This window comes from Bacillus sp. 2D03 (assembly GCF_003946765.1).
Lineage (GTDB): Bacteria > Bacillota > Bacilli > Bacillales > Bacillaceae_G > Bacillus_A > Bacillus_A cereus.
On sequence record NZ_RPSJ01000017.1, the window covers coordinates 1 to 57,671 of the forward strand.

The following is a 57,671-nucleotide window of genomic DNA, read 5'->3' on the forward strand; positions in this document are numbered from 1 at the left end:
TTCGCTCGACTTGCATGTATTAGGCACGCCGCCAGCGTTCATCCTGAGCCAGGATCAAACTCTCCAATAAAGTTAGTTTGTCTAGCATCTAAAATAAAAATTGACGTTTCACGTTGTTTGTTTCGTTCAGTTTTCAAAGAACTAAAAGCGGGTGAAGAGAATCGAACTCTCGACCAGAGCTTGGAAGGCTCTTGTTTTACCACTAAACTACACCCGCGTGGTCGGGAAGACAGGATTTGAACCTGCGACCCCCTGGTCCCAAACCAGGTGCTCTACCAAGCTGAGCCACTTCCCGTAATTGGCGCGCCCGAGAGGAGTCGAACCCCTAACCTCTTGATCCGTAGTCAAACGCTCTATCCAATTGAGCTACGGGCGCTTATTCATGATGTTTTTTCGTCGTTGTAATTTGGCGACTCAATTATCTTACCATACTACATTTTCAAATGCAAGTATTTTTTTTAAGATTTTTTTGATGCGGCCGAGAGGACTTGAACCTCCACGGGGTTTCCCCCACTAGGCCCTCAACCTAGCGCGTCTGCCGTTCCGCCACGACCGCGCGGAAAAAACAAAAGTGAGCCATGAAGGACTCGAACCTTCGACCCTCTGATTAAAAGTCAGATGCTCTACCAACTGAGCTAATGGCTCGTAAATGGCTGGGCTAGCTGGATTCGAACCAGCGCATGACGGAGTCAAAGTCCGTTGCCTTACCGCTTGGCTATAGCCCATCGAAATAATTATCTTCTTTTCAAAGACAAATGTTATTGTACCATAATGTCCAATAAAAAACAACTGCTATATAGCAGAAGTTAAAATGGCGGTCCCGACCGGGGTCGAACCGGCGATCTCCTGCGTGACAGGCAGGCATGTTAACCACTACACCACGGGACCATTTGGTTGCGGGGACAGGATTTGAACCTGCGACCTTCGGGTTATGAGCCCGACGAGCTACCGTGCTGCTCCACCCCGCGACAATACTATTCATATAAAATTATATGGTGGAGGATGACGGGATCGAACCGCCGACCCCCTGCTTGTAAGGCAGGTGCTCTCCCAGCTGAGCTAATCCTCCAAAAGTGGTGACCCGTACGGGATTCGAACCCGTGTTACCGCCGTGAAAGGGCGGTGTCTTAACCACTTGACCAACGGGCCAATATGTATGGCAGAGAAGAAGGGATTCGAACCCTCGCACCGCGTTAGCGATCTACTCCCTTAGCAGGGGAGCCCCTTGAGCCACTTGGGTACTTCTCTGTATGGCTCCGCAGGTAGGACTCGAACCTACGACCGATCGGTTAACAGCCGATAGCTCTACCACTGAGCTACTGCGGAATAATGAAGACAATTTGTATCTTATAAAAATTCTCTCTGTAAGTCAAGAAGTTTTTAACAACATCTTGTTCAAACGTGACATGTTTATAATATACTGGATTGCGTTTTTACTGTCAAGATGTTTTCGATATCGGTTTGAGTTTCCCTTTACACTTTCCACAGACATATCTTTTTGTATTTATTTGACGCCTTCTTACATATTGAAGTGAACACTCCATACATTCATACTTATAAATCTTTTTTTCCTTCTCTTCATTAATCATTTGTTTACAAAAACGTGGTGCATCAACTTTCTTTAACAACTCACGAAAATCCCTGTCCCTGTGCTTATACCCTCTTCCTGCAATATGTAAGTGATAATGACAAAGCTCATGTTTAATAATCCCGACTAACTCTTCTTCACCATACACTTCGTAATATCGATAATTCAGTTCGATATTATGACTCTTCAATAAATAACGCCCACCAGTTGTACGTAATCTATTATTAAACACTGCTTTATGTAAGAACGGCATCTCAAAGTATTGTAGTGACACTTCTTCCACTAGTCGCTGAATTTCTTGCTCATCCACTCTCATTCCTCCTAAACAAAAAAATATTTTTACACTTTTCTCCCTTCTTATACATATATTAAATAGTACATATACCCATCCTCATGTAAGAAGCGTGGTTTCTAAAAACAAAACATGAATAGAAATCCACTCACCAACCTCTCATCAATAGCATTTTAGATTTTTGAGAGCAGGATTAAACAAGGAGGGATTCCTATGCCTACGTGGCTAAAAAAACAAATGCAACGTGCATATTTCGAAAAAAACCGGTATCAAATTAAATTATTAAATGAATGCTGGTTTTATTATAGCAAAATACATCAAAGCTCATAATCCATTACACTTTTTATTCCATAAAAAAAGAGCAGTTTCATCTGCTCTCTTCTCTTACTATTCAATCGGCAACATAGATAGTGCAACGCGTCCTTTTTTTGTATCAATATCATCTACCCATACTTTTACAATTTGCCCTACTGATACAACATCTAACGGATGCTTTACAAACTGTTTGCTAAGTTTAGAAATATGTACTAAACCATCTTGCTTTACGCCAACATCAACAAAAGCACCAAAATCAACAACGTTACGAACTGTTCCTTCTAGTTCCATACCACGTTTTAAATCTTCTAATTTCAAAATCCCTTTTTTCAGAAGTGGTTTAGGCAACTCATCCCTCATATCTCTTTCTGGACTAATAAGCGCATCTATAATATCAACTAACGTCGGCTCCCCAACTCCTGTTTCTTGAGATAACTTAGAAATCTCTACTTCTTCCAATCTCTTTTGTAATTGCGGTTGTCCTACGTCATCTATCGATAACCCTAGACTCTTCAATAACAATTCAACATTTTTATATTGCTCTGGATGAATACCTGTTCGATCTAATGGATTCGCTCCTTCTAGTATACGTAAGAAACCTATACATTGTTCATACGTCTTTGCACCTAAACGCGGGATTTTCTTTAATTCCGTGCGCTTCGTGAATTTCCCATCTTCTTCTCTCTTTGCCACAATATTTTTCGCAACAGTTTTCGATAAACCTGAAACATATTGTAACAATGCAACCGAAGCCGTATTTACATTAACCCCAACTTGGTTAACAGCTGTTTCTACTACAAATGTTAATGACTCATTCAGTCTCTTTTGAGATACATCATGTTGGTATTGTCCAACCCCAACTGATTTAGGATCAATTTTCACAAGTTCAGCAAGTGGATCTTGCAGACGTCTTCCAATAGAAACGGCACTTCTCTCTTCAACTTGTAAATTTGGGAATTCCTCACGGGCTAAATCAGAAGCTGAATATACACTAGCACCCGCTTCATTTACAATAATATAAAAGACATCTCGGTTCACACTTTGTAATACATCTACTATAAACTCTTCTGTTTCTCTAGATGCTGTCCCATTACCAATTGCAATCATTTCAACTTGATATTTATCTATAATAGAAAGAACTTTCGTTTTTGCATCATCATATTTACGAACAGGTGGATGCGGATAAATAACATCGATATGTAGTACTTTCCCCGTATCATCTACTACAGACAATTTACAACCAGTTCTATATGCCGGATCTACCGCTAGCACGACTTTCCCTTTCATCGGAGGTTGTAATAATAAGTTACGTAAGTTCTCAGAGAAAATATGTATCGCTTGTTCTTCAGCTGTTTCTGTTAATTCTTTACGAATTTCTCTTTCGATTGAAGATTGAATTAATCGTTTATAACCATCTTCAATCGCTAATTGTACATAATGTGCACTTTTCGAATCGTTATTACGAATTACTTTCTTATTTAAGAAAGTTACTATTTCATCTACTGGCGGAACAACAGCAACTCTCAATATATCTTCTTTCTCGCCACGATTCATTGCTAATACACGATGTGGTACTACTTTTTGCAATGGTTCTTCATAACTGTAATACATTTCATATATATTCTTTTCATCTTTTTCTTCATCTTTCACGGACGAAGACATAACACCTTTTCTAAAAGTAACATTTCGAATCCAGCTACGATACGCAGCTTCATCTGAAACCATTTCTGCAATAATGTCTTGTGCACCTTGTAAAGCTTCTTCTGCAGATTGCACTTCTTTCTCTACATTAATAAATTCCACTGCCTTTTTAGCCGGATCTTCTTTCTTATATAACAATAACCATTCAGCTAATGGTTCTAATCCTTTTTCTTTAGCAATTGTCGCTTTCGTTCTTCTTTTCTCTTTATATGGACGATATAGATCTTCTACTTCTTGCAACTTTGTAGCTTTAACAATTTGCTGTCGTAGCTCTTCTGTCAGTTTCCCCTTCTCATCAATAAGACGAAGAACTTCTTCCTTCCTATCTTCAAGTTGCATCATATATTGCCATCTCTCTAAAATCGTACGAATCTGCACCTCATCTAAAGAGCCTGTCCATTCTTTTCGGTAACGAGCAATAAATGGAACTGTGTTACCTTCTTCTGTTAATTGAATAACATGACGAACTTGCTTTTCGGTAAAGCCTAATTCTTTCACTAACATTTTCATTAACGCTTGTCGATTATCTACCATTTCCATATACAACCGTAACCTCCTCTATAATAAAAAAAGTTGCCCTTCAAAGAGAGCAACTTAAACTGCCGATTTAAAAATCTATTAGTCCTAAACTAATCTGTAACGCTTCATCTACACGACTCATCATCACTTCATCCAAATGAGTGATTTTGTCCGTTAAGCGTTGCTTATCGATTGTTCGAATCTGCTCAAGTAAAATAACAGAATCTCTCTCAAAACCATACTTTTTCGCATCAATTTCCACATGAGTGGGTAATTTTGCTTTTTGAATCTGTGCAGTAATAGCCGCTACAATCACCGTTGGACTAAAACGATTTCCGATGTCATTTTGAATGACAAGAACCGGACGAACGCCTCCTTGCTCAGAACCAACAACTGGGGAAAGGTCTGCAAAATACACGTCGCCGCGTTTTACAATCAAAATATTACCCCCCGCTAACTAAGCGTTCTACTGTATGAGCTGCTTCATACTCTGCTAAGAAAGCTTCAGATGCAATACCAAGATTAATTTTTCCCATTTCAATGTACCCACGTCGCATTGATTCATGTTGGTAGCGTTTCTTCGTCTTATGTTGACGCAATAACAATTGTGTTGCCTGGCAAATTAGTTCATGGCGATTCTTATTCTCTTGTTTTCCAATTCCGTCCAATTCCGTTACCATTTGCTTTGGCAACCGAACCACGATTTCAGTAGTTACACTTGATTCGGACACAAAAATACACCTCCACCGTCAACTACACACCCAAATATATATATGACACCTATTGTAATAATACCATTGTATGGAGCCTGTTGCAAAGACTTCCTTATTCCTTGCTTATGTTTTCCAATTCACAAACAAAACATTCATCTTCTTAAATTTTTTATCTCATAACTAACTAAAAACAATAGAACTCCTCTTCAAAACTTACGTGCAACTTATATAAAAAATGATTATAAGTAAAAAGCTTCTCATCAAAAAGAGCTTATTATCCAGCAATGAACAGTCACTCCAATGACAAGAAGCAATCATACTACCTTCTATATATTGTTCAAGTAATTAATTATCTCTACAATCTTACCATTCCGTATAAATATTCTTGGCACACGGAAACTGATCGTTGCAATAATTTCATAATTAATAGTCCCTGAGTATTCCGCAACCTCTGTAGCGCTAATATACTCATCTCCTTGCCTTCCAATAAGCGTAACTTTCGTACCAAGTGGCACTTCACAAGGAAGATGAATCATGAACTGATCCATTGTTACTCGCCCTACAATCGGTACCCTTTTACCATTTATAAGCACTTCAAATCCTTGCAACCTTCTAAGCCACCCATCTGCATAGCCAATCGCTACAGTCGCAATCCATTCTTCCGTTTTCGTTCGGTAGGTGACGTTATAACTAATTCCATCACCTTTAATTACCTGTTTAATATGAGCGACTTTCGTATGAAGTGATAGCGCTGGTTCTAATTCAAATGGTAAAAAAGGACGTATTTCTACAGAAGGAGATAATCCATACATTGCAATCCCAATTCGCACTGCATTAAATGTAATCCCTTGAAAACGTAACGTCGCAGCACTATTAGCTGTATGAACAAACTTAGGATCCACTCCGAATTCTTTCAACCAACTTAACTGCTCTAAGAACGTGTTATATTGCTTATCAAAATACGAAGTCTCAACCTCATCTGCCGTTGCAAAATGCGTGTATACTCCTTCTAACTCTAAAAACGGTGCACCCTCTAAACTCTTTAAAAATTCTTTTAGCTCTTTTCTTTCACGTATTCCAATTCTCCCCATACCACTATCAAAGTTAATATGGAATTTCATTACAGATGAACCATCCCAAAGTTTAATTGCTTCGTCCACCCATTCTTTTTGAAAAACAGTTAGCGCTACATCATTTTCAGCAGCTACATTTACATCACGCGGCGGCGAGGGACCTAACACTAAAATCGGCTCAGTAATACCAGCCCTCCGAAGCACTAAAGCTTCATCTAAAAAAGCAACAGCTAACCTCGTTGCACCTGCTTCTAATGCCGTTTTAGCCACTGGTACATAATCGTGCCCATATGCGTTTGCTTTAACTACAGCAAAAATCTCTACATTACTTGGGATGAACTCTTTAATATGTGTAACGTTGTTATAAATGGCATCTAAATCCACTTCCACCCAAGTGTCACGGTAAAATGGTGCTTCTTCCATAAATACACTTCCTTATACACGATATGCGAAGCTTATTCTTTTATATGCTTCTTTTATGAAATCCACCTTCAAACTAAGAAAAGACGTGGTGCACATATATCACCACGTCTAAGAAGTTTACTTCACCTGCTTCGCTGTAACCGAACGAGCAACCATTAACAGCTCCTTCTGCTCTAAACCTTTAGACACGAGCATATATTCTACTCCGTTATGCGACCACGTTACAGAGTCTTTCGTTAATGCACCAATCGTAAACCCAAGATCAACTGGTTCTCCACTTACACTTACCGCTGATGATGCCTCTGCAACTTTTGCCTTTTCTTGTATTAAAGTAAAGGATTTCTTATTTCCAGTGTATGTGAGTATCGCACGCTTGCCACTGTCTGTCTTCAACTCTTTTTCATCTTGCAGAGTCATACCTTGTGGTGTATCAAGTGGATACAAAATAGCAAACGGTTTGTCTTCTTTCGCTGTTGTTTGAACATCTACCTGTGCTCTAGACATATTTTGTTTCGTATCAAATGCACCTTTATCAAATTTCGCATCGAATTTCACTTTAGAGAAATCTACTTTCACAAGAACATTTTGATCATTATCCATTAACTTCACTGAAACTGGAGTCAAGTCGCTCTTATTTAATGTAATCTCTTGTCTCGGCAACATATTTTGATGTTGATAGTTTGTTTTTGTTTTAAAAATATAATACTTATCTGTTTTCTCAAAAGTAAGGTTTTTCTTGTCCTGCAAAATATCTCTTACAAGTGATTCATATAAATAAGCCTGGCTACTATTTTGCGGCCAATCACTTTGAAAACGGAAGCTCTTATTAAGTGCTGGCGTTAATACAAATACACCTTCTTCATTTCTCAAAATAATTTGGCTCTGATCTTTTTTTGCATTTTTTAAATTCACACGATAAAAAGACGGTTCCTTATGCCAAATCTCTACGTTATACTCTTGAGGCTCATTGCCTGTTTTAATAGATAATTTTGCCTCAGCTTGATAACTTTTCATCCCTTTTACTTTTGATTCTAAATCTCTCACGACATCATCTTGCTTCTTTTCCATACAACCCGCCAACACAAAAACGGTCAACAAACCGACAAGAACTAAAAACAGACGCCTTTTCATCAATTCAGCCCCTTTGCCCCTATAAATGAATGGAAGATGTACCTTCCTTATCGCTACCTCAAATATATGAGACAAAGATATAAAATATGCAGACTAGCGTGACGAGCTTTCTAAAACAACTTGAGCAACAGCAAATTCCTTACTATGACTAATTGATAAATGAACAATATACTCTGTACTTGTAATCAGAATTGGCTTACCTCTTTCATCATTTTTCACTTCAATATCTAAAAAACTCACTTCTTTTCCGATACCAGTACCTACAGCTTTTGAATACGCCTCTTTCGCTGCAAACCTTCCAGCTACAAACTCTGTAAGGCGACTTCCTTTCAGCTCCATAGCAACATTACGTTCATTTTCCGTTAAAATACGTTCCATAAATTTAAGCTTTCCATCTAGCATTTTTTCAATACGATTTAATTCAATAATATCGATACCAATCCCTATAATCATTTCGAAATCCCCTTCTTCTATTTAACTTTCTTCTTTCATATTTATAAGAATAACAGAGAATCTTTCTGATGCAAAAGGGGTGAAAGTAACCGTATGCTAATAAGATCCACTCATATTTCTTTACAACCGACTATTCTTACCTTACTTCTTATTCATTTAGTCATGATGATATTAGGCGACTTTTTTCTCTTACCACTGGCAGCCTCTAATGAATATATCGCTAAAGGAGAATGGTGGCGTGTCATAACTTCTCTTCTCGTACACGTAGACTTACAACATTTTCTTTCTAATAGTATTTTTTTGTTTGCTCTTGGTTCCTCTATTGAAAAGCAACTCGGACACTTTTCTTTTTTTATTCTATTTTTTCTCTCTGGAATTTCCGGAAATATTTCTTCTTATATTATTATGCCGCTTGAATATATTCACGCAGGTGCATCAGGTGGTATTTTCGGACTATTAGGTGCACAGTTATTTTTATTGTACAATCGATACCGCTCTTCAAAACCAAAAGAAATTGCCATTTTCTCAATTATGATTCTTCTATTACTGCTATTTACTTTCTTTAACCCTTCTGCCAATCCGATAAGTCATTTAACAGGTTTAATAACCGGTGGCATTTTAACCCCTTTTTTAACCAAAAAAAACGATGGTGCAAAGCTTATTTAATATAAAAGCTTGCACCATCGATAATTTCTACATCTACTTGTTCACTTAAATCTCTCATTAATTGAAATAAAGACTCATCCTTCATCTTCGCCTCAATCATACAATCAATTTGCGGAACACTTCCCTTTATCCTTCTTAAAAAAGATAAAAATGCCTCTACATTAATATAATCTGCATGAGCTCTTGGATCTTTTCCCTCTCTAGGGCTAGAGATATGCATTTTAACCGGCAACAAAGACGTTTCCCACGTATGAACGACACGTGCCCAATCTTCATACCAATCTTCTTGCTCATTATTCATCATATGGTGATGCAAGTCAAATACGACGGGAATATCTAATTTTTCTCCTAAATATAATGTTTCCTCTAACGTAAAGGTTGTATCATCATTTTCTAATATAATCATTTCTTGAATACTCCTTGGGACATTCGACCAATTCTCTATAAAGCGCTCTAATGCAAGTTCTTTATCTTTATATCCTCCTCCAACATGCAGTACACATCGTTGCTTATGTTCAATCCCCATGCCTTTTAATAATTTTTTGTGCATCTGCAATGTTTTTACAGATTGTTTAAAAACACTCTCCTCAGGTGAATTTAGTACAACAAAATGATCTGGATGGAAATCAATTCTCATATTCATATGAACTGCATATTCACCTAGTTTTTTTAAATTTTCTTTTAAAGGACGAATATAGTTCCACTCTAGCAATTCCTCATGATTCGCTAAAGGAATGAGCTTTGAACTGAGCCGAAAGAAAGATATGTCATGCCCTTTATTATGCTTTAATAAACGTAAACAATTTTCTAAATTGGAATTAGCAATTCTTTCAAGTTTACGAATTGCAGCAGCACGATCATCTAATTTCTGAAACTGTGCATACGTCATCGTTTGAGATGGAGATGCATTCTTCAAATGTACACTCATCGCAACGTAACCAAGCCTTACAAGCATATAACAGCCCCTTTTCTATCATAACTATTATGTAGTATGCACAATTATAGAAATAAAAAAAGAGAATGCCCGCAAAGGGCATTCTCTTTTTTTATTAAGCTTGTGGACGGCTATGATGTTTTCTTTCGCCGCGTCCATTTGAAGAACCAGGGCGACCTTGGCCTTCACCTCTACGACCACGACTACCACCATCACGATTACGATCGCGGTTACCATCACGATTGCGATCACGGTTTCCATCACGGTTACGGTCACGATTACGTCCATCGCCACCGCCGCGTCCATCACGACTACGATTACGGTTACCATCACGGTATCCGCCTCCGTTACCGCCGCGTTTTTTAGAACCGCCACCTCTTGCAACAACTGGTGGTTCTGATGTTAAAGCGATTGGAGTTGTATCCGGCTCTTTTGTCATCATTTTTAAAGCAGCAGCTACTACTGTTACAGAGTCGTTCTCTTCTAACATTTCTTCTGCAATACGCTTGTAGTATGATAAATTTTCATTTTGAATTGTGCTTTGAAGTTTTTCAGCGATTAAACGTTGTTGACCTTCTAATGCTTCGTCAAGTGTCGGTGCTTCCATACGATCAACTTTACGTTTTGTTGTGCGCTCGATATTTTTTAATTGCCCTGATTCACGTGGTGTTACAAATAACATTGCAATACCTTTTTTACCTGCACGGCCAGTACGACCGATACGGTGAACGTATGATTCTGGATCTTGTGGGATATCGAAGTTATATACGTGTGTTACACCTGAAATATCAAGACCACGTGCAGCAACATCTGTTGCAACAAGAACTTCAATAGCACCTTCTTTAAATTTACGTAATACAGACATACGTTTCGCTTGTGTTAAGTCACCGTGAATACCTTCTGCTGCATAACCACGTAAGTTTAACGCTTCTGATAATTCATCAACACGACGTTTTGTACGACCGAATACGATTGCAAGCTCTGGAGATTGAATATCTAGCAAGCGTGTTAACACGTCAAACTTTTTCTTTTCTTGCACTTCTAAATAGAACTGCTGAATGTTTGGCATTGTTACTTCTTTTGCTTTTACTTTAATGTGTTGAGGCTCAGTCATGAAACGCTCAGCAATACGACGGATTGGATCTGGCATTGTCGCTGAGAATAGTAATGTTTGATGTGTTTCTGGCACATCTGTTAAAATTGCTTCAATATCTTCAATGAAGCCCATGTTTAACATTTCATCCGCTTCGTCAAGAACAACAGTCTCTACATTTTGTAAGCGAAGTGTTTTACGGTTAATATGATCTAAAATACGACCCGGCGTACCAACAATAATGTGTGGGTGTTTTTTTAGAGCACGAATTTGGCGGTTAATATCTTGACCACCATAGATTGGTAAAATACGAACGCGTTTATGTTTACCAATTTTGTATAGCTCTTCTCCAACTTGAATTGCTAATTCACGCGTTGGTGCGATAACAATACCTTGAACTGCTTCTTTATTTGTATCCACTTTATCTAATAGTGGTAATCCGAATGCTGCTGTTTTCCCTGTACCTGTTTGCGCTTGCCCAATAATATCTTTACCTTGCAATGCATGTGGAATTGTTTCAGCTTGAATCGGCGTAGCCTCTTCAAAGCCCATACTTTCAACAGATTGCAGTAAAGATTCACTTAATCCTAATTCTCGAAATGTTGTCAATGTTACTTCTCCTTTTCTATCCTATACTTATCATTTAAAAAAAGGCGTTTTCCGAATTTGCGGAAAAGCCCTTTTCCTGAATGCTCACGTATATAAACGGGCGTATATTCTTCGCGAAAATACTTCTAAACGTTATTACACTTTATCAATTATAAGTTTTGTATGTGTAAAAAGCAAACCCAACTGTTACCTTATTTTCATATTCAGAGTTTTTTTCTTCACTTTTATTTTTTTATATTTACTGTAAGCGCTTATTATAAGTTTCTTCTATTTTCGTAACTATCATCCCTATTTATATACACCAATTATTTCAACATCGTAATTACTTCTTCTAACTTCATACCGCGAGATGCTTTTATTAATACAACATCTTTCACATCGACTACTGCTTGTAAATCTTTTACTAACTCTTCTTTATTATCATACGCCTTTACACGTTCATTAGGGAAATTAATTTTCGCTCCTTCAGCAATTTGAGCCCCTAATCTACCGTATGTGAATACATGCGAGATTTTTGCTGGATCGATTAATTTTCCTACCTCATAATGGAACTGCACTTCTTGATCTCCAAGTTCTAACATATCACCAAGCACAACGATTTTTTTAGCAAAACCATCTAAACCATTCATTAAATGGAACGCTGCTTCCATAGCCGTCGGACTTGCATTATAAGCATCGTTGATAATTGTTAAACCACTATTTGTTTTCACAATTTCCATACGCATGCCCGTCATTTGAAGTGTTACTAAACCTTCTTTCATCTCTTCCCACGTTACACCAAAATGTTTCGCAATTGCCATTGAAGCAAGTGTATTATACACATTATGTTTTCCTAACACCGGTAAGTAGAATGAAATATTTTCATCTCTATTCATTTTGAAATGTGTCCCAGTTGCTTGTAATGTTACAGTCGTTGGATAATAATCGTTTGCTCTTGCATCACCAAACGTAACCGTTTCTGCTGCTAAATTCATTTCAGGAACACGATTCGTTAATAAAGGCTCATCTCCGTTATATACGAACACGCCACCTTCTTGTAACCCTGTAACAATTTCTAATTTCGCTTCAGCAATTGCCTCACGAGATCCTAAATCCATTAAATGTGCCTCACCAATATTCGTAATGATAGCTGCATTAGGACGAGCTAACTTAGATAAGAATTCAATTTCGCCTCGGCTTGACATACCCATCTCTAATACTGCTACTTCTGTATTTTCTTCTAAGTTTAAAATGGTAAGAGGTAATCCGATATGGTTATTGAAGTTCCCTTCTGTTTTTTGCACTTTGAATTTAGTCGCAAGAAGACTTGTTACAATATCTTTCGTAGATGTTTTACCGTTACTACCCGTTACACCTACAACTTTAACATCCAATTGATCGCGATAATTTTTCGCTAACATTTGCAATGCCGATAGCGTGTCTTCCACAAAAATAACCGGAAGATTCTCAGGTGGATTCGCTACATCTTTCATCCATAATGTAGCCACAGCTCCATTTTCAACAGCTTTATCTACAAAAGCATGTCCATCGAAGCGCTCCCCTTGAATCGGAACATACAAGTTTCCTTTTTCAATTTTTCTCGTATCAATAGACACGCCTTGAATAGTAATTCCCTCATATTGCTCTTCTAATCCAGTACCATTTACCATCTGTTCCACTTGCTTTAACATTCGCTTTATCATATAGAAACGCTCCTTACATAGAGGAAGCACTATTCCTATGAATAGTGCTTCCTCCTTTTTGTTAGATTGTATATTTAATTTTTTGTTTTTCTTCGTGACGTTCAATCGCTAAACGAATTAGCTCTTCAATTAATTCTGGATACGGTAACCCAGTATGTTGCCATAATAGAGGGAACATACTGAACGGTGTAAATCCTGGCATTGTGTTTACTTCGTTAATATACACTTCTCCATCTTTCGTTAAGAAGAAATCAGCTCGCGTTAAACCTGCACCGTCTAATGATTGGAATGCAATAATCGCATCACGCTTAATTACATTAGATTCTTCTTCTGTCATTTCAGCTGGAATAATTAGCGCCGTATCACCATCGATATATTTCGACTTATAATCATAGAAGTCCTTTTTCGGAACGATTTCACCTACAACTGAACATTTCGGCTCATCATTACCTAGTACCCCAACTTCTACTTCACGACCTACAATATTTTCTTCTACAATAATTTTGCGATCAAATTGGAATGCCTCTACAAATGCATCCTCAAGTTCTTCACGATTTTTACACTTATTAATACCAACACTTGAACCAAGGTTTGCTGGTTTTACGAAGCAAGGATATCCTAACTTATCTTCTACTTTAGAATAAGCTTCCTCACGATTTTTTTCCCATGCACTACGAATAAAGGATGCATATTTTGCTTGTTTTAAACCAGCCTCTGCAAAGATGTTTTTCATAACAACTTTATCCATACCAGCAGATGATGCTAGAACACCATTTCCTACATAAGGGATATTCATTAATTCTAATAGTCCTTGAACCGTTCCATCTTCACCGTTTGGTCCATGTAGTAATGGGAAAATAACGTCAATAGCGTTCTCCTCAGAAGCTGCAGATGGGATAATTTCTGTACTTAATGATAACGGAGAAATCGCATTTTCTGCACCGCTCATTTTTAAAGCTTCAACATCTGTTACTTCACCTTCAATACGCTCACCGCGTACCCATTGACCTTGTTCTGTAATATAAATTGGATGAATCTCGAATTTATCTTGATTTAACGCTTTAATAGCAGCAAGAGCCGTCTGTAGCGAAACTTGATGCTCAGCTGATTTTCCACCATATAATAAACCTAATTTAATTTTCGTCAATGAAATCACCCTAACCAATTGTTTTCATTTTTCTATTTTAGCACTTTTTATAAAAATAGGTAGTTCCTATTTGAAATAAAATGTAACTTCCATAAATAATTAAATAACATCACTTATTGGTTTTTCATTTCATTTTCTATATAGCTACACAAAATAAAATGGCAATCTAATCTAGTTATGTACCTAAAATATGTAGAAATCCCCTTTTTTGTGTATGTCACCTATTCACTAAGACGATTGTTTGGTCAGTGTGTCTTTTTGCCTTTGCTCCACAAGGCGATCTAAAGAAACATATACAATACCTGCAACTACACATCCTACAGCTAAAATTGTAAATAGAAAGTGACCAAGTAATCGATCTAATAAAAAACCTCCCAAAAGTGGACCAAATGCGCTTCCTGTAATCCACTGCAAACTTGCAGCTCCCATGTAAGTCCCTCTCAAATGCTCAGGGGCCAAATTTGCTACAAATGTCATCTGTACAGGCGACATAATCATCTCACCTAACGTATATATAGCATAAACGAACAGTAGTGTTATTAAAATAATTGTAGCATTTGTATTAAATTCTCCAAACCACTTCGGTAACCACCCTATAAAAAATAATCCAATCCCGAATAAACATGCACCGTATAACATCGTCTTCCCGACTGGTTTATCCGTAGCCCATTTTGAAATTTGAAACTGGAATAAAACAACTAATAGTCCGTTTAACGCCATTAAATATGGATATGGATTATTCGTTCCAAAAATACGCTTCATTTCATTATCAAAATGTAGTGGCAACATGCCTTCGGTTTGAGAAAACCCCATCGAAATGATAATACCTGCTAATAAGTAAATCATTAATGCCTTATCTTGCATTACAATTTTCCAAACTGCCCCAGATTCCTTTTCTTTATGTTCTTCCTTATCTGTCCTCTTTGGCATCGTCTCTTGAATAAGAAGTAATACAAGTAACGCATAAAATAGCATTGTAGAAGAGGCAATAATAAACACAAGGTTCTTTGACAACACAACTACTGATGCTCCCATTATCGGACCAATGGCAGCACCTATATTGTGTCCCATTCGTAATAAACCATATGCCTCTGTTCTTTTTTCTGGTGCCGTTACATCTGCGACCATAGCTGATGCAGCTGGATGAAATAAAGAATTACTCAACCCTAAAAAAATAGATAAAATCGCATATGGAATAAATCCTTCTATAAATAGAAAACCGAGCATTAATAATGCATTACTTGCCATAGAAAATATCATAATAGGCTTTCTTCCATATATGTCAGCAATTCTCCCTCCTATAAGTGATCCAAAGCTTGCAGCAATTGGAGAAAGCGCCATAATAACCCCAACTTCCAACAACGAATCTACCTTATCTTTTAAATATAATGCAAAAAAAGGCATTAACATCATCATTGCAATTCCATTTAACGTCTCTCCAATAAATCGAATCCATACGTTACGGTCCATCTCCCTTAACTCACGCCACGTATTTTTCATCATTTCACCCCTTTAGTTAGCCAACAATTATCTTATAATAAGTTCAGAAAAATGTAAATTTTCAAATAAAAAATCCATTCTAATTCTGTTAGAATGGATTTTTCCGCTTATAAATTTGCAACATCTTCTTCTTTTTTACTATTATTTAAAGCACTATGTTTTCGGCTATATAAGAAGTAAACCGCTATACCAATAACCATCCATATCCCAAAACTAATCCACGCTGTCCCCGATAATTGAAGCATTAAGTATAAACAGAAAATCACTGTTAATGCTGGTAAAAATGGTACAAGCGGAGCCTTAAATGCCCTTGGTAAGTCTGGATGAGTTCTTCTCATTACGATTACCGCAACAGCTACGAGTGCAAATGCTGACAATGTCCCCATATTTACAAGATGTGCTAAAACATTTAAATCTATTAATCCTGAAATCAGTGCCGCAATAATCCCCGTTGTCCATGTATTTAAAAATGGCGTTTTAAATTTCGGATGAACTTTAGCAAGACGCTTCGGCAGTAAACCATCTCGGCTCATCGCATAAGAAACCCGAACTTGCCCATACATCATAACTAGCATTACTGTTGTAATTCCTGTAATTGCTCCTACTGAAATTACCCCCGCTAAACCATCTTGTCCAATAAATTGAAGTGCAAAAGCAACTGGATCTGATATATTTAGCTGGCCGTATGGAACAATCCCTGTCAAAATAAGCGAAACAACAATATAAAGAACTGTACAAATTAATAACGATGCAATAATACCAATTGGTAAATCACGTTGCGGACGTTTCACTTCTTCTGCCGCTGTTGAAACTGCATCAAATCCTATGAATGCGAAGAATACTGTAGCCGCTCCAGCCATTACACCATCTAAACCAAATGGCATAAAAGGCGTCCAGTTTTCAGGTTTCACATAATTAAAACCAGCAAAAATAAAAATAAGAACAACTGCTATTTTAATAAATACCATAATGTTATTTACTCGTGCACTTTCACGAACACCCCTAGATAAAAGAACTGTCATCACTAAAATAATTAGAACTGCAGGTAAATCAATTATTCCACCCTTTCCTGTACCAGGAGCCGAGGAGAGAATAGTCGGAATGTGAATTCCAAACCCCTTTAATAAAGATTGAAAATATGCAGACCAACCGTTCGCTACAGCAGATGTAGCAAGTAAATATTCCAGCATTAAGTCCCAGCCAATTAAAAATGCGAACACTTCCCCCATCGTCGCGTATGTATACGTATACACACTGCCCGAGACAGGAACTGAAGAAGCAAATTCAGCATAACAAAATGCAGCAAAGGCACAAGCTAGAGCGGCAATCGCAAATGATAATATAATAGCTGGCCCAGAATGTTTCGCTGCCACAACACCCGTTAGAACAAAAATACCAGTTCCAACAATTGCTCCGATTCCAAGCATAGTTAAATCTAGCGCGCCCAATGTTCTTGCTAACGTTTTTTGCTTACTTTCTTGCATTAACTTTGCAATTGGCTTCTTTTGAAAAATTTGCTTCATCTTTCACTCCTCCAAGTTTTAAATTTTCTGAAAATTTTTAATTCGCTTTTTCATTTTACTCATTACGCTTTTCCTAGTCAATACTTTTGTCGAAACAAGTAGAAATTCTTCTAAATATGCACGATCCTTATTATTCTTTCTATATATCTTTCCATTATTTTTTTGGTATTATTATACATGTCGATTCCGTGAAAAAGGCATGCTCCCTTATTGAGAGCATGCCTTTTTTTACTTATTTCACAGTATATGAACCTTGTTCAATCCAGCTATACATATACTTTTCATCTTCTGTTTCATGTGCTTGTTTTACAATACGAAGCGGACGGAATGTGTCTATCATAACAGCTAATTCAAGCGTCTCTTTCTTCCCTATACTTGCCTCTGTTTTCCCCGGATGCGGCCCATGAGGAATCCCGCTCGGATGAAGTGTAATAGAACCTTCTTCCACACCTTTGCGACTCATAAAGTTTCCTTCTACATAGTAAAGAACTTCATCACTATTAACATTACTATGATAATATGGTGCCGGAATTGACTCTGGATGATAATCGTATAAACGTGGTACGAAAGAGCAAATAACAAAATTATGTCCTTCAAATGTTTGATGTACTGGCGGTGGCTGATGAATGCGCCCTGTAATTGGTTCAAAATCCTCTACATTAAATACCCACGGATATAAATAGCCATCCCATCCAACAACATCTAACGGGTGGTGTCCTAAAACATGTTTATGCATATAGCCTCTTGATTTTGTCATTACGACAAACTCGCCTTTTTCATCATATGTCTCTAATTTTTCTGGACCACGAAGATCTCTTTCACAAAACGGACTATGCTCTAACAATTGTCCGTATTCATTTCGATAACGACGCGGCGTTGTAATTTGGCTATTTGCCTCTACAACAAGAAACTTAGTCTCTCCTTCATCTGGAATAACACGGTAAATCGTTCCAATTGGAATCGTTACATAGTCGCCTTTTCTATAGTGAATCGTTCCAAACATCGTTTCAATTTTCCCTGTTCCATAATGAACAAATAACATTTCATCGCCATCACCATTACGATAGAAATAATCCATTTTTTCTGTTGGACTCACTACTCCAATTAACAAATCTTCATTTCCAAGTATGAAATTCCGTCCACTTATTGCATCACCACTTTTTTTACTTTCTTTCGTTCGAAAGTGGCGATGAGAAAGAGCAACATCCTCTTCATACTGCAACTGACAAGAATGCGATAATGCAGAATGACCTACTTCTGTTGGCATATAATGATGATACAAAATAGACTGCGTACCAGAAAAACCTTTTGTTCCCATTACCTGTTCACGATAAAGCGACCCATCTTTTTTACGAAATTGTACATGTCGTTTATGAGGTAGTTCTCCCATGTGACGATAAAACATGCCCATCACCCGCTTCCTTTTCTTTTTTGATCGTATTACGTAGTGTACCTAAACCAGTAATCGACAGTTCTACAACATCTCCATCTTGTAGCCACTCTTCTGTACCCAGTTCTAAAATACATCCTGTTCCTACTGTCCCAGAACCAATCACATCTCCTGGATATAACGTAACGTCCTCTGAAGCACGTTCAATCATTTCAGCAAATGTATAGTAAATATCTTGGAAGTTTCCTTTTGATAATAGTTTTCCATTTACATGAGCAGTCATTTCTAAATTATATCGATCACCATTACGATAAACGTCTAATTCCTCTTTCGTAACGAGATGCGCTCCTAATGAAGTTGCAAAGTCTTTTCCTTTCGCTGGACCGAGACCTACTTTCATTTCTGTTGCTTGTAAGTCTCTCGCACTCCAGTCGTTCATAATACAATAACCAAAAATATATTCCTCTGCTTGCTCTCGAGAGATATTTCGCCCTTCTCTTCCTATTACGCAAGCAATCTCCAACTCATAATCAAGCTTTTTAGACTTTTTCGGACCAATTACAAAATCACCGGAACCAATTACAGCACGATGATTAGTAAAATAAAAAACCGGAATATCATACCATTCAGGCACAACATCTAATCCTCTTCGTCCGCGAGCTGTTTTTACATGTTGTTCAAATGCGTAAAAATCTCGAATACTACTCGGATTAGGAAGAGCAGCTGTCAATTGTACTTCTTCTAAAGCATATATACCCTTATTTGGATTCTTAATATTCCGCACTACTTCTACATACTCATCCGCTTTCTCTAAAAAATCCATCATAGAAGAAGGGATTTTCCCTTCACTAGCAAGATTCATATCTATTACTTTGTCACCTTCAAGCCATCCAGCCCGTAGTTCTTTTGAAGGAAGACGAAATGTAACAAATTTCATCCTGATTCCTCCTTATAAAAATGAAATTTCCACCAGCAAAGGGACTTTTGCTGGTGGATACAAATCTTATAAGTTTCCGCGACGCTCTTGTTCTCTTTCAATTGATTCGAATAACGCTTTAAAGTTTCCTTCACCAAATCCACGAGAACCTTTACGTTGAATGATTTCAATAAATAAAGTCGGACGATCTACAATTGGTTTCGTAAAGATTTGTAGTAAGTAACCTTCATCATCACGATCTACTAAGATCTTTAATTCTTTTAACTTATCAATTTCTTCATCGATTTTTCCAACTCGTGCAGTTAGCTCATCGTAATAAGTATCAGGTGTATCTAAAAACTCCACCCCATTTGCACGAAGCGCTTCAACTGTTTTAACAATATCACTTGTTAATAAAGCAAGATGTTGTACACCAGCTCCATTATAGAATTCTAGATACTCTTGAATTTGTGATTTTCTCTTTCCGTCTGCTGGTTCGTTAATAGGAAACTTAATACGACTTCCATTCGTCATAACTTTCGACATTAACGCCGAATACTCTGTACTAATATCGTCATCATCAAAATGAATCATTTGTTTAAAGCCCATAACATTCTCGTAATAACTAACCCACTCTTCCATTTTTTCAACATTACCAACTACATGATCAACAGCAATTAAACCAGACTCTTCAAATGGAATATTAAATTCTACCTTTTGGAATCCTGGCATAAATGCCCCTTTATAATTTTTACGCTCTACAAGCGTATGAATTGTATCACCATACGTACCAATAACTGCTTTTTTCAATGTACCGTCCTCATCTGTTAATTCCTGTGGTGGAGCAATTGCGACGGCACCACGTTTCACTGCTTCTGAGTATGCTTTATCAACATCATCAACAAGTAGTGCCACATCCTTCACGCCATCACCATGAGTCTTTACAAACTCTGCAATACGATTTTCACTACTTAAAGCTCCAGACACAACGAAACGCATATTTTTTTGCACAAGAACATAAGATACCTTTTCACGGTTTCCAGTTTCTAATCCAGAGTAAGCCACAATTTTGAATCCGAACGCTCTCGCAAGATAATAACTCGATTGCTTTGCATTCCCTACGTAAAATTCCAAATGATCTACATCACGTACTGGAAAAAAGTCCTCCATTTGTGCAGCTAGCGTATCCATAGATTTTTGTTTCATAATATCTTCATCCCCCTGTAAATAGATTAAATGGTCCATACTTAAAACCAACCGAAAACGCTTCCAACATTAATTAATAGAAATTAGTTAGCAAGCTAACAAATTCTGACCTTTAAAATTTTCTATCTTTTCTGTCAAATTCCTCTTTTTTTCTTACATATAAAATTCGACTTTTTTCTCTTTGAAATAAAGCGGGATTTTATTCAGTGGATTTTTGATTATTCGTTGAATCAAGTTTCAACCGCAGCGTTTAATTAGCATTGAATGCTGGATAATGAGGTAACTTTAATACTTGAAGGTATATAAGAAGAATATAAAAAAGACTCCAACATATTAACTACTTACTAATACGTTAGAGTCTTTATTTTTTTTGAATGATTGTATTTATATATCTCATACTAATACATTTGCAAGGAATAGAATAAATGATGTTAATATTACCGCTCCACCTAAGGATCCTAATAAATCTGTTTTTGTTACTTGAAACACTTGTTCACTGTTCATATCCCTCATTCTCCTTCCTTTTTTGTTTGATTTAAAACTTCTATTATACTAATACACTTGATAAAAATACGATTAATGCTGTTAATACTACCGCTCCACTTGCTGATCCTACGAAGTCACCTTTTGTTACTTGTAACACTTGCTCTTTCATATCATTTATCCTCCTTTTTTTCTTTTGTTACAAAGCTTCTATTATACTAATACGCTTGATAGAAATACGATTAACGCTGTTAATACTACCGCTCCACTTGCTGATCCTACGAAGTCACCTTTTGTTACTTGTAACACTTGCTCTTTCATATCATTTATCCTCCTTTTTTTCTTTTGTTACAAAGCTTCTATTATACTAATACGCTTGATAGAAATACGATTAACGCTGTTAATACTACCGCTCCACTTGCTGATCCTACGAAGTCACCTTTTGTTACTTGTAATACTTGCTCTTTCATATCATTTATCCTCCCTTTTTATAAGTTATCTATATGTAATTTCTAAGAAATGTTTATTTCATAGTTTTTATGTTAACGTTACATTAAATTTGATAACGTAACGTTTGTAACATTAATGTAACATAACTATTATTACGTTGCAATATAATTACGTAAAATTTATTACACTTTTTTACGTTTTTTTATAATAACCCTCAAAAACCTTTATTTAATGCGTTTTTCACTAAGTTCACGTTTGTAACATCCGTGTAACATTACAGTCATAAAGTGAAATGTAGTCATATTCCTCTCTATTTTTGTTACAAATTGTTTATTTAGTGCCACTAAACCTATCTAATCTTTACTTACTTTTAATATGAGATAAAATACCGTCTTTCCAAGATAAGTTTATATGTTTCCTCTATATAACTATGTATAATAAAAACAAAGAGGTGGTCATTTTGAAATTAATCGCATTAGATATGGATGGTACACTACTATCATCTAATCTTGAAATCTCCAAAGAAAACCTACAAGCAATCCAAACTGCACAAGAAGCCGGTCATATTGTAATGATCTGTTCTGGTCGTGCGAAAGAGGATGCTTTAAAGCTATTGGAAGAATATAAATTATCTCTTCCAGTCGGAGCAAGCAATGGGGCTATTGTTTATGTGGATGGAAAAGTAATTAACTCGCGTTGTATACAAAACGACAAAGTGTACAAACTTGCAAAATTATTAGAATCTGAAGGTTTCCCATATAAGCTATATACGAATAAAGGAGTTTATTCTCCATATACATGGCAAGATCAAGTGATGCAAGCATTCGAAGAAAATAAGCATGCGCTTGATGTTACATTAGAGGAACTTGAACGAATTACAGAAAAGCAAAAGAAATCGAACCTAATTACTGATTTCAAAAAAATAGAAGATGTTGTGAATAACCAAGAACTAGAAATATCTAAATTCTTCATTTTAACGTTTAATGCAGCGCATCGCGCACAGCTATTAAGTATATTACAAGAAGATGCTGATATTATGGTTACAGCATCGGCTCCTACTAACTTAGAAATTATGGATAGGAATGGACATAAAGGAAACGGGATACAGCAGATGGCAGCTCATTTTAATATCCCTATTGAAGATACAGTTGCTATTGGTGATAATTTTAATGATGTACCAATGTTAGAAGTAGCAGGCTTATCTGTTGCAATGGGCAACGCTGAAGAAGATGTAAAAAAGCTATGTGATGTTGTAACACTAACAAACAATGAACATGGTGTTGCTCACGCAATCGAGCAATTTGTATTGAAACAAGCTTCATCTAGTATATAAAAAAAGGACTCTTTCAATCTCTGAAAGAGTCCCTTTTTTATACGTGATGACAAGCAACAAAATGCTCTGCACCAACATTACGGAATTCTGGTACTGTTTTTTTACAAACATCCGTTGCAAATGGGCAACGTGTATGAAAACGACAGCCCGAAGGTGGATTTGCTGGACTTGGAATATCCCCTTCTAGTATAATTCGCTCTCGCTTCACTGTTGGATCTGGTATTGGAACAGCTGATAACAATGCTTTCGTATAAGGATGTAGCGGATTGGTAAATAACTCATCACGCGGTGCTGTCTCCACAATCGTACCTAAATACATAATTCCGATTTTCGTACATAAATGTTCTACTACACTTAAATCATGCGAAATGAATAAATAAGATAATCCCTTTTTCTCCTGTAACTCACTAAATAAATTAATAATTTGTGCTTGGATAGATACATCTAGTGCCGCCACAGGTTCATCAGCTACAATGAATTCTGGATTTAATACCATAGCTCTTGCGATTACGATACGCTGACGTTGTCCACCAGAAAACTCATGGGGATACCGGTCAATATGATAAGGAGCTAATCCACATAACTCCAATACTTCAATTACCTTTTCACGAACATTTTCTTTCGTCGCTAATCCGTGGGCCAACATTGGCTCTCCAAGCGCTTCTCCAATTCTCATTCTCGGATTTAATGAACTAAATGGATCTTGGAAAACGAGCTGCATATTAGGGCGATGTTTTCTTAATTCATCCTTGGATAAAGAATGAACATCTTTCCCTTTAAACTTCACTTCTCCCTCCGTTTTTTGAACGAGGCGTAAAATTGTTTTTCCTATTGTTGTTTTTCCGCTCCCTGATTCGCCAACGAGACCAAACACTTCACCTTTATTAATAGTAAAACTTACTCCATCAACTGCTTTTACATGCCCAATTGTTCTACTAAATACGCCACCCTTGATTGGAAAATATGTCTTTAGGTTTTTTACCTCTAATAATGGTTCACTCATTGTTCCGCACGCTCCTCATATAACCAGCAAGCTACTTTATGATTTTCATCATTTACATTTAGATTTGGAGCTTCTTTTTCACATATTTCCATACAATGCTCACAACGCCCACTAAAGTAGCAAAACTCACCTAAACCAACTAAATTCGGAACTTGCCCTGGAATAGAATATAGTTTATCTATTCGTTTTCCCATTACTGGTTTTGATTTCAATAATCCTTTCGTATAAGGATGTTTTGGATTTTGGAATATCTCTAGTACTGGAGCTTCTTCAATAACTTTCCCGCCATACATAACGACAACATAATCAGCCATTTCCGCTACGACACCTAAGTCATGTGTAATTAATAAAATCGACGTTTTAAATTCTTCTTTCACTTGTCTTAGTAGATCCAATATTTGAGCCTGAATGGTAACATCAAGAGCTGTTGTTGGTTCATCCGCAATTAATAACTTAGGATTACAACTAAGTGCAACAGCAATCATAATACGTTGTAACATCCCGCCGCTCAGTTCATGCGGATAAGAATGGACGATTTCATCAGCGCGGGCTATGCCAACTTTACGAATTAACTCAATTGCCTTCTTATATGCTTCATTTTTACTAAGTAATTCATGCTCCCTTAACGTTTCTACAATTTGCTCTCCTACAGTGAAGACGGGGTTTAGCGATGTCATTGGTTCTTGGAAAATCATTGCAATATCATTACCTCGTAAACTACGAAGTTCTTTCTCTTTCATTCCTAAAAGACTTTTTCCTTCATATAAAATGTCTCCACCCACTACACTGCCTGATTCAGCAATAAGCCCCATAATAGATAAAGCTGTTACACTCTTCCCGCAACCTGATTCTCCTACTACACAAACTGTTTCCCCTTCTCGAACCGCAAAGCTAACATGGTTCACAGCCTTTACTGTCCCCTCGTCAGTTTGAAAATGTGTTTGTAAGTCTTTCAGCTCTACTACCGCTTTACTCATATCTTCTCACCTACCGTCTCATCTTTGGATCTAACGCATCACGAAGTGCATCACCAAGTAAATTAATTGATACAACTGTTATAAAGATTGCAAAACCGGGCGGAATCCATAACCATGGACGCTTTTGGAAATCGATTAATGAGTTAGCTGCGCTAATCATGTTCCCCCATGATGGTGTAGGTGGAACGACTCCGAGGCCTAAGTAACTTAGTGCGGATTCTCCCAAAATAGAACCTGCAACACCTAATGTGGATACAACAATTAAAATGGGTAAAACATTAGGTATTAAGTGATATATAATTTTCCGGTAATCTTTTATTCCTAACACATCCGCAGCTTGCATAAATGCTTGCTCCCTAAGTGATAAAATTTGCCCTCTTACAAGGCGTGCAAGCCCTGGCCAACCTACTAGACTTAAAATAATCATAATGACATACAAACGATAATCAGACGGTACTTTCCACTCTGATAAAATCGCACCCATTATAATAAGTAACGGTAATCCTGGCATTGACATTAAAATATCTGCAAGCCGCATAATAATATTGTCCACAATCCCACGATAAAAACCTGCAATCGCTCCTAATAAAGCTCCAAGTATAACCGATAAAACCATTGAAGCTAAACCAATGGTTAATGAAATACGTCCCGCTTGCATAAGCCTTGTTAAAATATCTCTTCCTAATTGATCTGTACCAAGCCAATGAGAAACACTAGGTGGTTTGTTAATGAGCGCAACTTGTATTTTCCCTGATGCATATGGAGAAAAGAACGGACCGATAAAACAAAATAAAAACATAAAAATTAATGCATAAAACCCTACAAGTGCCATCTTATTTTTCTTTATCTTTTTAAAAGCTTGTCGCCATGGTGATGATTCGCTTCTGCTCTTTTTTTCTTTTTTTTCTGTAATTACTGTAACAGTCTCCATTTCTTTCCCCCCTTACTTCAACCGAATTCTTGGATCAACAACTGCATATACGATATCTGCTAAAAAGTTTGAAACGATTGTTAAACAAGAAAGAAACATCGTAAATGCCATCAATACTGTATAGTCACGGAAATTTAATGCTTCTAATTGAATATTACCAATCCCTGGCCAGTTAAAAATTTGTTCAATAATAATTGCCCCAGAAAACAATCCCGGTAATTCAAATGCTAATAACGTAATTGCTGGTAATATTGCATTTTTTAATGCATGCTTATAAATAACCGTCTTCTCCTTCAAACCTTTCGCTCTTGCTGTTCGTATGTAATCTTGTCTTACAACCTCTAACATACTTGTTCTAAAATACCGAGTTAGCGAGCCGACCCCAAGAAGTGTCAAAATAAATACTGGTAAAATCATATGTTTTGCAACTTCTATCACGTAAGCAAATCCTGTTGAATTACTGCCAACATCAATCATTCCACCTATCGGTAATAACTTAAAGTCAACCGCAAACACCTTAATTAAAAACAAGCCGATAAAGAATGAAGGGAATGACATTGCTGCAAAAACACCGATTGTTACAAGTTTATCGAATAAAGAATGTTGTTTCGTCGCCGAGAATACACCGATAATAAGTGCAATTAGCCAAATAAAAAACAATGCAATAATTGCTACACTAAAAGAATTCCAAATAAATTTATTTAATAATGACGTTACAGGCTCTTGATATTGAAGCGAGAAGCCAAAGTCCCCTTGCAATGCATTACCTAACCAATGAAAATAACGCTCAACAATCGGTTTGTTCAACCCATATAATTCCCTCAGTTCAGCTGCTCTTTCCGGTGTAATTTTCGGGTTTGAATCAATATAATCCCCAGGAAGAAGTGCGAACAGGACGAAGATAATAATTGATGTACCAAGCAGTGTAGGAATCATTTGTAACAACCTACGAACAATATATGTTTTCACCCTTTTTCTCTCCAATCTTATGCTTAAAATAGAAGAACATTTTTTCAAAGCGGCACATTACTAACCGAATGAAAAAATGTCTTCTACTTATACATTCTTATCGTTATTTTTCAAATGATAATACCGGTAAGTTTGCACTAATACTGTTGTACTTTTCAGGATCAATTCCTTTTATATTCCCGTTATAACCAGTAATTGTTCTACGGTAGTTTAATAGAATTACTGGTGGATCATCACTTAATTCTTTATACAATTCTTTATAAATAGGTTTACGCTTTTCGATATCTACAGTTTCAATACCTTTTTGAATTAGCTCATCTACTTTTGCATTCTTATAACCAAGACTAGTTTCATTTGCAGTAGACAAATATTCACCAGCTGTTTCACTCGGGTCACTTGTAATCGGTGTCGAAACAGAAGCTAAATCATAATCTCCTTTGTTTACCTTAGAAAGCATCGTATTAAAGTCCATAAATTCAGGATTAAACTCTACACCTATTTCTTTATAATTCTCTTTCGCAATCGGAATTAATAAATCACTATCTTTAGCCGAACTTGGACCGAAATAAGAAAGTTTTAATTTTTGACCATCTTTTTCACGAATTCCATCCGAACCAACTTTCCACCCTGCTTCATCTAATAATTTTTTCGCTTTTTCTTTATCGTATTCGTATTTATTAACTCCTTCTTCCGTATAAGCCCAAGAAGTTGGATGAATTGGTACATTGGCTACTGTACCGTATCCTTTTAACGCTGTATCAACATATTTTTTGCGGTCTAATCCGTAAATAAGTGCTTGGCGAACCTTTTTATCCTTTAAGTAAGGCTTATTATTATTCATATAAATATAACTAAATGACGGCGCTGTTTCGATTTGGATATTTGCGAATTCTAAAGCCTTAGCCTGTTCAAGAACCTCATCACCGGTACCTAAGCCAGTATGGTCAACTTCTCCTGTTTGGAATAACTGAAGCTTCGTATCACCAGAAGTAATTTTATAAATAAAGTTTTGAATTTTTGGTTTACCCGCATAATAATTTTCGTTTGCTACAAAACGAACTTCTTGACCTGGAATATACTTTTCAAATTTATATGGACCCGCAGCTAATGGCTTTCCATATAAATCTTTTAAGTAATCTAAGCTTGTATTTTGCTTATAATCTTTTCCATAATAAGCTTTTGATAGTACTGTACCTCCTAAAACAAATATAGCTTGTGAATTCACTTTTTCAGTTGTAATTTTAATTGTTTGTTGATCAACAACTTGAATACCTTCAATTGAAGTTGCTTTTCCTTCTTTATATTCTTTACCACCTTTAACGGCATATTGAGAGATATCTACTTCACCTTCATATGCCTTATCATGTAAAAGCGTCAATGTGAAAGCTACATCATCCGCCGTTAATGGCGATCCATCACTAAATTTCAAATCTTTACGTAAATGGAATGTATATGTTAACTGATCAGAAGAAACGTCCCACTTCTCAGCTAATTCTGGAATTGGTTTCCCTTGTTTATCGGTTGATACGAGAGATGCAAAAATAACTGAAGTTACGTTTCCATCCCAACCATTTTGTTGAAAGTATGGTAAAAATACGCCGCCTGGCTTACTAATACCAACTACTAACGTATCTTTTCTATTCTTCGCTTTGTCTGGCACTTTCGTTTTATCTGTCGCAGCAATCTTTTCAATTTTCACACTTTTTAAATCCTGCTGTTTAACCGGCTCTGTAGAAGCCGCATCCTCCTGTCCCCCACAAGCAGATAACACAAGCGAACTACTCAGTAATACCGAAAATACACCAGCCCATTTTTTTGTCTTTTTCTTCATTGTCCCCACCCTAACTTTTCTTTTTTTAATAATTAAACCTTATGAACTGCTTGCCTTATGTATGCCTCCCACAGCAACATTTTATAGCCAATCGGAAAAGTCGGTTTTAATCGTAAAAAAATAGATGTTTTTGAGGGGTAACAATCTTATTCCGACCTTTCCGGTAGACTTTATGGTTATTAGCTTATATCTTCAGTTATATTTTGTCAATTCTTTCTAAATAAATATTTCAAGAATTTTTTTAAAATTATTATTCTATCTTTAATTTAGGTAAACTTAATAAAACTCCGTTATAGTCACCTTCTTATAATCCTTGAATTCGTGCATGATGTGTAGACACCATTTTGCTATTATTCAAGAAGATTACAGGCGGGGCTTCGCTTAACTCTTGATATAATTTTTTATAAATTTCCTTTCGCTTTTCAATATCCAACGTTTCTAATGCTTGCTTAGCTAATTCATCTACTTTCTGATTATAATATCCATCATAATTTCGTTTACTTGTTGAAATAAACTCTTCAATCGCTCTCTTTTATTTCTTATAAAAAAATTAAAAATTCACTTCTATTCGTTCAGCATGAAACATAGAATACTAATAACCAATTACCAAAAAGGGGGCGAAAATATGGACAACCTATTCCAATACGTCCTGCACTACGTATTATTAACAATTATGATAGTCGGAGCGCTATTACTATTCCCGTTCTTCCCAAAGTTCGTCCTCTTTTTAGCTTTTTTTATCATGCTCGGGATCGCTATTATAATTTCAACGAGAGAAGATGCCACGCAAAAAGAGAGCAGAGTTCAGCGCGTAAAGCTGTAACTTTGCTCTCTTTTTGTTTTCATTCACTAGTCTCTGTTACACATATTTATCCCGCTATTTGCCGTGCAGTAAGACCCCCACCTCAAAATTCAGCGAAAGCAAAAGAAGTTAGGTCAGGGTCGGGGTGCCCGTAAAAGCCCTCACTTTATCTCTCGGGAAATAATTAGCCTTTGTTTTTGTAATTACTCCTATCGAAAAACCACTAATGACATTTATTTTTCACCTTATCATTTTCATATGTTTCACAAACTATGCAAATTGAGGAAAATGGATTTATCTAAGTTACTGTTTCACGTGAAACACATCGCTTCATTTAACCTTTAAAGCAAAATATCATTATGAAGAAAGCCACTTCCTCCAGCAAAACTGAAAGGAAGTGGCTTTCTACTCATTACTCCACAATATTCTCTAATTCATTATATAAATCTGCTCGTAACAACTCTTTCTTCGTTTTTTCCTCATATAATTTTTCAAGTTTTTCAACATTAGCTACATGTTCCATTCCACATTCTATTGCATATATATCTTCTTCTACATGCATTAACTCATTTTCAATCTCTTCAAGATTCCTAGCTTCTTTCTCTTTTACAGGAACCGTTTCAACACTTTTTCTCCCTTGGCGTTTCTGCTTTATTACTTGCTTCTCAAGCTTTTCCTCCCACTTTTGACGAGCCCATGCATAATTTCCTGCAAACTCAAATAATTTGCATCTATCAATCCAGTACGTCTTTTCAAATAACTTATTTAAAAAATATCGATCGTGTGAAACAGCTAAAATCGTCCCGTTATATTGCTCAAGGGCTTCCTCTAAAACTTCCCTTGATTCAATATCAAGATGGTTTGTCGGCTCATCTAAAATTAGAAAATTGATGTCTTGATACATAAGTTGCGCAAGTCTTAATCTCATTTTTTCTCCACCGCTCAGTTGTGTTACTTTCTTAAACACCGCTGGACCATAAAATAAAAACTTAGCTAATATATGTCTTGCTTCTCCTTCTGTTACAGCCACATACTCTCTAAACGCTTCCAATACATTACTCTTCACATTTCCATACGTATGCTGTGATAAATAACCAATTTTGACACTACTACCAATGCGAATTTCACCAACGTCTGGATTTATTTCTTCTAATAGTAGTTTTAATAATGTAGTCTTTCCTGTACCATTACGACCAACGATAGCAGCACGCTCTTGAAAACGAACATGTAAATTCGCTTGTTCAAATAAAGGTCGGCCAGCAAAACCTTTACTCACTTCTTTCATTACAACAACATCTTTTCCGCTTCTCTCTTGCCCTTCAAACTGAAGACCCATCTGTTTTCTTTCTAAAATCGGCCTCTTTAATTTCTCTATACGCTCTAACGCACGTTCCATATTCCTCGCTCTTTTATGCAATCCTTCATTCGGAGGATTCGCTTGATTTGCCCATTCACGTAGGCGCTTAATTGCTTCTTTCATTTTCTTTATTTTCTTTTGCTGCTCTTGATAAGCTTGAAACTCTTGAAGTAACCTTTCTTCCTTCTCCTCAACGAACTGAGAATAATTCGTATGGTACACGTGAATCTCTCCATCTTCCAAATCCAAAATTTTCTTTACAACTTCATCAAGGAAATAGCGATCGTGTGAAATAACCATAACTGTTCCAGTATATTCTTTTAAAAACTTCTCTAACCATTCAACTGCAAACAAATCTAAATGATTTGTTGGTTCATCTAATAGAAGTAAATCTGGTTTCTGCAATAGCATATATGCAAGGCTTATTTTCGTCTGTTCTCCTCCACTTAATTCCGTAAATACTCTTGGAAATAAGTTTGTGACTTGTAAGCCATTTGCTACCTTCATTATATTTGCCTCTATTTCATAACCACCGAGAAATGCAAATTTTTCTTGAATTACTCCGTACCTCTCCATTAGCTTTTGCAAAGCAGATTGTTCCTGCTCCTCCGCCATATTTTTTTCTAGAGCATGCATTTCTTTTTCTAATTCCTTTTCTACTTTAAAAGCGGAACTCAATACATCATATACAGTCATGGCCTCATCAAACTTCGGAATTTGTGCGACATGACCAATACGTGTACCTTTCTTCATATGAATGGCTCCTGCATCCAAACTCTCCATTCCCGTTAGAAGCCCAAAGATTGTTGTCTTCCCACTACCGTTACGACCAACTAACCCAACACGTTCACCATTCTTTATTTCAAGCGATATATTTTCAAATATGATGTTTCCACCAAAAGATTTCGTTACATTATTTACACTACAAATAGTCATTTTCCGTACTCCTTTCAATATAAAAAACCATGAGAAAGAAACATTCCCCATGGTTTTCGGCATAGAAAAAGGAAGCCAAATAGCTCCCTTTTCACACGTTTATTAAAAATGGGTGAAGAGATTTCTATCGTTCAATAGTCACTATGCAATTGTTAAAAAAGGGCATACGTATCCCGTTAACAACTACATCATGAAAAATCGCACGACAAAAATAGATAAAATCTAAAAATTTGGCACGCGCAGCTAAAGAACGTTTCATCTCATGCACCCCTTTCGTACGGAATTTAATACTTACTTCTTTATTATACTTTCCAATTTCATGTTTGAATAGTCATTTTTCTGAAAATAATGAAGATAGACTAAACATTTCAATAAGTGACATCAAATCTTACAAAACTGTTATGTTCACGTAATGGAAAGCGATAGTACGAAAAGATGCCTCCCTATACAATAAAGATGTAAAACAAGAGAGACAAACACAAGGAGGAAACAAACATGATGAAAGAAATCGTAAAAGCAATCTTTGAGGTATTAGTGAACGGACAAGCAGTTGTAAAAGAATTAAATGAACTATAAAAAGGAGTGAAGAAATATGATGAACATGGTGAAAATGATTTTACACGCTTTAGTCGATGCAAAAGCAGTTAGCCAAGAATTAAACCAACAATAAAAAGGGGTATATGAATATGAAGAAAGCCATTATTATAATTGCAAGCACAGCAATTACTTTATACACAATAAAAAATAGAAAAAAGAAAAATAATGAAAATGTTCTATATTATCCATACACACTATTAGAGAAAAAATAAAAGACAAGGTACCCTATCGTAATGAGGATATCTTGTCTTTTATTTTTTCCATATTGTCTTTAGAGGATTTCCTTCTCCTTTTCCCGAATGTATTAAGCGGGATTTTTACACATATTTTAAAGGGGCATATATACAAATGGATACACAACAACTATATTTTTTAAACGATATCGGTAAACAAAAACCAGAAAGTATTCGGAATAGAAGCGCTGCATGTCCATTTTGCGATAAAGAACATTTAACGGATATTTTAGCAACTGATGGTTCTATTATTTGGTTAAAAAATAAATTTCCTACATTACAAGATACATTTCAAACGGTGCTGATTGAAACGGATAATTGCGAAAATCATATCGCAACATATACAGAAGAACATATGCGAAAATTAATGCAATTTTCTATTCAACATTGGTTACACTTACAGAAGAACGAAGAATTTGCATCTGTAATTTTATACAAAAATCACGGTCCATTTTCAGGTGGAAGTTTGCATCATGCACACATGCAAATTATCGGAATGAAATATGTAAATTATCTTGAAAATATTGAAGAAGAAAATTTCCAAGGGGTAATTGTTCAAAAAAATGAACGCATTGAGCTTAATATTTCAGAGCATCCCATTATTGGCTTCACTGAATTCAATATAATCATTGATAATATTTCATATATAGATGAAATGGCAAATTACATTCAGCAAACTGTACGTTACATACTGATAGATTTCCATAAAGGATGCAGTAGTTATAACTTATTCTTCTATTACTTAAATGGAAAAATCATTTGTAAAGTTGTACCTAGATTTGTCGTTTCACCATTGTATGTAGGATATAAAATACCGCAAGTTTCTACAAAACTAGAAGAGGTGAAAATACAACTCACGCAGTATTTCACGAAAGAAAAGGATGAAATTATTCATAAAAAAACAGAGTAGGTATAGAAAACCTACTCTTTAATTACACCTTTATTTCGATAGTACACATCTTCTAGTCCGATGTTATACTTCATGTTATTATCCGTCCACTCTGGCCCTAAATTCCCTGGCCATCCAGATGTATTCGCTATATATTTCAGTAATGCAAAATCAGTCAAACCTTTTTGCACCCCACGCTTATATCCTTTCATTAAATGCGGCATTGCAATTTGCGCATTTGTACGTGGATCTTTCAGCTCATCATCAGTTAAATGTTCTGGTGCAAGCCCGCCGCCGCGGTGTAGTTGAAACAATCCAAATGAAGTTCCATTATCTCCAACACTTCTTGGATTTAATCGACTTTCATGCTCGGCAATTGCAAGAGGTATCCATTCCGGAAGATTTACTTTCTTCGCTTCCTCTATAATGATTTGTTTCATCTGTTTTGCTTCTTCTGAATCAACATAGCTTGTTCCATTCACTAGCTTATCCATTCCTTCAGACTTTCCTTGGAAATATAAATATACTCCAAGAACAACTAAAAATCCTACAAAGAATTTCTTCACTACCTCTACCTCTTTCTCCGCTGAAATTTGTCCCCTTTCAGCCTTCTTCCCTTTACAATTACCCAAATTTCATCATTCTCTTACTCTTTTATCATAGCAAATAACTATACGTATTATCATCATGCTTTAGACCGATTTTGTGAAAAAACAGCTGGTAAATACGTGCAAAAATGTAACTTTCATAGACTATAACGCATTTTTTGTATATAATTGTAAATTGAATTCTAAATATAAACTAGGAGAATAATAATATGAAAAAATGGTTGCTACTCTTATTTAGTTTACTACTATTAATTCCTATCCCTATTTCCGCACAAAAAAACGCAAATCCAAAAGCCCTTATTTTATACAGTTCGAACGATGATCAAATTACAAGTGATACCCAAATACTTAATACACAAGTAGGACATTTTACTAATAACATAACAATAAAAAACATAAAACAGTTAGCTGAAATAACTGATAAATCTTCATATACACATATTATTTACTTAGGTGAAAAACAAGAAGAACTTTCTACTGAAACAAAAGAATTTCTAGAAAGTTTCTCAGGGCCACTACTATTTTTAGGTCAAAATATAGAACAATTATCCAATCGTTTTTCGTTTATCACACTTAAAAATGAAGATATAAACTCTGATACAATTGAATATCCAACACGTAAAATAAAGAATACATTAGAGGAAGAACGATCAATTAAACATCTTGATACAACTGGAACAATTCTTGCCCACGCTTTAAAAGGGAAGAATCCTTATCCATTAATTGTGCAACAAAATAATTCTTATTACGTTGCAACGCCAAATCTCTTTGACTGGATGTCTCATTACATCGGTGAAGTGTTATTTTCTTACTTCGGACAAAAGCCAACGAACAATAAGGTAGAAGCTTATTTACGTCTTGAGGACGTCCATCCAGCCGCAGATATAAATCAATTAAAAGAAATTGCTACATTACTAAAAGAGAAAAAGATTCCTTACATGATCACTGTTATTCCTGTATATACAGATCCAGAGACAGGAAAAACACTACATTTAAAAGATAAACCCGAACTAGTCGATCTTTTACGCTCTATGCAAGATGAGGGTGCAGCAATTATTATGCACGGTTATACGCACCAATTTTATGATAGTGAAACTGGGGAAGGTTTTGAATTTTGGGACGTAAAGTCAGATCAACCAATTCGCCAACCGAAACATGAAAAACCAAAAACAAAAGATGCCTTTCCTAATATAGAAGCATATAATGCATACGTAAAAAAAGGGGAAGAATTTGAAGAAAAATATACAACTGAGCATATTGAAAAAGGCATTCAAGAACTTGTAGATGCTAAACTATATCCCGTCGCATTTGAAGCACCCCATTACACGATGTCTCAAAAAGGGTATGAAATATTATCAAGATACTTTTCAACTTATGTAGGACAACTACAGTTAAGTGATATAACTTGGAAATCCATGCACTCTCCGGCATATAGAAGTACACCATCATTTCTACATGGAATGAAATTAATGCCTGAAACAGTCGGTTTTATTGAAGAAGACAAGCCACAAGCTATCGCTAAAATGAAAGCAAATGCTTTATCTGTTGCTAAATTATCCGATGGGATTATTGGGGCATTTTATCATCCTTACTTAGGTGTGAAACCATTAAAAGAAGTATTAAAGGATCTAGAAAGTATTCCAAATATAGAATGGATTGATTTACAAAAGGAAAAAAATGAAGTAAAAATGAAAGATATTCATATTACGACGAATAAAGACGGCATTCACGTTGAAAAACCAACCAGTGCGAATGACATAATTGATTATATAAAGCAATATGGCTTCTTCCTTATACTGGGGTTCGTTATCATTGTCTTTCTTTTATTATTAAAACGTGCTAAAAAATTAGAATCCTAATAAAAAACCACCGAGCGGAACGCTTGGTGGTTTTTTTCATATATCAAACCGTGGCATTTTATTAAATAAATTCAACTTTTACTTTTTCCGTTACATTATGAAAATTATAATTCTCCTATCCTTTCAAATAAAATCGAATGGTATTTTCATATATTGTTTCTGCAACCTGATCAACAGATATGTTTTTTATAACACTAATTTCCTTTAATACATCTCGAATCATTCTCCGGTGCGTCATAACATCGTCTTGAAATTCCCACGGTCCATCTGTTTCTACCATCATATATTCAAGCGGATAATACGAAACAATTTTTCTAATCTTCTCCTTATGTAAAACATCCGGTGTAATCGAAATATAATAACCATTCTTCATCATCCGTTTCATTGTTTCATCACTTCCTTTAAACCAATGGAAATGTGCACGTGAAACTTTATATTTCTCTAGCAAATCACATACAGTGTCAGCATCTTCATAAACTGCGTGTGATATAATCGGCAAATTATACTTACTAGCTAGTTCTATAAATTTTTTTAATACAGCTATGTATGAATCTACAGCAATGCTTTCATCTTCTTTCCTCAAATAATAGGGCAAACCTACTTCACCAATCGCAACAATTTCCTCTGCGTTCTGTTCAATAAGTTTATAAATCTGTTCACACTCTTCTTTATGAATCTGTTGCTCTGGATGAAACCCTATCGCTGGATATATAAAGGGATACTTCTTCGCTAAAGATAACGTTTCCTTACAAGATTGATAATTCATAGATACAGCAATAAGCCCCTTTATTTCATTACTATTTTCCACCTTTTTCAGTAATCTGCTCTTCTCTTCATCCTTATATTGATCAACGTGTATATGACTATCAATCCATTTCATCTTTATGCCCCCATAAAAAAAACAAGAAAGGACTTCCTTTCTTGTTTTATCATCTATATTATTTAACAATTAAGTTTGTTATGATATCAAATAATCCAATACACACTACGGCAACAGTAAAGTAGCTACAGAAATCTTTAATTGGTAACTTCACTACTTCTTCTTTACGCATCCCATTTTTCTCCCTTCTTACTAGATCCCTAATTATTTTTCTATCTGTATCTATTATGCAAAAAATATGACAAATTTACTATCGAATTAACTTACGTAAACCTTACAATGTTGTAAGGTTTAAAAAAGGATCCTCATCTTTATTCAGATGAGGATTATTAAAAATTAGTTGGTTTTTCATTCTTCATTACAAACAGAAAGTAATACATTAAGACTTTCTAGTTACACTATATGAAAATTACTATCTTTTAACTATCGAATTACATTACAGAAGGCTTACATGTTTGTAAGTTATGTGTAATGTAATTCGATAGTTCCCCTTACTTATATTTCGTACAATAAAGTTAGAAAGTAAGCCAAATAAGAAGAACAATCACATAACCAAATTGCATTGCTAGTAGCTACTCTTCTTATACCTTTCACCCATGCTACTACAATGTACCCCCTTCCCCTTTATATAATAAAAAAGCCTTAGTCTATATGGACTAAGGCTTTTTTGCCAACCCTTAAAATACCCTTACCCAGTATTTTTATTTTCGACAAAAAATAGCTAGGGGTATATTTTACTATCTCATCGTTAAAAGTTTACTCTTCGCATTTATAGGAATATTTGCAACCTCAATCTCTTCAATCGATTCACCGTAACGTCCTTTTGCAAAAACCTTTAATGCTTCATCTCTCTTTAACATATGCTTAACCGTTTTCTTTATTTTCTGCTCTCTACCACGTTCATCGAATGCAATAAATTCATATTCATACCACTCATCACCAATATGCTGACCAATTGTATTCACAACCGTATAGTATTCTTTCGTCTTATAAAATGGATTATATTTATCGATAACCGGTCCAAGTTTCGTAGGCAGTAACATTACTACTATCACTATCATCGCTATTATAGTAGTGATCATTTTTTTCTTCATAATAAACATTCCTCCTCTTCAGGATATATATACATCCATTTTAAAAAGGGGGAATAAAATCTACTATTGAATCTCATTACATTACACTTACATTTTTGTAAGAATTAAAAAAGGTGAACGAATTTACTCGTTCACCTTTTAGCTTGCTTTAAAGCCACCGCCAAGTACATCACGTACATCATGTATAACAACGAAAGCATCTTCATCTACCCGGCTAATAACTTGTTTTAACTTAACAAGCTCTTGTTTATTAATAACAACATATAAAACTTCTTTATTTTTACCAGTATATCCGCCGCGCCCTTCTAATACAGTAACACCGCGTGTCATATTTTTCGTAATAGCTTCACGAATTAAATCTGGTTGATTCGAAATAATCGTAACAGCCGTTTTTGTATCCATTCCTTCTACAATGAAATCAATCACCTTCGCTCCGATGAACACAGCTACAAGTGTATACATTGCCTTTTCTTGCCCTATTATAAATACAGAACCAGCAATTACAACAATATCAATAATTAGTACGCCTTTACCTACGCTCCAACCTAAATATTGATTTGCTAACCGAGCTAAGATTGCTGATCCTCCCGATGTACCTCCGGCTTTGAACATACAGCCTAATCCAATACCCACAAATAAACCAGCAAATAAAGCTGCTAATAATGTATCACTATTTACATGATACTCAATATGTTCTGTAACGTATAAAAACAAAGATGTTTCTACAATCCCTAAAATTGTATAAATCATTGTTTTCTTATCAAAAAATTTATAACCAATAGCTAGTAAAATTGCATTTATAGCAAAATTCACAATCCCTGGTGACCAATCAAATAAGTAGTACGTAACAACCGTTAAACCAATAATTCCACCTTCCGATAAACGGTTTGGAATTGCAAAGTAATTAATACCAATTGCGAATAATAATGAACCAATTGTAATTAGTGTTATTTCCTTTATACGTTGATTAACCATAGTTCATACCCTCCCCCCATTTGACATTGTATCACTATCTCCTAGAGGTTTAGAAGTGGTTTTTATTCCGCATTTTCCCTCTTAAAAATTGAAATATTATGTTTAAACAGAGGGTTGATTAATTATTCATATTTGCTCTAACTGCACGGACAAATTGCTCCACATTCCCTTTCTGAATATACTTAGCGCGAATGGTTTCATGATTACAAGTAAACTCAAAGTACGGATGAAAATCTATGCTATCTATATGCAAATATGAGTACTCTTTAAATGTTGAAGGATAGTACGGAAATTCCCCGTAAAAAAGGAGACGTCTAGTAGTGGCAACAAAAACCCCATGTTGATACGATAATATAAAATTATCCTTCTCAAATATCCCTACCACAAAAACCAAAATCTTTTCATCATCATCTACATACTTTTTCATACTCGATAAAAGTTCATTCATGCATATTCCTCCAAATTCTATTCACTGCTTTAACACTTGAAAAGAATCCATGGATATTACAGACCGGTTTAACTCCTTTATAAAGTATGAAACGCGTTTCCTGTCAAAGATATTTCAAAAAAATAATCCGTTATGCGATTATACACATAACGGATTAAAATTAAACCGTAGAGCGTTCCACAAGTTCGTATGGAATTTCCAGCTTTTCTTGTTCAGAACTCTCGTCATTCACTTTTCTATGCAACATTTCAAAAGCAGTTTTCCCTATCTCCTTTAAATTTTGATCAATAGTTGTCAATTGTAACACTTGCGAGATAGGTTGATTATCAAAGCCAATAATCGCTAAATCCTCAGGAACTTGAATCCCTAATTTTTCAACCTCTGTCATAACCCCAATCGCAACTTCATCACCTGCTACTATTAATGCTTCAGGAAGATCCTGCATCTCTTTTAACTTATGAGCCACTTTTACACCATCTTCTAGTGTAAAACATTCTGTAAAAATCCATTCTTCATTAACCTCTTCGTCTATAGATTGCAATTGCTGTTTATAAACATCAAAACGCTTTTGACTACTCGGCCCTAATTTTCTTCCCGTACAATAACCAATTTTTTTATAACCTTTCTCAATCAAATAATCCATTCCTAATTGAAAGGCCGCTGAATGATTCGTATATACACTTGAGATGTTTGAAATATCATTGTCTTCACAAGCAATTATTGTGCCGTAAGAAGCATACGGTTCTATCGTTTCCCAATCATTTGCACGGGAACAAATAATAAGACCATCCAATTGTTTTGTTTTTAACATATGTAAACTTTTCATTTCTTCTTTTTTATTATAATTCGTTTGGCAAAGTAACACTCTGTAATTATGAGTTAACGCAATCTCCATCATTCCGCTCACCATCGCATCAAAACACGGATGATTAATATACGGTAAAATCACACCAACAATATTCGTCTTTCCTTTTGATAAATGAACAGCATTTGCGTTTTGCGAGTAATTCAATTTCTCAACTATCTCTATAACCGCTTTTCTTTTTTCTTCACTTACATATGGGTGATCATTCAACACTCTCGAAACAGTCGTAACTGAAACTCCCGCCATCTTTGCGATATCTTTAATATTAGCCATACACTCACCTCTATCTTTAAGTTAATGAATCTCATGAACATATGTCAAATCTTCTTATCATTACACCTTCATTCATTTCTCTTACAAAAGTGTAATTTTTTTGTAAGCTAATTCGATAGTGACTTTCGGCAACATTTCATACAATTAAGTCAGAAACAAGGTAACAACCATTCGAAAAGGAGCGGATTAATATGATGAACAAAATGAAAACGAACAATTTCTTACATACAATGGGCATGGTATTTTCCGCTCTTATCGACGCAAAAGCTGTTGCTTCTACATTAAACAAGTAAGGAGAATATATTATGAATAACATCACTTTTAACAAATTAGATTTTTTAGGACTAGCTAGTGGCTCGCTTCTTCTTACTGCTTTTATTTACGCCGCTACGCTTGTATAACTTTGTGTCCCCTTTCCCCTTTATTATAAATAGTAATAGAAAAGACGACCGTCTATGCCCGGTCGTCTTTTCTTATTTTTGATTTGATTGCAAAGCTTCTTTTAACTCCTCAAATTTCTCATTTAATTGATCTGTCATCATTTTCATAGCAGTTTTTCGATCTATTTGTTCTCCAGCCTCAATTTGAATCGGATCTCCAAAAATCAATTGTGCCTTTTTCCCCTTTATTAATTCTTTTACACTTGATGGACCAACATAAGCTGCCGGCACTAAAGGTACATTAGAACGCATCGCAATTGTCACAGCACCCGCTTTTAATGAAACATCTTCCGCTGATCTCGTTCCACTCGGAAAAATCCCTACTACCTTTCCTTCTTTTAATAAACGTGATGGAATTTTAAGTGTACTCGGTCCCGGATTCGCGCGATCTACAGGGAATGCATTTACATTTTTAAAGAACCAATTTTTGAATTTCCCTTCAAATAATTCTTTTTTTGCCATGTAATGAATTTGAGTTGGGTACATCCCTGTAGCTAACATTAATACATCCATAAAACTTGTATGTGTACACGCAACAACATACGGACCACCTTCTGGTAGCTTTTCTCTTCCTTGCACGTCTACTTTCCCAGCTGTTTTAAATATATATTTCAACAAAAATGTAATTGGTTTATACATTTATTTCGTTCCTTTCTAAACATCCGAAGTATAATCATATTCTTACAACAATTATAACACTAAGTTTTAGGAGTTGGTAATAAAAATGAGTATGAATTGTTACATTTTAATTCTTACAAAAGTGTAATTTTCTTGTAAGCTAATTCGATAGTTACTTCTTACTATATTTCATACAATTAAGTCAGAAACAGGGCAACAATTATTCGAAAAGGAGTCGATTAATATGATGAACAAAATGAAAACGAACAATTTCTTACATACAATGGGCATGGTATTATCGGCTCTTTTCGATGCAAAAGCTGTTGCTTCTACACTAAACAAGTAAGGAGAATGTATTATGAATAACATCACTTTTAACAAATTAGACTTTTTAGGATTAGCTAGCGGCTCTCTTCTTCTTACTGCTTTTATTTACGCTGCTACGCTTGTATAACTTTGTGTCCCCTTTCCCCTTTATATAGAAAAAGACGACCGTCTATGCCCGGTCGTCTTTTTAATTTTTTCTTTCTTTCAATTCTTTTAAAAGCTGTATCAGCTCAGCTTGTTGTTTTATCTTTTTACGACCATTTCGATTAATTGCTGCAAGCTCACAGGCAACTCCGACGGCGAAGAAAAACAATAAACTTTCTAACATGTAAAATCCTCCATTTGCCTATTAAACAGCTTGACGTAATTGTTCTTCTTGTAAAACTCTCTTATTTATATTTTCTTCTTTTCTCTGACAAACGTTATTGCGAATAAGCGCTGCAATAACAAGTACAGTCCCTATAATATCAAACATTGTGATTTGATACCCTTGCATCATCATAATAGCTAAAGTCGTAATTGGTACAAAATTAATAAATAAAATCCCATTAATGGATGATAAAATTTTCACACCATAGTTCCAAGCAAGTAGCGCTACAATACCTGGCAATGTCATCATAAATAACAAATCATATTTCACAATAGAAATCGTTCCCATACTCGGAACTGAAATATATCCAAGCGACGTAATAATTACCGTTATAATCGCTGTAACAGTCGTACCGAATACACACGTCAACGTAGAATAACGTAATGTTGACCAATCACTACAAGTTTGACCACCCATCGTATAAATAACCCAGCCTACAACACCAATAAATATAAATGCTAATGGGAACATATTATCTTTCAATGTTACAAAGAAACTCATGTCACCTTTTGTAATAACAAACACAGCTCCTACAAAAGCAATAACCATACTCGTTATCATATACTTCTTCGGTTTTATATGCTTATATCCCCATAAAATACAAATAGAAATCATCGGCATAAGTGCTTCCATAATGGAAGCTACCATTACACCCGACTTACCCATCAACATTTGCCCTAAAAATATGAGGACATTATATACTGTAAATGCCATCGTTCCAAAAAAGACGAGTAACTTTCCTCTTCCCTCTAAACGAAATGCCTGTTTTCCTTCTTTCATTAACAACAATACAATCAGCATTATCGCCACTGCTCCATAGCGAATAAGCGAAAAATAAAATGGATCTATGTATTCTAGCGCATGATCAGCAACTGGAAACATCGCTCCCCATGACATACTCGCAATTAAACACGCTAAAGCCCCTATTATCATTTGACCTCTTCTCACCGCAATCCCCCGTTTCTTTCTATTTGCACAAAGAGAATTGTAAAAGAAAAAATATATCACGTAAAATGATTCAAAATGATGTTAACTATCATTTATAATGATAGTTAACATCAAGGGGGATTACAAAATGGAATTACGAGACTTACAAATCTTTAAAAGCGTTGCCGATCAGGGTAGTGTAAGTAGCGCAGCAAAGGAATTAAATTATGTACAATCAAATGTAACTGCACGTATTAAACAACTAGAAAACGAATTAAAAACCCCACTCTTTTACCGCCATAAACGAGGAATGACTTTAACAGCTGAAGGAAGAAAAATGCTCGTTTATGTTAGTAAAATTTTGCAAGATGTCGATGAACTAAAACAAGTATTTTTAGATAGCGAAACACCCTCCGGTATATTAAAAATCGGTACAGTCGAAACAGTAAGTACACTGCCTACCATTTTATCTTCTTACTATAAAAGCTATCCGAATGTCGATTTATCATTACAAGCGGGTCTAACAGAAGAATTAATTAGAGAAGTACTTGATCACCAATTAGATGGTGCCTTTATATCAGGTCCTATTAAACATCCACTAATCGAACAATACGATGTTAGTACAGAGAAATTAATGCTTATAACACAAAATAAAGCCTTTCATATAGAAGAATTTACAACAACTCCTCTACTCGTTTTTAACCAAGGATGTGGATACCGCTCCAAACTAGAACGTTGGCTTAAAGATGAAGGTTTGCTACCAAAAAGAATTATGGAATTCAATATATTAGAGACAATATTAAACAGTGTTGCACTCGGTCTCGGAATTACACTCGTACCACAGTCTGCTGTCCATCATCTTTCTAAAGCAGGTAAGGTACATTGTCATGCAATCCCTGAAAAATACGGCAGTATTTCAACGGTTTTCATACGCCGTAAAGATAGCTATATGACGAATTCAATGCGTAGTTTTTTAAAAACAATTGAAGAACATCATCATATCAATATGCTATGAAAGACATTCTTACACGAATGTCTTTTTTTCTTACAAAAGTGTAAGTCTTTCGTAAGCTAATTCGATAGTTGCAAGTAGACATATTTCCTATAATTAAGACATAAGCAGGGCAACAACAATTCGAAAAGGAGCGGATACGCATGATGAACAATATGAAATCAAATAAACTTTTAAATACAATGGGCATGGTGCTATCCGCACTTGTCGATGCAAAAGCTGTTGCAACTACATTAAACAAATAAGGAGAGATTATAATGAACAACATTACTTTCAACAAATCAGACTTTATCGGACTTGCAAGTGGAGCTACTCTTCTTACGGCTTTCATTTATACACTTGCTCAAGGTCTTGTTTAACACTTTGTTTCCCCAACCCCCTTTATATAGAAAAAGCTGCTCGTCTTATAGACAAGCAGCTTTTTAGTTTGTTTCATATACAATTTGACCTGTTTTCGTAATATCATATCCGCCAATCGCATTTAATTCATTATGAAATTCTTTCGATTGCAGAATATCTTTCACAACTTCAATCAACTCTTCATTTTCTTTATTCTTCAAAATTACTAAATCATACTGTTCTTTCATGATTGGAATAAAGTCCACATTTACAATTTGCGAAAACTTTTCTGAACCTACTCCTACATCAGCTTTTCCATTTGCAACTTGAGTGGCAACACCAAGATGATTCGATTCTTCCCATTCATATCCACTAATATCAGCTTTATTTAATTTTTGGATTCGTAATTGTTCATCCACTAACACTCTAATACCAGAACCCTTTTCTCGATTCACAAACTTTATAGTGGACCCGGATATGTCAGCCCATGTCTTTATTTTCTTCGGATTTCCTTTTTGAACATAAAACCCTACATTTCTGGACAATAAATTAATCATAAGACATGGCTGTCCTACTAAAATACGTTTTACGTAAGGAATATTATATGTACCCGTTTCACCATCAAACAAATGCAAACTAACGATACTTCCTTCTCCTTGATACATTTTCACTAAACTCGTTAAGCTACCTTGATACGCTCTTAAAACATTAGAACTTGGCAAACGATTTTCTATACGTTTAGCTAACATATCTAACGTTAGTTCTTGACCACTAATAATACACGTGTTCAAGATACTACTACCATCGTTTTTTACAGGATTAACTTGTACTTTTCCTGTTTTCATTTGCTTTATATATTGATCTAAATCTGCTGCATCAATGCGCATCTGTCTACCAACTCTATAAGAAGGAAGTTCTCCTTTTTTAATTAAGTCGTATACAGTTAATTTTGATACTTTTAATCGCTTTGCTACTTCTTCCGTTGTGTAGGAATGATGATCCATAGACGATTCCTCACTTTCTCCTTTCATTGTAACAAAGAAAAGAATATTTCTCCTATTTTTTAAAAATAGATATATGTTCAAATTATATTCAATTATAAATAGTTATATTTAGTTATATTTAGTTATAATTAGATGTATCAAAATGAAAGGGGATTTTTTTATGAATAAATTTACATTACGTTCCATCGGGGCACTTATACTTTCTTTCCTTCTTATATTTAGCACTGCTTGTACAAGTGGGGAAAAGCATACAAAGTCAACTGCTAAAGAGGATAAAACAGTTGAACTGACTATCTCAGCTGCTGCAAGCTTACAAGATGCATTAAAAGAAATCGAAAAACAATATAAAGAAAAAGAGCCAAATATCAAACTTTCTTTTAACTTCGGTGCTTCTGGAGCACTTCAACAACAAATTGAACAAGGTGCACCTGCTGATTTATTCTTCTCAGCAGCAGAAGATAAATTCCAAACCCTTGTAAAAAAAGGATTCATTAATGAAAAAGAAGGGAAAAATCTTCTTGGAAATGAACTAGTTCTAGTCATCCCTAAAGATAGTTCTCTTACAAAATTTCAAGATTTAAAAGATGAGAAAATCAAAAAAATTGCACTTGGTACACCTGAATCTGTACCTGCTGGCAAATATGCAAAGGCTTCTCTAACACACGAAAACCTTTGGAATGATGTTCAAAATAAAGTCGTATTTACAAAAGATGTTCGCCAAGTGTTAACATATGTAGAAATAGGGAATGTCGATGCTGGTATCGTATACAAAACAGATGCTCTCATTTCGGATAAAGTAAAGATTGGTGAGACAGCAGCAGCTACTTCTCATGAGCCAATCCACTATCCTTTAGGTGTTATAAAGGAATCTAAACATAAGAAAGAGGCGACTTCATTTTATGAGTATTTGCAGTCAAAAGATGCACAATCTATCTTTAAGAAATATGGATTTACAGTCCTGTCGTAATTACTATGAGCATTGATGCTATTTTATCGCCTTTCTTTCTATCTTTAAGAGTAGCTGCGTGCGCCACTATTCTCGTTACAATTTTAGGGACAATTGTCGGGCGAGCACTAGCTCGCTCCTCATGGCGATATAAAGTACTATTAGAAACCATATTTTTATTACCAATGGTACTTCCACCAACTGTTATCGGCTTCTTTCTCATTATCATCTTTGGAAACAACAGCCCGATCGGAAAGTGGGTTGAATCATTATTTCAGCAGTCTATTATGTTCACATCTACTGCTGCGATCATCGCTTCTACAGTTGTTGCATTTCCGCTTATGTACCAATCAGCGAAAACGGGATTTTCTATCGCAAATGTACAAATTGAAGAAAGTGCTCGTGACCTTGGCGCAAGTGAATATCAAGTTTTTCTGCACGTTACACTTCCACTCGCATTTCCTGCCTTACTAAGCGGGATGATTTTGAGCTTTGTCCGCGCGCTCGGTGAGTTTGGTGCTACACTTATGTTTGCCGGGAACATTCCTGGTAAAACACAGACAATCCCAACTGCAATTTACATGGCTATTGATGCAAGTAATATGCAACTCGCCTGGACACTTGTAGTTATTACTATCGTTATGTCACTCTTATTTCTCCTATGTATTCAACTTATTAATAAAAGAATTACTAACTCTTAAAGCAGCTTTTTTCGAAGCTGCTTCTTTATTTCTTAGGAAATAAAATATACCACCGGGAAATAACTGAATTTTACCTCTTATTAAAATATACATTTTATTTGAATTCACTTTCTAAAATAGGCAATTTCCTGTTATTATATGGAGGTGTTTCAAAAAATGAAGAAATGAAAACGCATTTATATCGTGAATTCTTCATCCTGTTTTAGCGATCGGTAATCTTCTACTCTATTAGTGGGGCATTACCGATCGTTAGAACGATATGTAACTATATTGGTATAGCAAACCGAAGGGAGTCTTGTAATGGACATTTTATTAGCGCTTCTTCCTGCAATTGCATGGGGAAACATCTTATTAGTAAGCGTAAAAATGGGCGGTGGTGCATATAGCCAAACGGTAGGTATGACAATCGGTGCTCTATTCTTCGCAACAATTATGTATGTATTTACTCAACCAGCTTTAACAATGACAATCTTAATTGTTGGTTTTATTTCAGGTTTATTCTGGGCTTTAGGACAAGTAAACCAATTAAAAACAGTTGAAAAACTAGGTGTTTCAACTACTGTAACGATTTCTACTGGTATGCAACTTGTTGCAACTTCTATCTTTGGGGTTATCGCTTTCCGTGAGTGGACTACTACTACAACAATCATTCTGGGAACGATTGCAATCCTATTAATTGTAGTTGGTGTTGTATTCACATCATTAGATGATAAAGAAAATGCTCAGCCACCTGGACAATTGAAAAAAGGACTTCTTACTTTAATTGTTTCTACTTTCGGCTATCTTGTATATGTAATTATTATTCGTTGGTATAATATCGATGGTTGGTCTGCTATTTTACCACAAGCAGTTGGTATGTTTGTTGGTGCAGTTGTACTGACGTCTAAACATAAACCATTTAACAAATATGCAATCCGTAATGCTTTGTCTGGTTTACTATGGGGAACTGGAAACTTATTCTTACTTCTTTCATTACCACGTGTTGGAGTAGCAACAAGCTTCCCATTATCTCAAACCGGAATCGTTATCTCAACATTCGGTGCGATTGTATTCTTAGGTGAAAAGAAAACAAAACGCCAATTGATCTTTATTGCACTCGGTAGTGTTTTAATTATCGGCGGCGCTGTATTACTTGGTATGACAAAAGCATAATCTTATATTCTATTAGTAAACCCCTGAAGCATATATGCTTCAGGGGTTTTTCAATTCTAATTATTTTCTAGATATAATTATTTGTATGTTCTTGCCCCTTATAATTGCTCTTCCACTCTAGCAAACCAGCTACACATATAAAGAGATTAATAACAGCTAATATTAGCATGAATTTCCGCCTTCTCATTATCCATTCCATCTACGGTAAGTCTTTTCTTTTTACAAAATTCTCTTAAAGATGATATCGTTTTTATAACATATCTCTACTAGAAAGGAATAACGGATATGCTAACTAAACATCGAATTTTATTTATTGGTGCCGGTCGTATGGCAGAAGCTATATTTTCCGGATTACTTAAAACAAGCAAAGAGTACATCGAAGAAATTATCGTCTCTAACCGAAGCAACGTAGAAAAGCTAAAACAGTTACAACATCGATATAATGTGTCTACTGCAACAGATTGGAAACAGCATGTTACATCTGTTGATACGGTTGTTTTAGCAATGCCACCTTCTGCTCATGAAGAGTTATTAGCTGAGCTATCTCCGTTACTATCAAATCAACTAGTCGTAACAGTCGCAGCCGGCATTGGACCATCTTATTTAGAAGCTAGACTCCCAAAGGGCACGCCTGTTGCTTGGATTATGCCTAATACAGCTGCTGAAATTGGAAAATCTATCTCCTTATATACAATGGGACAATCAGTAAACGCGATGCATCAAGAAACCCTGCAACTGCTTTTAAAAGGTATTGGTACTTCGCAACTTTGTACTGAGGAAGAAGTTCATCAGCTTACTGCAGTTACTGGAAGTGCACCAGCCTTCCTTTATTACTTTGCTGAAAGCTTAATTGAAACAACAAAAAGTTATGGAGTCGATGAAGAAACCGCAAAACATCTTGTCATTCAAATGATTTCTGGCTCTGCTTCTATGCTCGAACAAACGCAAAATCCAGCTAACCTCCGCGAACAAGTAACAACGCCAGGTGGTTCCACAGCTGAGGGTCTCAAAACTTTATACGAATATAATTTTTCAGAGGCAATTCAAAAAGCAGTAGAAGCAACAAACAAAAAAGCTAGGGGGAAATAATATGATTTTAACAAGTTTAAAAGACTATACAACATTACATAACGGTGTAAAAATGCCTTGGTTTGGTTTAGGTGTTTTTAAAGTAGAAGATGGTTCAGAAGTAATTGATTCTGTAAAAGCAGCAATTAAAAATGGCTACCGCAGCATCGATACTGCAGCAATCTATCAAAATGAAGAAGGCGTTGGACAAGCGATTCGTGAATCCGGTGTTTCACGCGAAGAATTATTTATTACCTCAAAAGTATGGAATAGCGATCAAGGATATGAAACAACACTTCAAGCATTTGAAACTACATTAGAGAAATTAGGTCTAGAATATTTAGATTTATATTTAGTACATTGGCCTGTAAAAGGGAAATATACCGAATCATGGAAAGCATTAGAAAAACTTTATAAAGATGGCCGTGTTCGCGCTATCGGTGTGAGTAATTTCCACATTCACCACTTACAAGACGTATTTGAAATTGCTGAAATTAAGCCAATGGTCAACCAAGTGGAATACCACCCACGTTTAGCACAAGAAGAGTTACATGCATTCTGTAAAGAACATAATATCCAGCTTGAAGCTTGGTCACCATTAATGCAAGGACAACTACTAGATAATCCAACGTTACAAGAAATTGCGACAAAATATAATAAATCAACTGCGCAAATTATTTTACGCTGGGATTTACAAAACGAAGTTGTAACAATTCCCAAATCAATTAAAGAACATCGCATTATTGAAAATGCAAACATCTTCGACTTTGAATTAAGTGCTGATGATATGAAATCAATTCAAGCTTTAAATGAAGATCGTCGCGTTGGTCCAGATCCAGATAACTTTAACTTCTAGTAGAAAAACCACTGCCCTATGCAGTGGTTTTTTTGTTTAAGAAAACTGAATATTTAAACTATATTTCATTTAGTTGACACTTCATTATTTAAGGTGTAAGATTTTGAATTATCAAAGAAACACAAAAATTAATAAAATTTATTCGTTTACTCATTGTATCAAGAGAGGTGGAGGGACTGGCCCTTTGAAACCTCGGCAACAGGTTCATTTTGAATACTGTGCCACTTCCTGCAAGCTTTATGCTTGAAAGATAGAATGAGGGACTTCGTTTATATACGGGTGCATAACTTGTACGTGAAAATCCCTCTTTCTCAATATGAAAAGAGGGATTTTTTATTTTTCATTTCCCTCATCATCATCCAAACTTAATTATTTAGGAGGAAAATTAAATGAAAAAGAAGTTTGTACCCGGTATTGCATCAGTTGTAGGAGTAAGTATTTTATTAACTGGTTGCGGTAGTTATAAAAACGAAGCAAGCGGAGCAAATGCAAAAGACGAGGCACCTAGTAAACAGGTTTTAAACTTATCTTCACCTACTGAAATACGAACAATGGATACGGCTCGTGCTACAGATACTGATTCTGGTCAAGTAATGAGAAACGTATTTGAAGGTTTGTATAATCTTGGTGAAGGTAACAAACCTGTTCCTGGTGTTGCAAAATCTCATGAAGTAAGTGGCGATAAAACGAAATACACATTCCATTTGCGAGATTCAAAATGGTCAAACGGCACTCCTGTTACAGCTAAAGATTTTGTGTTCGCTTGGCAAAGAGCCGTAGATCCAGCAACAGCCTCTGAATATGCATTTCTATTCTTTGATATTAAAAACGCAACAAAAATTAACAACAAAGAACTTCCAGCCGACCAACTTGGTGTAAAAGCAGTTGATGACCATACGTTTGAGGTAGAATTGGAGCGTCCTGTTCCGTATTTTATTAGCTTAACAGCGTTCCCAACATTTCTACCCATTAACGAGGAATTCTTTAAAGCACAAGGTGATAAGTACGCTTTAGAAGATAATACAATCTTGTACAACGGAGCTTTTACACTAAGCGATTGGAAGCACGAACAAAGCTTTAAATTCAAGAAAAACCCTACCTATTGGGATAAAGATACTGTCAAACTAGAAGAAATCAATTTTAACGTCGTAAAAGAAAAATCAACAGAAGTAAATTTTTTCGAGTCAAAACAATTAGATCGTATAAAACTAACATCTGACTTCGTCGATAAATATAAAAAGGATGCTAACTTTAAAGAACGTCCAAACGTAGGCGTACAATTTTTACGTATGAATCAACAAAACAAAGTGCTTCAAAACGTTTCTGCACGCCAAGCAATTGATCAAACAATTGATAGAAAATCCTTTGTAAATACGTTATTAAATGATGGATCTACACCAACATTTGGTCTCGTTCCAAAAAACTTTGCAAAAGGACCTGAAGGAAAAGACTTCCGTACTGCAAATGGCGATTTAACAAAAGTTGATACAAAATCTGCACAAGAGTTATGGAAAAAAGCTAAACAAGAGCTTGGTTCTGAAAAGATAGCATTAGAATTATTAACGAGTGATGCTGACCTTGATAAGAAAACTGGTGAATTCTTAAAAGGACAACTAGAAAAGAATCTAGATGGATTAACAGTAAATATAAAACCGCAACCGCGTAAGCAACAAGTTTCGCTTTTATTAAAAGGTGACTACGAAATCGGAATTGATGGCTGGAGCCCTGACTTTGCGGATCCAATTACATTCCTTGAGCTATTTACAACGAATAACCCTTATAACTTAGATCATTACTCTAATAAGGAATTCGATGAAACAATAGCAAAAGTGAAAACAACTTTAGCTGGTGATGAAAAAGCTCGCTGGGAAGCATTACTAGCATCCGAGAAAATATTATTTAAAGACTCTGTTATCGCTCCTCTTTACCAAAAAGGCGAATCTTATTTAGAACGTTCTTATGTGAAAGGAATTGTGCAAGTAGACTTTGCAGGTCAATTAAACTTCAAGTGGGCAAAAATTGAAAAATAAAGTGAAACTTTAATAAGTGGGGGTTTCTTCATTCCCACTTATTATTAGCCCACACCAATTGTTTTTTTAGCAAAATATATTTAAAATAGGTTCTCTCACACATGAGAATCTGCTTTTTCAATATATTATTCTAAGAAATTAACAATCTATTTTTATTATTGACATATAGTTCTTTTCAGTGTTAATATTCTAAATAATCAAAGAAACGAAATATTTCACCATCAAAATATAATGTCTACTACGTTGAAACATATAACGATAGATTATAGATCAACATGTATATACATATAGAACACCTGATTACCTATAAACAAATATTTATAATAGGTTTTATCTCCTTCTATAGCTACTTCAGACATGGACATTATGACGTTACGAACAACACATTTAGGGAGGAACGAACAATGAAGAAAAAAGTTATACCTGTTGTTGCATCTGTTTTAGGGGCAAGTCTATTACTAACTGCTTGCGGGGGAAATAAAGATAATGCAAGCGGAGCGAAAGCAAACGATAAAGCACCTGATAAACAGGCAATTAACTTATCATTCGCTTCAGAAATTCCAACAATGGATGTTGCAAAAGCAACGGATGGGGAATCCATGAACGTAATGCGCAATGTTTTTGAAGGGTTATATGCAATGGGAGAAGATAATAAACCGGTTCCTGGTGTCGCTGAGTCGGTTGACATTAGTCCCGATAAAACAAAATATACATTCCATCTGCGTGATTCAAAATGGTCAAACGGTACTCCTGTTACAGCAAAGGACTTTGCCTTCGCTTGGCAACGTGCCGTAAATCCTGATACAGCAGCTGAATACGCATTCTTATTCTTCGATATAAAGAATGCGAAACAAATAAACCAAAAACAATTGCCAATTGATCAACTAGGGGTCAAAGCTGTCGATGACAAAACGTTAGAAGTACAACTAGACCGTCCTGTTCCCTACTTCTTAAGCTTAACGACATTCTCAACATTCTTACCAATTAATGAAGAGTACTTAAAATCTCAAGGTGATAAATATGGTTTGGAAACAAATCATTTAATTTACAACGGTGCTTTCACATTAGAGAACTGGAAACATGAACAAAGCTTCCAATTGAAGAAAAACCCTAACTATTGGGATGCTAAAACGGTAAAATTAGAAGAAATCAACTTCAATGTCGTTAAAGATAAGTCTACAGAAGTGAACTTATATGATTCAGGACAAATTGATCGCGTTGCTTTAACTGCAGAGTTTGTTGATAAATATAAGAGCGATCCAAACTTCAAGGAACGCGCTGAAGTCGGCATTCAATTCTTACGACTAAATCAGAAAAATGAAACATTAAAAAATCAACATGCACGCCTTGCTATTAACGGCGCAATGAATAAAAAAGCTTACGTAGAAACAATTTTAAATAACGGCGCTGTTCCAGCTGAAGGAATGGTTCCTGCGAAATTCGCAAAGAGCCCAGAAGGCAACGACTTCCGTAAAGAAAATGGAAATCTAGTCAAGGATGATGTGAAAACAGCGAAAGAAAACTGGAAAAAAGCAAAACAAGAACTTGGTACTGACAAAGTAACAATCGAACTATTAACAAGTGACAATGCTTTAGCTAAAAAGACTGGTGAATATTTAAAAGGTGAATTAGAAAAAAACTTAGACGGATTAACAGTGAATTTAAAACCACAACCACGTAAACAACAGCTAAAACTACTATTAAGTGGTGACTATGAAATTGGTATTGACGGCTGGGGCCCTGACTTCGCTGATCCAATTACATTCTTAGATCTATTTACAACAGATAGTGCTTATAACTTCGATAAATACTCTAACAAAGAGTACGATGAGCTAATTCATAAAGTGAAAACAGATTTAGCTGGCGATGAAAAAGCACGCTTTGAAGCAATGAAGCAAGCTGAAAAAATTCTATTACAAGACGGCGCTGTCGCTCCTTTATACCAACAAGGTCGTTCTTACTTACAACGCTCTTTCATTAAAGGACTTGTAACAACTGACTTCGGTGGTGAGTTTAACTACAAGTGGACAGAAGTTGCAAAGTAACAAAAGTAAAAGGTATCCCATGAAGGATACCTTTTTACTTTTATACAACTTTAACTACAGAGCTTCCTCTTCCCTTTGCCATTCCTTTTATAGCTAAAATCATACCTGCTACTAATTGTATAACCAATACAATAACTAATAATGAAATAATATTTCTTTCTAAACTAACTCCTCCAAATATTATTGTATAATAGCCATTTCCTGCATATATTGCAGGAAATAATTCACCGATTGTTTGATATGTTTTAGAAAGCATTTCATGTGGTACAATTACACCCAAACTTACAAGTTGTAACGATAGTGAGATGATATTGAAAATCATACCTGCATCTCCAAAAACAGTTACAACCATTTGTGTTAATGAAAGAAAGGCGAAGAAGACTATTGTCAATAATCCTCTTTTCCTTCTTTTTGCATTGAACCAAAACTCATCATAAATATAAACACAAACATCAAATATGTTCTCCACGTCAAAGAAGGTATATGCCCTGACCAAAGATAGCTAACTAAATAATTAATTCCCATAATACAAGACGATATTACTAAACTAATACTTATTAGTTTTACATATTTGAGCATATCTTTTCTCCTTGTTTTTTATTTTTCTACTTCTTCAAATTGTAGATTCACTGGCTCTTCTAAAAGTGTTTCATAAAAGTTCTCTGCCAAATCTGTTGAAGGAATTTTTTCATCTACTTCATCAAATCGAATACTATCTAGCCACACACAACCTTCTCCTGATAATAAAACACCAAATGCAATACCAAGTGCTTCTTCTTTTATATCTAATACAACCGAGTACGATTGCCAGTTATTCGTATTTTTAATGGGGCGATTTTGCATATTATCCATAGCGAGCGGTTCTGTATCTTTTCCATCTACTCGCATCCACAATCCTGCCCAATCTCTTACATTTTCACTCTTAATAAATGCTGTAAAACGTAATCTCTTTCCTACATATTTATCCGCTCGGAACATTTGCATTAATGTTGAAAATCCTCCGTGCGTAACATTCTCTTTTGCTTTTATGTATGCAGATACTTTCCCCTGATGGACAACTTCATAATCTAAACCCATCTCATATTCAGCAGGATGACTTCCACTTAAGATCCATCCTTTCGGTATACCTTTTTGCATTGAAACACCCTCTCTTTCTATATAAAATGACTGAAAGTACTTTCGATATTTCTTTGGTGGCAATTGAAACATTCTTTTAAAAGCTCTCGTAAATGCCTCTTGTGAGGAAAAACCGTATTGCACTGCAATATCAATAACAGCTCTCTCCGTTGACACTAAAACTTGCGCAGCATGAGTTAACCTTCTCTTTCGAATATAATCTGTTACACTCATCCCAACATATCTTTGAAAGATGCGATGAAAATGGTACATCGATACTGCACTGTGAGATGCCACTCTTTCTGTTGTAAGCTCCTCATGTAAGTAATTCTCTATATATTCAATTGATTTTTTTATTATCTCTTTATATTCTTCATGCATTTTAGCCCCTCCTCACAACTTCAATTTACCATATACATACAAATCTTTTTTGATTTAAATTGCGGATTAGCCCTTGCAACTACAGAATAATAATTTATTTTCAACACATACATAATTACATGTTTTTGGGAAAAACTTGTATAGAACGAATTGACATAAGGAGGAATTTATAATGAGAATTCTACTATCAGTTTTATTAGCTCTTATGCTAGTACCTGCATTAACAGGATGTAAAGCTCCTGCAAAAGAAGACACAACTTCTAATAAAAAGACGACTGAAGAAGCAAAAAATGAGGCTCCTGCAGATTTAAAACTAAACTTCAATGAATTCGATTTAAAGGCAGACTACCAAGATACAAAGAAAGACTACGAAGCAGACTATAAAAATGTAGCAGCTGATAAGAAAATGGAAGCAAAAATTGAAGATCATAAAGCAGATGTAAAATTAACAGGAGACGAGGCTATCACAAAATTAAGCCCACTCTTACAAGAATTAAAATTTGATAAAAATACTGCTGACCAAGAAGTAATCGATCAAGTAGTGAACGTGTTCAAACTTGATAAAGACTATCAAAAATTTGATTTAGAAGTTGTCTTCTCTGATGGAACGAAAAAAGAATACAAAAGAGAAATAAAATAAAGAGGTAGGCGGTAGTAAGAAGAAAAAATAACCTTGCACAGGCAAGGTTATTTTTTCATTTCTGCTTGAAAACGTTTATAGTATGTTGATGCTGTTGCAAAATTAATTTCTATATCACGAATCAACGATGAATCTTCTTCTTTAGCTAACTTCTGTAATTTTTTCATTGCTTGCTCCGATTCATTCAAGAAACCAACATATACTTCATGTTCTTGCTCTTTCGACTTCGGCACACGAATTTCTTTACGTATATGATCAATATCTTCTAACATGCTCGTTGTTACCTTTTGCACATCTTCTTTATATGTAGCAGTCGTTATTTCCTTACCGCCCTTTTCTTTTGCTACTTCAAATAACTGCAGTGCTTTATTAATTTCTTTATTCATTTTCGTATCGTATTTTTCATGTACTGCACGGTATTCTTTCATCTCTTCTGTTTGTTCTGTAGATTGCTCTACCTTTTCTTTCGGTTCTTTCGTATCTTTATTTCCATTACATCCTGCTAGAAGGAGCATTCCTCCCATTACGGCAATACCCAAAACCTTCTTCATCTCTTCTTCTCCTTTTATCTACAACTATTACTCATTATAGTTTCTTTTATCTCCACTTGTTATTATACCGAGAACATCCTACTTTTTACACTTAAGACGACACCGTAATATATATACCAACATGTTTGTCACAGTATCGTCACTTTATACAAATAATTTTTGCAATGCTTTACTACATCACCTTACAAAACTGTATGAGGTATTTCAAAGAAATGAAAAAAGAACTGATTCAAACATTCCCTTTGAATCAGTTCTTTTTTGTTAAGCCTCTAGATTTTGTTTTTGTTGCAGTTCAAACTGTTTCTCACTTCTTCTGGCCATAAATAGATAACATAACACTGCTCCTACTTCACAAAGCGCAATAACAATACCCATCGGTAATGCTGTATTACTTCCACCGATACCTACTAGCGGAGCAACAAGAGCTCCTGAAATAAACTGTAATAAACCTAATAAAGCTGATGCTGTTCCTGCAGCTTGT

General features: G+C 35.5%; 61 protein-coding genes, 12 tRNA genes, 1 rRNA gene, 1 pseudogene and 1 riboswitch (1 of these 76 running past the window's edge). Of the genes and pseudogenes, 19 read left to right on the plus strand and 56 right to left on the minus strand.

From position 1 onward, the window contains the following. The 14 genes from EBQ15_RS27415 to EBQ15_RS27480 all read right to left on the minus strand — a co-directional run. A 16S ribosomal RNA gene (locus EBQ15_RS27415) occupies positions 1-70 on the minus strand; the annotation flags it as partial. 76 nt (positions 71-146) lie between these two features. Further along, positions 147-217 (minus strand) — tRNA-Gly (locus EBQ15_RS27420). 1 nt (position 218) lies between these two features. Further along, positions 219-295: transfer RNA gene (locus tag EBQ15_RS27425), tRNA-Pro, on the minus strand. A gap of 4 nt (positions 296-299) precedes the next feature. Beyond that, positions 300-376, minus strand: a tRNA-Arg gene (locus EBQ15_RS27430). A 97-nt stretch (positions 377-473) separates the two neighbouring features. Further along, a tRNA-Leu gene (locus EBQ15_RS27435) sits at positions 474-556 on the minus strand. A 16-nt stretch (positions 557-572) separates the two neighbouring features. Then, positions 573-645 (minus strand) — tRNA-Lys (locus EBQ15_RS27440). Between the two features lie 5 nt (positions 646-650). Continuing rightward, a tRNA-Gln gene (locus tag EBQ15_RS27445) sits at positions 651-725 on the minus strand. 87 nt (positions 726-812) lie between these two features. Continuing rightward, a tRNA-Asp gene (locus EBQ15_RS27450) sits at positions 813-888 on the minus strand. Between the two features lie 3 nt (positions 889-891). Continuing rightward, positions 892-968, minus strand: a tRNA-Met gene (locus EBQ15_RS27455). Positions 969-993: 25 nt separating this feature from the next. Next, positions 994-1,069 (minus strand) — tRNA-Val (locus tag EBQ15_RS27460). A 5-nt stretch (positions 1,070-1,074) separates the two neighbouring features. Next, positions 1,075-1,149, minus strand: a tRNA-Glu gene (locus EBQ15_RS27465). 8 nt (positions 1,150-1,157) lie between these two features. Beyond that, positions 1,158-1,248: transfer RNA gene (locus EBQ15_RS27470), tRNA-Ser, on the minus strand. 3 nt (positions 1,249-1,251) lie between these two features. Beyond that, positions 1,252-1,326, minus strand: a tRNA-Asn gene (locus tag EBQ15_RS27475). 113 nt (positions 1,327-1,439) lie between these two features. After that, positions 1,440-1,898: a SprT family protein gene (locus EBQ15_RS27480; RefSeq protein ID WP_000344235.1), complete on the minus strand. Its 459-nt coding sequence runs from the start codon at positions 1,896-1,898 to the stop codon at positions 1,440-1,442. Between the two features lie 195 nt (positions 1,899-2,093). Between EBQ15_RS27480 and cmpA the strand changes: the two genes are divergently transcribed. Continuing rightward, positions 2,094-2,210, plus strand: a complete 117-nt coding sequence (gene cmpA, locus EBQ15_RS27485; RefSeq protein WP_001143642.1) for a cortex morphogenetic protein CmpA — start codon at positions 2,094-2,096, stop codon at positions 2,208-2,210. Positions 2,211-2,267: 57 nt separating this feature from the next. Here the strand turns inward: cmpA and EBQ15_RS27490 are convergent, their stop codons facing one another. The 6 genes from EBQ15_RS27490 to acpS form a co-directional block, all read right to left on the minus strand. Continuing rightward, positions 2,268-4,436 (minus strand): Tex family protein, encoded by a 2,169-nt coding sequence (locus EBQ15_RS27490; RefSeq protein ID WP_000426240.1) that lies wholly within the window; start codon positions 4,434-4,436, stop codon positions 2,268-2,270. A 67-nt stretch (positions 4,437-4,503) separates the two neighbouring features. Continuing rightward, complete coding sequence (ndoA, locus tag EBQ15_RS27495; protein ID WP_000635965.1) at positions 4,504-4,854, minus strand: type II toxin-antitoxin system endoribonuclease NdoA; 351 nt, start codon at positions 4,852-4,854, stop codon at positions 4,504-4,506. A gap of 4 nt (positions 4,855-4,858) precedes the next feature. Next, entirely contained in the window at positions 4,859-5,146 is a 288-nt protein-coding gene (locus EBQ15_RS27500) for an antitoxin EndoAI (protein ID WP_000004570.1), read from the minus strand. Positions 5,147-5,454: 308 nt separating this feature from the next. Next, positions 5,455-6,624: an alanine racemase gene (gene alr, locus EBQ15_RS27505; RefSeq protein WP_000390614.1), complete on the minus strand. Its 1,170-nt coding sequence runs from the start codon at positions 6,622-6,624 to the stop codon at positions 5,455-5,457. 117 nt (positions 6,625-6,741) lie between these two features. Continuing rightward, positions 6,742-7,692, minus strand: a complete 951-nt coding sequence (locus EBQ15_RS27510) for a LolA family protein (protein WP_001998927.1) — start codon at positions 7,690-7,692, stop codon at positions 6,742-6,744. Positions 7,693-7,848: 156 nt separating this feature from the next. Further along, a complete protein-coding gene (gene acpS, locus EBQ15_RS27515; protein WP_000583417.1) occupies positions 7,849-8,208 on the minus strand; it encodes a holo-ACP synthase in 360 nt (119 codons plus the stop codon). Between the two features lie 93 nt (positions 8,209-8,301). Here acpS and EBQ15_RS27520 point away from each other — a divergent pair, with 93 nt between their 5' ends. After that, on the plus strand, positions 8,302-8,874 hold the full coding sequence (locus tag EBQ15_RS27520; RefSeq protein WP_000908523.1) for a rhomboid family intramembrane serine protease: 573 nt from the start codon (positions 8,302-8,304) through the stop codon (positions 8,872-8,874). Here EBQ15_RS27520 and uvsE read toward each other — a convergent pair. The 13 genes from uvsE to EBQ15_RS27585 form a co-directional block, all read right to left on the minus strand. Beyond that, the gene (gene uvsE, locus EBQ15_RS27525; protein WP_000961162.1) at positions 8,867-9,829 is read right to left on the minus strand and encodes a UV DNA damage repair endonuclease UvsE; all 963 of its coding nucleotides are present in this window, start codon (positions 9,827-9,829) and stop codon (positions 8,867-8,869) included. The two genes, EBQ15_RS27520 and uvsE, sit on opposite strands and share 8 nt — an antisense overlap. Positions 9,830-9,923: 94 nt before the next feature. Beyond that, complete coding sequence (gene cshA / locus EBQ15_RS27530; protein WP_000206600.1) at positions 9,924-11,510, minus strand: degradosome RNA helicase CshA; 1,587 nt, start codon at positions 11,508-11,510, stop codon at positions 9,924-9,926. Between the two features lie 305 nt (positions 11,511-11,815). Further along, positions 11,816-13,192 carry a UDP-N-acetylmuramoyl-tripeptide--D-alanyl-D-alanine ligase gene (gene murF / locus EBQ15_RS27535; protein ID WP_000595970.1) on the minus strand — a complete coding sequence of 459 codons (1,377 nt, stop codon included), beginning with the start codon at positions 13,190-13,192 and terminating at the stop codon, positions 11,816-11,818. 61 nt (positions 13,193-13,253) lie between these two features. Beyond that, the gene (locus tag EBQ15_RS27540) at positions 13,254-14,339 is read right to left on the minus strand and encodes a D-alanine--D-alanine ligase (protein ID WP_000161427.1); all 1,086 of its coding nucleotides are present in this window, start codon (positions 14,337-14,339) and stop codon (positions 13,254-13,256) included. A 228-nt stretch (positions 14,340-14,567) separates the two neighbouring features. After that, complete coding sequence (locus tag EBQ15_RS27545) at positions 14,568-15,839, minus strand: MDR family MFS transporter (RefSeq protein ID WP_000799719.1); 1,272 nt, start codon at positions 15,837-15,839, stop codon at positions 14,568-14,570. 107 nt (positions 15,840-15,946) lie between these two features. Further along, positions 15,947-17,362 carry a branched-chain amino acid transporter BcaP gene (gene bcaP, locus EBQ15_RS27550; protein WP_000809361.1) on the minus strand — a complete coding sequence of 472 codons (1,416 nt, stop codon included), beginning with the start codon at positions 17,360-17,362 and terminating at the stop codon, positions 15,947-15,949. Between the two features lie 232 nt (positions 17,363-17,594). Continuing rightward, positions 17,595-18,767 (minus strand): homogentisate 1,2-dioxygenase, encoded by a 1,173-nt coding sequence (locus EBQ15_RS27555; RefSeq protein ID WP_013141710.1) that lies wholly within the window; start codon positions 18,765-18,767, stop codon positions 17,595-17,597. Further along, positions 18,733-19,689, minus strand: a complete 957-nt coding sequence (locus EBQ15_RS27560) for a fumarylacetoacetate hydrolase family protein (RefSeq protein ID WP_000674007.1) — start codon at positions 19,687-19,689, stop codon at positions 18,733-18,735. Before EBQ15_RS27560 ends, EBQ15_RS27555 begins: the two co-directional genes overlap by 35 nt. 66 nt (positions 19,690-19,755) lie before the next feature. Continuing rightward, complete coding sequence (gene hppD, locus EBQ15_RS27565) at positions 19,756-20,874, minus strand: 4-hydroxyphenylpyruvate dioxygenase (RefSeq protein ID WP_000810922.1); 1,119 nt, start codon at positions 20,872-20,874, stop codon at positions 19,756-19,758. A gap of 393 nt (positions 20,875-21,267) precedes the next feature. Then, on the minus strand, positions 21,268-21,378 hold the full coding sequence (locus tag EBQ15_RS27570) for a DUF3948 family protein (protein WP_001083690.1): 111 nt from the start codon (positions 21,376-21,378) through the stop codon (positions 21,268-21,270). Between the two features lie 43 nt (positions 21,379-21,421). Then, positions 21,422-21,529 carry a DUF3948 family protein gene (locus EBQ15_RS27575; protein ID WP_000664237.1) on the minus strand — a complete coding sequence of 36 codons (108 nt, stop codon included), beginning with the start codon at positions 21,527-21,529 and terminating at the stop codon, positions 21,422-21,424. Between the two features lie 41 nt (positions 21,530-21,570). Next, a complete protein-coding gene (locus EBQ15_RS27580; RefSeq protein WP_000664237.1) occupies positions 21,571-21,678 on the minus strand; it encodes a DUF3948 family protein in 108 nt (35 codons plus the stop codon). A gap of 41 nt (positions 21,679-21,719) precedes the next feature. Then, complete coding sequence (locus EBQ15_RS27585; protein WP_000664237.1) at positions 21,720-21,827, minus strand: DUF3948 family protein; 108 nt, start codon at positions 21,825-21,827, stop codon at positions 21,720-21,722. A gap of 440 nt (positions 21,828-22,267) precedes the next feature. Here EBQ15_RS27585 and EBQ15_RS27590 point away from each other — a divergent pair, with 440 nt between their 5' ends. Continuing rightward, positions 22,268-23,140, plus strand: a complete 873-nt coding sequence (locus EBQ15_RS27590) for a Cof-type HAD-IIB family hydrolase (RefSeq protein ID WP_000766423.1) — start codon at positions 22,268-22,270, stop codon at positions 23,138-23,140. Between the two features lie 37 nt (positions 23,141-23,177). Here EBQ15_RS27590 and EBQ15_RS27595 read toward each other — a convergent pair whose 3' ends face one another. The 6 genes and pseudogenes from EBQ15_RS27595 to EBQ15_RS27620 form a co-directional block, all read right to left on the minus strand. Then, on the minus strand, positions 23,178-24,143 hold the full coding sequence (locus EBQ15_RS27595; protein WP_001294519.1) for an ABC transporter ATP-binding protein: 966 nt from the start codon (positions 24,141-24,143) through the stop codon (positions 23,178-23,180). Further along, positions 24,140-25,120: an ABC transporter ATP-binding protein gene (locus EBQ15_RS27600; protein ID WP_000030767.1), complete on the minus strand. Its 981-nt coding sequence runs from the start codon at positions 25,118-25,120 to the stop codon at positions 24,140-24,142. The genes EBQ15_RS27595 and EBQ15_RS27600 overlap by 4 nt, the downstream gene beginning before the upstream one ends. A gap of 10 nt (positions 25,121-25,130) precedes the next feature. Beyond that, positions 25,131-26,051, minus strand: coding sequence for an oligopeptide ABC transporter permease (opp4C, locus tag EBQ15_RS27605; RefSeq protein WP_000451080.1), 921 nt, complete (start codon positions 26,049-26,051; stop codon positions 25,131-25,133). A gap of 12 nt (positions 26,052-26,063) precedes the next feature. Then, entirely contained in the window at positions 26,064-27,020 is a 957-nt protein-coding gene (locus EBQ15_RS27610) for an ABC transporter permease (RefSeq protein ID WP_000860748.1), read from the minus strand. A 103-nt stretch (positions 27,021-27,123) separates the two neighbouring features. Then, positions 27,124-28,851: an ABC transporter substrate-binding protein gene (locus EBQ15_RS27615; RefSeq protein WP_000730665.1), complete on the minus strand. Its 1,728-nt coding sequence runs from the start codon at positions 28,849-28,851 to the stop codon at positions 27,124-27,126. A 304-nt stretch (positions 28,852-29,155) separates the two neighbouring features. Next, positions 29,156-29,374, minus strand: a pseudogene (locus tag EBQ15_RS27620) (ABC transporter substrate-binding protein); the annotation flags it as partial. 102 nt (positions 29,375-29,476) lie between these two features. On the opposite strand from EBQ15_RS27620, the gene EBQ15_RS27625 reads away from it, so the two are divergent. Continuing rightward, the gene (locus EBQ15_RS27625) at positions 29,477-29,674 is read left to right on the plus strand and encodes a hypothetical protein (protein WP_000369254.1); all 198 of its coding nucleotides are present in this window, start codon (positions 29,477-29,479) and stop codon (positions 29,672-29,674) included. Between the two features lie 391 nt (positions 29,675-30,065). On the opposite strand, the gene abc-f is transcribed toward EBQ15_RS27625, so the two are convergent. Then, positions 30,066-31,946 carry a ribosomal protection-like ABC-F family protein gene (gene abc-f / locus EBQ15_RS27635; RefSeq protein WP_000150884.1) on the minus strand — a complete coding sequence of 627 codons (1,881 nt, stop codon included), beginning with the start codon at positions 31,944-31,946 and terminating at the stop codon, positions 30,066-30,068. Between the two features lie 124 nt (positions 31,947-32,070). Next, complete coding sequence (locus tag EBQ15_RS31715; RefSeq protein WP_000830643.1) at positions 32,071-32,205, minus strand: RAxF-45 family protein; 135 nt, start codon at positions 32,203-32,205, stop codon at positions 32,071-32,073. A 421-nt stretch (positions 32,206-32,626) separates the two neighbouring features. On the opposite strand from EBQ15_RS31715, the gene EBQ15_RS27640 reads away from it, so the two are divergent. Then, complete coding sequence (locus EBQ15_RS27640) at positions 32,627-32,755, plus strand: hypothetical protein (protein ID WP_001998915.1); 129 nt, start codon at positions 32,627-32,629, stop codon at positions 32,753-32,755. A gap of 136 nt (positions 32,756-32,891) precedes the next feature. Then, positions 32,892-33,686, plus strand: a complete 795-nt coding sequence (locus EBQ15_RS27645; RefSeq protein ID WP_001998916.1) for a DUF4931 domain-containing protein — start codon at positions 32,892-32,894, stop codon at positions 33,684-33,686. An 11-nt stretch (positions 33,687-33,697) separates the two neighbouring features. Here the strand turns inward: EBQ15_RS27645 and EBQ15_RS27650 are convergent, their stop codons facing one another. Beyond that, entirely contained in the window at positions 33,698-34,231 is a 534-nt protein-coding gene (locus EBQ15_RS27650; RefSeq protein ID WP_000713249.1) for a transglycosylase SLT domain-containing protein, read from the minus strand. A 251-nt stretch (positions 34,232-34,482) separates the two neighbouring features. Between EBQ15_RS27650 and EBQ15_RS27655 the strand changes: the two genes are divergently transcribed. Beyond that, positions 34,483-36,132, plus strand: coding sequence for a DUF2334 domain-containing protein (locus tag EBQ15_RS27655; RefSeq protein ID WP_033693077.1), 1,650 nt, complete (start codon positions 34,483-34,485; stop codon positions 36,130-36,132). 115 nt (positions 36,133-36,247) lie between these two features. Here the strand turns inward: EBQ15_RS27655 and EBQ15_RS27660 are convergent, their stop codons facing one another. From EBQ15_RS27660 to EBQ15_RS27680, 5 genes are all read right to left on the minus strand, one after another. Continuing rightward, on the minus strand, positions 36,248-37,012 hold the full coding sequence (locus EBQ15_RS27660) for a TatD family hydrolase (protein ID WP_000871112.1): 765 nt from the start codon (positions 37,010-37,012) through the stop codon (positions 36,248-36,250). 737 nt (positions 37,013-37,749) lie between these two features. After that, a complete protein-coding gene (locus EBQ15_RS27665) occupies positions 37,750-38,106 on the minus strand; it encodes a YxeA family protein (RefSeq protein ID WP_000728422.1) in 357 nt (118 codons plus the stop codon). Positions 38,107-38,244: 138 nt separating this feature from the next. Beyond that, positions 38,245-39,081, minus strand: a complete 837-nt coding sequence (locus EBQ15_RS27670; RefSeq protein ID WP_000248040.1) for a YitT family protein — start codon at positions 39,079-39,081, stop codon at positions 38,245-38,247. Between the two features lie 118 nt (positions 39,082-39,199). Next, the gene (locus tag EBQ15_RS27675) at positions 39,200-39,529 is read right to left on the minus strand and encodes a PH domain-containing protein (protein WP_001004249.1); all 330 of its coding nucleotides are present in this window, start codon (positions 39,527-39,529) and stop codon (positions 39,200-39,202) included. Positions 39,530-39,689: 160 nt separating this feature from the next. After that, positions 39,690-40,667, minus strand: coding sequence for a LacI family DNA-binding transcriptional regulator (locus tag EBQ15_RS27680; protein ID WP_001273898.1), 978 nt, complete (start codon positions 40,665-40,667; stop codon positions 39,690-39,692). A gap of 305 nt (positions 40,668-40,972) precedes the next feature. Between EBQ15_RS27680 and EBQ15_RS27685 the strand changes: the two genes are divergently transcribed. Further along, complete coding sequence (locus EBQ15_RS27685) at positions 40,973-41,068, plus strand: DUF3948 family protein (protein WP_001060007.1); 96 nt, start codon at positions 40,973-40,975, stop codon at positions 41,066-41,068. A 72-nt stretch (positions 41,069-41,140) separates the two neighbouring features. Here EBQ15_RS27685 and EBQ15_RS27690 read toward each other — a convergent pair whose 3' ends face one another. Beyond that, complete coding sequence (locus EBQ15_RS27690) at positions 41,141-41,746, minus strand: lysophospholipid acyltransferase family protein (RefSeq protein ID WP_000277767.1); 606 nt, start codon at positions 41,744-41,746, stop codon at positions 41,141-41,143. 337 nt (positions 41,747-42,083) lie between these two features. Here EBQ15_RS27690 and EBQ15_RS27695 point away from each other — a divergent pair, with 337 nt between their 5' ends. Next, positions 42,084-42,179 carry a DUF3948 family protein gene (locus EBQ15_RS27695; protein ID WP_001060007.1) on the plus strand — a complete coding sequence of 32 codons (96 nt, stop codon included), beginning with the start codon at positions 42,084-42,086 and terminating at the stop codon, positions 42,177-42,179. A gap of 60 nt (positions 42,180-42,239) precedes the next feature. Here EBQ15_RS27695 and EBQ15_RS27700 read toward each other — a convergent pair whose 3' ends face one another. Both EBQ15_RS27700 and EBQ15_RS27705 read right to left on the minus strand, forming a co-directional pair. Next, the gene (locus EBQ15_RS27700; RefSeq protein WP_000894065.1) at positions 42,240-42,380 is read right to left on the minus strand and encodes a YrzO family protein; all 141 of its coding nucleotides are present in this window, start codon (positions 42,378-42,380) and stop codon (positions 42,240-42,242) included. A 21-nt stretch (positions 42,381-42,401) separates the two neighbouring features. Beyond that, positions 42,402-43,370 (minus strand): DMT family transporter, encoded by a 969-nt coding sequence (locus EBQ15_RS27705; RefSeq protein WP_016119004.1) that lies wholly within the window; start codon positions 43,368-43,370, stop codon positions 42,402-42,404. Positions 43,371-43,497: 127 nt separating this feature from the next. On the opposite strand from EBQ15_RS27705, the gene EBQ15_RS27710 reads away from it, so the two are divergent. Next, a complete protein-coding gene (locus EBQ15_RS27710; RefSeq protein WP_000423032.1) occupies positions 43,498-44,364 on the plus strand; it encodes a LysR family transcriptional regulator in 867 nt (288 codons plus the stop codon). A 254-nt stretch (positions 44,365-44,618) separates the two neighbouring features. Continuing rightward, positions 44,619-44,720 carry a DUF3948 family protein gene (locus tag EBQ15_RS27715; protein WP_001060018.1) on the plus strand — a complete coding sequence of 34 codons (102 nt, stop codon included), beginning with the start codon at positions 44,619-44,621 and terminating at the stop codon, positions 44,718-44,720. Positions 44,721-44,783: 63 nt separating this feature from the next. Here the strand turns inward: EBQ15_RS27715 and EBQ15_RS27720 are convergent, their stop codons facing one another. Further along, a complete protein-coding gene (locus tag EBQ15_RS27720; RefSeq protein ID WP_016119003.1) occupies positions 44,784-45,704 on the minus strand; it encodes a substrate-binding domain-containing protein in 921 nt (306 codons plus the stop codon). 160 nt (positions 45,705-45,864) lie between these two features. Here EBQ15_RS27720 and modA point away from each other — a divergent pair, with 160 nt between their 5' ends. From modA to EBQ15_RS27755, 7 genes are all read left to right on the plus strand, one after another. After that, complete coding sequence (gene modA, locus EBQ15_RS27725; RefSeq protein ID WP_001032239.1) at positions 45,865-46,671, plus strand: molybdate ABC transporter substrate-binding protein; 807 nt, start codon at positions 45,865-45,867, stop codon at positions 46,669-46,671. Between the two features lie 5 nt (positions 46,672-46,676). Next, entirely contained in the window at positions 46,677-47,351 is a 675-nt protein-coding gene (modB, locus tag EBQ15_RS27730) for a molybdate ABC transporter permease subunit (RefSeq protein ID WP_000020520.1), read from the plus strand. A 300-nt stretch (positions 47,352-47,651) separates the two neighbouring features. Then, positions 47,652-48,503 carry a GRP family sugar transporter gene (locus EBQ15_RS27735; protein ID WP_000353544.1) on the plus strand — a complete coding sequence of 284 codons (852 nt, stop codon included), beginning with the start codon at positions 47,652-47,654 and terminating at the stop codon, positions 48,501-48,503. A 285-nt stretch (positions 48,504-48,788) separates the two neighbouring features. Next, complete coding sequence (gene proC, locus EBQ15_RS27740) at positions 48,789-49,592, plus strand: pyrroline-5-carboxylate reductase (protein WP_000956280.1); 804 nt, start codon at positions 48,789-48,791, stop codon at positions 49,590-49,592. Between the two features lies 1 nt (position 49,593). Continuing rightward, complete coding sequence (locus EBQ15_RS27745; protein WP_000604197.1) at positions 49,594-50,427, plus strand: aldo/keto reductase; 834 nt, start codon at positions 49,594-49,596, stop codon at positions 50,425-50,427. 152 nt (positions 50,428-50,579) lie between these two features. Then, positions 50,580-50,684, plus strand: a riboswitch (SAM riboswitch). A 132-nt stretch (positions 50,685-50,816) separates the two neighbouring features. Continuing rightward, positions 50,817-52,457, plus strand: coding sequence for a peptide ABC transporter substrate-binding protein (locus EBQ15_RS27750; protein WP_000726465.1), 1,641 nt, complete (start codon positions 50,817-50,819; stop codon positions 52,455-52,457). Between the two features lie 404 nt (positions 52,458-52,861). Further along, positions 52,862-54,502: a peptide ABC transporter substrate-binding protein gene (locus EBQ15_RS27755; protein ID WP_000730942.1), complete on the plus strand. Its 1,641-nt coding sequence runs from the start codon at positions 52,862-52,864 to the stop codon at positions 54,500-54,502. Between the two features lie 40 nt (positions 54,503-54,542). Here EBQ15_RS27755 and EBQ15_RS27760 read toward each other — a convergent pair whose 3' ends face one another. From EBQ15_RS27760 to EBQ15_RS27770, 3 genes are read right to left on the minus strand one after another with little or no spacing between them, the layout of a single operon-like run. After that, positions 54,543-54,893 (minus strand): ABC-2 transporter permease, encoded by a 351-nt coding sequence (locus EBQ15_RS27760; protein WP_000156941.1) that lies wholly within the window; start codon positions 54,891-54,893, stop codon positions 54,543-54,545. Next, on the minus strand, positions 54,890-55,081 hold the full coding sequence (locus EBQ15_RS27765) for a hypothetical protein (protein ID WP_000922547.1): 192 nt from the start codon (positions 55,079-55,081) through the stop codon (positions 54,890-54,892). Before EBQ15_RS27765 ends, EBQ15_RS27760 begins: the two co-directional genes overlap by 4 nt. 18 nt (positions 55,082-55,099) lie before the next feature. Then, a complete protein-coding gene (locus EBQ15_RS27770) occupies positions 55,100-55,999 on the minus strand; it encodes a helix-turn-helix transcriptional regulator (RefSeq protein ID WP_000544211.1) in 900 nt (299 codons plus the stop codon). Positions 56,000-56,171: 172 nt separating this feature from the next. Here EBQ15_RS27770 and EBQ15_RS27775 point away from each other — a divergent pair, with 172 nt between their 5' ends. Beyond that, positions 56,172-56,639, plus strand: a complete 468-nt coding sequence (locus tag EBQ15_RS27775; RefSeq protein WP_001221553.1) for a YusW family protein — start codon at positions 56,172-56,174, stop codon at positions 56,637-56,639. A gap of 47 nt (positions 56,640-56,686) precedes the next feature. Here EBQ15_RS27775 and EBQ15_RS27780 read toward each other — a convergent pair whose 3' ends face one another. Then, positions 56,687-57,190, minus strand: coding sequence for a hypothetical protein (locus EBQ15_RS27780; protein WP_000756518.1), 504 nt, complete (start codon positions 57,188-57,190; stop codon positions 56,687-56,689). A gap of 261 nt (positions 57,191-57,451) precedes the next feature. Next, positions 57,452-57,671 carry the final stretch of a multidrug effflux MFS transporter gene (locus tag EBQ15_RS27785; protein WP_223153447.1) on the minus strand. The gene runs 1,040 nt beyond the window's last position, so only the last 220 of its 1,260 coding nucleotides appear in the window; the start codon falls outside the window, past its right edge; the stop codon is at positions 57,452-57,454.

Coding starts and splice junctions, on each gene's coding strand:
- EBQ15_RS27720 (WP_016119003.1), bottom strand. CDS start 45,704: ATGGATCATCATTCCTACACAACGGAAGAAGTAGCAAAGCGATTAAAA.
- EBQ15_RS27570 (WP_001083690.1), bottom strand. CDS start 21,378: ATGAACAGTGAACAAGTGTTTCAAGTAACAAAAACAGATTTATTAGGA.
- modA (WP_001032239.1), top strand. CDS start 45,865: ATGAATAAATTTACATTACGTTCCATCGGGGCACTTATACTTTCTTTC.
- EBQ15_RS27520 (WP_000908523.1), top strand. CDS start 8,302: ATGCTAATAAGATCCACTCATATTTCTTTACAACCGACTATTCTTACC.
- EBQ15_RS27745 (WP_000604197.1), top strand. CDS start 49,594: ATGATTTTAACAAGTTTAAAAGACTATACAACATTACATAACGGTGTA.
- EBQ15_RS27690 (WP_000277767.1), bottom strand. CDS start 41,746: ATGTATAAACCAATTACATTTTTGTTGAAATATATATTTAAAACAGCT.
- bcaP (WP_000809361.1), bottom strand. CDS start 17,362: ATGAAGCAAATTTTTCAAAAGAAGCCAATTGCAAAGTTAATGCAAGAA.
- EBQ15_RS27655 (WP_033693077.1), top strand. CDS start 34,483: ATGAAAAAATGGTTGCTACTCTTATTTAGTTTACTACTATTAATTCCT.
- hppD (WP_000810922.1), bottom strand. CDS start 20,874: ATGAAACAAAAATCTATGGATACGCTAGCTGCACAAATGGAGGACTTT.
- EBQ15_RS27710 (WP_000423032.1), top strand. CDS start 43,498: ATGGAATTACGAGACTTACAAATCTTTAAAAGCGTTGCCGATCAGGGT.
- EBQ15_RS27580 (WP_000664237.1), bottom strand. CDS start 21,678: ATGAAAGAGCAAGTGTTACAAGTAACAAAAGGTGACTTCGTAGGATCA.
- EBQ15_RS27755 (WP_000730942.1), top strand. CDS start 52,862: ATGAAGAAAAAAGTTATACCTGTTGTTGCATCTGTTTTAGGGGCAAGT.
- EBQ15_RS27615 (WP_000730665.1), bottom strand. CDS start 28,851: ATGAAGAAAAAGACAAAAAAATGGGCTGGTGTATTTTCGGTATTACTG.
- EBQ15_RS27735 (WP_000353544.1), top strand. CDS start 47,652: ATGGACATTTTATTAGCGCTTCTTCCTGCAATTGCATGGGGAAACATC.
- EBQ15_RS27640 (WP_001998915.1), top strand. CDS start 32,627: ATGAATATGAAGAAAGCCATTATTATAATTGCAAGCACAGCAATTACT.
- EBQ15_RS27585 (WP_000664237.1), bottom strand. CDS start 21,827: ATGAAAGAGCAAGTATTACAAGTAACAAAAGGTGACTTCGTAGGATCA.
- EBQ15_RS27625 (WP_000369254.1), top strand. CDS start 29,477: ATGGACAACCTATTCCAATACGTCCTGCACTACGTATTATTAACAATT.
- EBQ15_RS27675 (WP_001004249.1), bottom strand. CDS start 39,529: ATGAATGAACTTTTATCGAGTATGAAAAAGTATGTAGATGATGATGAA.
- abc-f (WP_000150884.1), bottom strand. CDS start 31,946: ATGACTATTTGTAGTGTAAATAATGTAACGAAATCTTTTGGTGGAAAC.
- EBQ15_RS27775 (WP_001221553.1), top strand. CDS start 56,172: ATGAGAATTCTACTATCAGTTTTATTAGCTCTTATGCTAGTACCTGCA.
- EBQ15_RS27560 (WP_000674007.1), bottom strand. CDS start 19,689: ATGAAATTTGTTACATTTCGTCTTCCTTCAAAAGAACTACGGGCTGGA.
- opp4C (WP_000451080.1), bottom strand. CDS start 26,051: ATGGAGACTGTTACAGTAATTACAGAAAAAAAAGAAAAAAAGAGCAGA.
- EBQ15_RS27510 (WP_001998927.1), bottom strand. CDS start 7,692: ATGGAAAAGAAGCAAGATGATGTCGTGAGAGATTTAGAATCAAAAGTA.
- EBQ15_RS27660 (WP_000871112.1), bottom strand. CDS start 37,012: ATGAAATGGATTGATAGTCATATACACGTTGATCAATATAAGGATGAA.
- EBQ15_RS27490 (WP_000426240.1), bottom strand. CDS start 4,436: ATGGAAATGGTAGATAATCGACAAGCGTTAATGAAAATGTTAGTGAAA.
- EBQ15_RS27765 (WP_000922547.1), bottom strand. CDS start 55,081: ATGCTCAAATATGTAAAACTAATAAGTATTAGTTTAGTAATATCGTCT.
- acpS (WP_000583417.1), bottom strand. CDS start 8,208: ATGATTATAGGGATTGGTATCGATATTATTGAATTAAATCGTATTGAA.
- EBQ15_RS27600 (WP_000030767.1), bottom strand. CDS start 25,120: ATGAGTAAAGCGGTAGTAGAGCTGAAAGACTTACAAACACATTTTCAA.
- cmpA (WP_001143642.1), top strand. CDS start 2,094: ATGCCTACGTGGCTAAAAAAACAAATGCAACGTGCATATTTCGAAAAA.
- EBQ15_RS27680 (WP_001273898.1), bottom strand. CDS start 40,667: ATGGCTAATATTAAAGATATCGCAAAGATGGCGGGAGTTTCAGTTACG.
- EBQ15_RS27670 (WP_000248040.1), bottom strand. CDS start 39,081: ATGGTTAATCAACGTATAAAGGAAATAACACTAATTACAATTGGTTCA.
- uvsE (WP_000961162.1), bottom strand. CDS start 9,829: ATGCTTGTAAGGCTTGGTTACGTTGCGATGAGTGTACATTTGAAGAAT.
- EBQ15_RS27595 (WP_001294519.1), bottom strand. CDS start 24,143: ATGAGTGAACCATTATTAGAGGTAAAAAACCTAAAGACATATTTTCCA.
- EBQ15_RS27750 (WP_000726465.1), top strand. CDS start 50,817: ATGAAAAAGAAGTTTGTACCCGGTATTGCATCAGTTGTAGGAGTAAGT.
- EBQ15_RS27685 (WP_001060007.1), top strand. CDS start 40,973: ATGAATAACATCACTTTTAACAAATTAGATTTTTTAGGACTAGCTAGT.
- EBQ15_RS27780 (WP_000756518.1), bottom strand. CDS start 57,190: ATGAAGAAGGTTTTGGGTATTGCCGTAATGGGAGGAATGCTCCTTCTA.
- EBQ15_RS27545 (WP_000799719.1), bottom strand. CDS start 15,839: ATGAAAAATACGTGGCGTGAGTTAAGGGAGATGGACCGTAACGTATGG.
- EBQ15_RS27555 (WP_013141710.1), bottom strand. CDS start 18,767: ATGTTTTATCGTCACATGGGAGAACTACCTCATAAACGACATGTACAA.
- EBQ15_RS27700 (WP_000894065.1), bottom strand. CDS start 42,380: ATGTTAGAAAGTTTATTGTTTTTCTTCGCCGTCGGAGTTGCCTGTGAG.
- EBQ15_RS27645 (WP_001998916.1), top strand. CDS start 32,892: ATGGATACACAACAACTATATTTTTTAAACGATATCGGTAAACAAAAA.
- EBQ15_RS27770 (WP_000544211.1), bottom strand. CDS start 55,999: ATGCATGAAGAATATAAAGAGATAATAAAAAAATCAATTGAATATATA.
- EBQ15_RS27575 (WP_000664237.1), bottom strand. CDS start 21,529: ATGAAAGAGCAAGTGTTACAAGTAACAAAAGGTGACTTCGTAGGATCA.
- murF (WP_000595970.1), bottom strand. CDS start 13,192: ATGATAAAGCGAATGTTAAAGCAAGTGGAACAGATGGTAAATGGTACT.
- EBQ15_RS31715 (WP_000830643.1), bottom strand. CDS start 32,205: ATGAAACGTTCTTTAGCTGCGCGTGCCAAATTTTTAGATTTTATCTAT.
- EBQ15_RS27715 (WP_001060018.1), top strand. CDS start 44,619: ATGAACAACATTACTTTCAACAAATCAGACTTTATCGGACTTGCAAGT.
- modB (WP_000020520.1), top strand. CDS start 46,677: ATGAGCATTGATGCTATTTTATCGCCTTTCTTTCTATCTTTAAGAGTA.
- EBQ15_RS27695 (WP_001060007.1), top strand. CDS start 42,084: ATGAATAACATCACTTTTAACAAATTAGACTTTTTAGGATTAGCTAGC.
- proC (WP_000956280.1), top strand. CDS start 48,789: ATGCTAACTAAACATCGAATTTTATTTATTGGTGCCGGTCGTATGGCA.
- alr (WP_000390614.1), bottom strand. CDS start 6,624: ATGGAAGAAGCACCATTTTACCGTGACACTTGGGTGGAAGTGGATTTA.
- EBQ15_RS27665 (WP_000728422.1), bottom strand. CDS start 38,106: ATGAAGAAAAAAATGATCACTACTATAATAGCGATGATAGTGATAGTA.